The sequence below is a fragment of the Streptomyces sp. NPDC002734 genome (genome assembly GCF_040295685.1).
Classification (GTDB): Bacteria; Actinomycetota; Actinomycetes; order Streptomycetales; family Streptomycetaceae; genus Streptomyces.
Genome location: NZ_JBEOVU010000003.1, coordinates 1 through 56001 on the forward strand (window position 1 = coordinate 1; position 56001 = coordinate 56001).

A 56001-nucleotide genomic window follows, 5' to 3' on the forward strand; every position below is an offset into this window, starting at 1 on the left:
TGCACCATCACCATCCGCGACGGCCCGTCCGACCGCGGGACGTCCGCGGTGGTGACCCACTCGGGCGTACCGGGCGGCACGTTCTTGGAGAAGAACACCTGACCGTGCGGCCCGTCGGGATACCGCAGGAAGGACACCGGCCGGTCCCGCAGGTGCGGCAGCAGCGCCCCCGCGGCCGACGCGTAGTAGTGCAGCAGCTCCCCCTTGGTGAAGCCGTCCTCCGGATGGATCACCTTCTCCAGGTTGGAGAGCGGGATCCTTCGCCCCTCCACCTCTGTGATCGGCGTCATACGATGAGAATCCCACGCATCATGGCCATATCGGTGCAACTCCGGCGAAAGGGTGCTGAACGTGCGATCGATCTGGAACGGCGCCATCTCCTTCGGCCTGGTCAGCATCCCGATCAAGCTGGTGAACGCGACCGAGAACCACAACGTCTCCTTCCGGCAGATCCACACCGAGGACGGCGGCCGGATCCGCTACCGCAAGGTCTGCGAGCTGGAGGACAAGGAGGTCAGCCAGTCCGAGATCGGCAAGGCGTACGAGGAGTCGGACGGCTCGATGATCCCCATCACCGACGAGGACCTCCAGCAGCTCCCCATCCCCACTGCCAAGACCATCGAGATCGTCGCCTTCGTGCCGTCCGAGCGGATCGACCCGATGCAGATGGAGTCCGCCTACTACCTCGCGGCCGGCGGAGCGCAGGCCGCCAAGCCGTACACGCTGCTGCGGGAGGCGCTCAAGCGCAGCAACAAGGTCGCCATCGCCAAGTTTGCCCTGCGCGGGCGGGAGCGGCTGGGGATGCTGCGGGTGGTGGAGGAGGCGATCGTCATGCACGGCCTGCTGTGGCCCGACGAGATCCGCGAGCCGGCGGGGGTGGCCCCGGAGGGCGACGTCAAGATCCGTGACCAGGAGCTGGATCTGGCGGACGCGCTGATGGACACGCTCGGCGAGGTCGACATGGACGACCTGCACGACGAGTACCGCGAGGCGGTGGAGGAGATGGTCGCCGCCAAGGCCTCGGGCCAGGAGGCGCCGGCCATGCCGGAGGCCCCCGCGGGCGGCGGCAAGGTGCTCGACCTGATGGCCGCGCTGGAGAACAGCGTCCGCGCGGCGCAGGAGTCCCGCGGCGAGAGCGGGGAGGTGCGCGAGATGAACCGGTCGCGCACGACGCCGAAGGACACCTCCGGCAAGAAGTCCACCTCCACGGCGGCGAAGAAGTCCACCGCCAAGAAGACGGCCTCCTCCCGCGCCGGTTCCGGGGGCTCGGGTTCCGCCTCCTCCAAGAAGTCCACCAGCTCCGGCGGCGGGGGCAAGAAGGCGGCCGCGAAGAAGACCCCCGCGAAGAAGGCGGCCTCCCGCAAGCGGTCCGCCTGACACCCCGGGCCCGGGGCCCGGGGCCGAAGACCTGACGCCCGGAGCCGGGGGCCGCGAGTTCTGACGCCGGGGGGTCCGGGCCCGTCAGAGCTCCTGCGCGGGCCAGTTGAGGAGGCGGGCGCCGATCGCCGCGGTCTGCAGCGTGTACCGCTGCGCGGGGTCCGCCGCGTCCGCGCCGGTCAGCTTCCGGATCCTCTCCAGGCGGTAGGTCAGCGCCCGCACGCTCAGCGACAGCCGCCGCGCCGCCTCGGCCGCCACGCACCCGGAGTCGAAGTACGCCGTGAGCGTGTCCAGCAGCGGCTGCGCCCCGCCCCGGGCGCTCCGCAGCGGTCCCAGCGCGCTCAGGACCAGGTCCGCCAGCGCCTGCCGGTCCCGCGCCAGCACCGGGTAGACCAGCAGGTCCGCCGCCATCAGCACCGGCCCGTCGAACCCCAGCCGCTCGGCCATCTCCAGGGTGCTCAGCGCCTCCTCGTACGACTGGACGACGCCCCCGGGACCGCCGTGGGACCGCCCGACCGCCACCCGCCCGCCGTCCGTCGCCGCGAACGCCTGCTTGGCGAACCAGTTGAGGACGTCCTCCGCGTCGCCCGGCGCGACGCACAGCAGCCGGCCGTCCTTGGTGGTGACCAGGATGCGCCGGCTGTCGAACCGCGCCGTCACCGCCCGCGCCACCTGCCGCGGCACCGCGTCGCCCTCCTCGTACGCGGCCGGCCCCTCGGCCACCGCCACCGCGTGCGCCCGCGCCAGCCGCAGCCCGAACCGCTCGGCGCGCTCGGCCAGCCGGCCCAGATCGCTGCGGCCGAGCAGCAGGTCGTCGATGAACTCCCGCCGCGCCGCCTCCTCCTGGCGGATGGCCTGCCGCTGCGCCCGCTCGTACCCCTCGGCGAACGAGTCGACCGCCTGCTGCACCGCGGCCAGCGCGCAGTCCGCCGAACTCGAGCCCGAAGCCCACCCGTTGGCGGAGGAGGGCCAGGCGTCCCGGGCCGCCGCCAGGTGCGCGCTGACCATCCTGCGCAGCCCCAGCCCGGCCTCCGCGGCCTGCTCGCCCAACTCGCGCCGGGCCTCCATCTCCTCACGGGTGAGGCGACGCCCGGTGCCCGCGATCTCGGTCAGGATGCGGTCGAACCCGTCCAGGTAGTCCGCCGGTTCCGCGTGTGATGACACCGGGTCCCCGCCCTTGTTGATGCTTCCTTGACGCCGCTCCGGCAGGCAGACCCTAGCCAACACTGCCGGAAACCGGCAATGCGGTTACCGGTCACCGGAGTTCATGATGAGTCCACGGGGAGCCCGGGGGATGACTCCGGTTCCGGACACCGGCAGCGTGCCGCCGTCCGGAGCCGGAGCCCTCGACGACCGACGCCGTGGCCACGTGCCGGCGCCGCCCGGCCTCCTTGCCCCGCTCAGAGGTCTTCCCTGACGCATCGAGGACGTTGCCATGGACGCTGTCTCCACCGGCATCGGCGTGCTTCTCGCCGGCTGCCTGCTCGTCGCCCTTCTGCTGGTGCTGGTCTTCTCCAAGCTGTTCCGAAAGGTGGAACAGGGCAAGGCGCTGATCGTCTCCAAGATGCGCAGGGTGGACGTCACCTTCACCGGCCAGGTCGTCCTGCCGGTGCTGCACAAGGCCGAGGTCATGGACATCTCGGTGAAGACCATCGAGATCAGCCGCACCGGGCGCGACGGCCTGATCTGCCGGGACAACATCCGCGCCGACATCCGGATCACCTTCTTCGTCAAGGTGAACAAGACCGTGAACGACGTCGTCCGGGTCGCCCAGGCCATCGGCACCCGGCGCGCCAGTGACCAGGGCACGCTGCAGGAGCTGTTCAACGCCAAGTTCTCCGAGGCGCTGAAGACCGTCGGCAAGCAGATGGACTTCACGGACCTGTACACCAAGCGCGAGGAGCTGCGGTTCCGGATCATCGAGGTCATCGGCGTCGACCTCAACGGCTACTGCCTCGAGGACGCCGCGATCGACCACCTGGAGCAGACGCCGCTGACGCAGCTCGACCCGGCCAACGTCCTCGACGCCCAGGGCATCCGCAAGATCACCGAGCTGACGGCGATCGAGCACGTCCGCACCAACGAGGCACGCCGCACCGAGGAGAAGGAGATCACCCGTCAGGACGTCGACGCCCGCGAGGCCATCCTCGAGCTGGAGCGCCGGCAGACGGACGCGGAGATCAAGCAGAAGCGGGAGATCGAGACCGTGCGCGCCCGCGAGGAGGCGGAGACCTCCCGGGTGATGGAGGAGGAGCGGCTGCGCGCCCAGACGGCCTTCCTGCGCACCGAGGAACAGCTCGGCATCCAGCGGGAGAACCAGGCCCGGGAGATCGCCGTGGCCGCGAAGAACCGCGAGCGGGTCATCTCCATCGAGAACGAGCGCATCGAGAAGGACCGGCTGCTGGAGGTCATCGCCCGCGAACGGGAGACCCAGCTGACCCGGATCGCCGCGGAGAAGGAGCTCGAGGCGGAGCGGCGGGAGATCGCCGAGGTCGTGCGCGAGCGGGTCGCCGTGGACCGGACGGTGGCCGAGCAGGAGGAGTCGATCAAGCGGCTGCGCGCGGTCGAGGAGGCCGAGCGGGAGCGTCAGGCCGTCGTCATCGCCGCGGAGGCCCAGGCGCAGGAGAAGCTGGTCAAGGACATCAAGGCGGCCGAGGCGGCGGAGGCCGCCGCGACGCACCGGGCGGCGGAGCAGCTCACCCTCGCCGACGCGCGGCTGAGGACGGCCGACCTCGACGCCCGCGCCAAGCTCCGGCTGGTCGAGGCGGCCAGGGCCGAGGCCGCCGCCGAAGGACTCGCCGCCGTCGAGGTCCGTGACGCGGAGGCGCAGGTGGTGGAGAAGACCGGACGCGCCGAGGCCGCGGCGACCGAGGCCCGGATGCGGGCCGAGGCGGAAGGGCTGGAGGTCCGGCTGCGCGCCGAGGCCGCCGGCCTCACCGAGAAGGCCGCGGCCATGGCCGCGCTGGACGACGCGTCCCGCACGCACGAGGAGTACCGGCTGCGGCTGGAGGCGGAGAAGGACATCCGTCTGGCCGGCCTGGACGTCCAGCGACAGGTCGCCGAGGCGCAGGCCACGGTCCTCGCCACGGGGCTCGAGAACGCCGACATCAACATCGTGGGCGGGGAGTCGGTCTTCCTGGACCGGCTGGTCTCCTCCGTCTCGCTCGGCAAGGGGATCGACAGCTTCGTGCAGAGCTCGCAGACGGCCCAGGCGCTCGGCGGGGCCTGGCTGGACGGCACCTCGTCGTTCACCGAGGACCTCACCCGGATGGTGGGCTCCGTCTCGACCGGCGACGTCCGCGACCTGACCGTCTCGGCGCTGCTGACCCGGCTGATGACGTCCGGCGGCGACGGTGACGGCCGGCTGCGGTCGCTCCTCGACCACGCGACGGCACTGGGCCTGGCCGAGACACCGGTGGCCACCCTCGACGGCCACCGGCCGGTCCCCGCCGACCGATAGCCGTCCGCGCCGCCACGGGCGGGCGGGGCGGGGGCCCCGGCACGGGCCCCCGCCCACGCCTCCCGCCACTCCCGATCCGCGCCGCCCACGCCTCCCGCCCGTCGCGATCCGCGCCGCTCGCCACCCGCGCGATCCGCGCGGTACGGGCGGGGACGGTCGCGGCATCGGGCCCGACCCACGACCCGCACCGCCCGACCAGCACCACCCCGCCCTCGACCCGCACCACCCCGCCCACGATCCGCCCCGCCGGGTGGGGCGCTCCTCCCGGCCACCCACCTCGCGGCCGGGGGCCGAGACCACCCGGCGCGCCGGGTCCGCCCCGCCCGGGGACGAGCCCGCCGCCGGCCCAGGGCGCCCGACGCCCCGGCGGCGTCCGGCCCCTCCCCGCACCGCCCAGGCCGGGCCCGCCCGCGGGCCCCGCCCGTCCCGTTCCCGATGGAGGCACGCCATGACCGACACCACCGCCCCCACGGTCCGGGACACCGTTCCCACGGCAGCGGACACGGGGCCGATGGACGCGGGCGCCTACGACGTCCTCCGCACCCGCCTCGCCGCCCACGCCGCCGACCTGGCGCGGCGCGCGGAGGATCTCAACGCGCGCCGCACGGCCGCCTTCGGGGACGCCCGGCTGGAACTGGTCCGCACCGCCCGCCTGCGCACCGCCCGTCCCGCTCTCCCGTGCGACCTCCTCCCCGTGGCCGACGGCATCCTGCTCGCCGCATGCAACACCGTCCCCGCGCAAGGTGAACGGACCGCCGTCGCGGACGTGTTCACCTTGCACAGCCGCGAGGACCTGAGCCCGCTCGCCGAGGACGCCCTCCCCGGCCTGCTCGACGACCCCGCCTTCCACCGGGAGTTCGCCGACCTGCACCGCTACTACCGCGACGCCCGCCTGATCCGGCTGCGCCGGGTCGACGACACGCTGCTCGCCGTGTTCCGCACCGGCCGCCGCGCCGGCGCGGCCCCCGGCGGCTCCACATCAGGCACGGGGCCCGCCGCGGCCGCCCGCCCGGCGCCCACCGACGACATCCGCGTGCTGCGCTGGACCCTCCCGCAGGCCGCCGGGGACGCCGCCTCCGGCGAGCCGGCCCGCGCCACGTTCCTCGACGCCCGCGGCGACCGTGACCACGTCATCCCGCCCACCCACGACTTCGCCTGGACCGCCGCCACCCGCGAGGACCACGTACCGGGCCGGCACCCCCATGTCCGCGTCCAGGACGGCCTCTACGTCAGCACGGTGGGCGGCGCGCTCACCGTCAGGACGGACAACGACACCACCGCGCCCGACGACGGCGTGTTCCGCGAGCCCGTCCAGGAACCCCTTCAGTCCCTCGCCGACGCCGAGATCGCCCACGCCCGCGTCGGCCACCTCGTCCTGCTGCGCGTGCGCCCCTACAACGAGGACACCGTCCGCTGCCTGGTGTACGACACGCTCACCCGGACCGTCGTCCGCCTGGACGCCGTGGACCAGGCGTGCCGCAGGCTCCCCGACGACCAGGGCATCGTCTTCCCGGGCGGCTGCCACCTGGCGGGCGTCGGCCCCCGCGCCTTCCAGCTCGACCTGCCCGCCATGGAGTTCGAGCGCGAGGTGCGCTCACCCAACGGCGAGGACGTCCTCCACGCCTTCCACTCCGCGACGACCGGCCTCAGCCTGCTGCTGCCGTACAACCTGATCCGCCAGGAGATCGTCACCCCGATCCTCTGCCAGGGCTGGGCGCTCTTCGACGACGGCACCCTGCTGGTGCTGCGCGCCGAGGGCGACGAGCCGGCCCGCGTCCACCCGGTCCGCGTCTGGCGCTCCCCGTTCGTCTCCGACACCCACGCCGCCGCCCAGGCGGCCCCGGACGACTTCGCCGACCCCCTGCTGCGCATCGGCAACGCCGACCTGGTGCGCGGCCTCTCCGACTGCCTCGCCGTCGCCCGTACCGTCACCGAGACCGCCGCGTCCCCCACCCCCGAGGCCTACCGCGCCCTGGCCGCCGCCTGCCTGCGCGTCGCCGACGCCCACCACTGGCTCACCGAACCCGCCCTGGGAGCCCTCGCCGAACCGCTCGGACAGGTCGGGGAGACCGCCGGGCAGGTGCTCGCGGAGTACGAGACGGTCCGCGCGCTGACGGCCCACGCCGAGGAGGAGGTCGCCGGGGCGGAGGCACAGGCGGCCTCCCTCGTCCGCCGCCTGCGGGGGGAGACCCCCCGCACCGCCCTGGCCTGGGTGGAGGGACTCACCGCACTGCGCTCCCACCTCGGCCGTCTGCTCGGGCTGAAGGACCTCCGGTACGCCGACGCCGTCCGCATCGACGCCCTCGCCGCCGACCTCACCGGGAACCTGGAGGTCCACGGCCGCCGCGCCGTGGCGTTCTTCGCCCGTGACGACGCCTTCACCGCCCACCACGAGGCCGTCGAGGAGCTGGCCGACGAGGCCGGGCGCATCACCACCACCGCCGCCGCGGCCCCGGTGACCGCCCGGCTGGACGAACTGGCCGCCGGCCTGACCACCGTCACCGAGGTGGTCACCGGCCTGGAGATCGCCGACGTCACCGTGCGCACCACCGTGCTGGAGCGGATCGCCGAGGCGACCGGCCGGGTCAACCGGGCCCGCGCCGTCCTCGACGCCCGCCGCCGGTCCCTGCTCGCCGAGGAGGGCCGTGCCGAGTTCGCCGCCGAGTTCGCCCTGCTGAGCCAGACGGTCGGCGGCGCGCTCTCCGCCGCGGCCACCCCCCAGGACTGCGAGGAGCAACTGGCGCGACTGTCGGTGCGGTTGGAGAACCTGGAGTCCCGGTTCGCCGAGCACGACGAGTTCCTCGACCGGCTCGACGCCAAGCGCGCCGAGATCCACGAGGTGTTCTCCGCCCGCCGCCAGACCCTCGCCGACGCCCGCGCCCGGCGCGCCGACCAGCTGACCGCCTCCGCCGAACGGGTCCTCGCCACCGTGGCGCGCCGGGCCGCCGCCCTGCCCGACGCCGACGCCGTGGCCGCCTACTTCGCCTCCGACCCCCTGGTCGCCAAGGTCGGCCGGGCCGCCGGGGAACTGCGGGCCCTGGACGACACCGTCCGCGCCGAGGAACTCGACGGCCGCCTCGAGGCCGCCCGCCAGGAGGCGGCCCGCGCCCTGCGCGACCGCACCGACCTCTTCACCGACGGGGGCCGCACCCTTCGCCTGGGCGTCCACCGCTTCGCCGTCAACACCCGGCCGGCCGACCTCGCCCTGGTGCCGCACGGTGAGGCGGGCCTGGCCTTCGCGATCACCGGCACCGACTACCGCGAGCCGCTCGCCGTCGACCCGGACGACCACGCCGACGCCCTGCTCCTCGCCGGGCGGCCGTCGGCCTCGGAGTCGCCGCAGGTCACCCGCGCCGAGTACCTGGCGTACCGGGTGCTCGCCGAGCACGGACCCGCCGCACCGGCGGCGTACGAGGAACTGACCGGGCCGGCCCGGGAGATCGCCCGCCGGGACTACGAGGACGGCTACGAGATCGGCGTGCACGACCACGACGCCGCCCTCCTCCTCGCCGCGCTCCTCCCGCTGCACGAGAAGGCGGGCCTGCTGCGCCACGAGCCGGCCGTGCGCGCGGCCGCCCAGCTCTTCTGGGCGTACACCGCCACCGGGGCGGAACGCGAGACCTGGACCCGCCGCGCCCGCTCCCTGGTCCGGGCCGGCGCCGTCTTCGGCGCGCCGGACGCCCCGGACGCCCTGCGCGCGGAGCTCGCCGCCGTGATCGGGGCACGGCCGGTCCCCGCCGCCCCGCTGCCCGGCCCTCAGCCGCAGGACGCCGCGCCCGACGCCGTCGCCGCCTACCTGCTGGACGAACTCACCACGTCGCCCGACGGCTTCGTCGTCGCCGCCGCGGTCCACGCCCTCCTGGACGGTTTCCACCGGGCCACCGCCGGCACCGGCTTCGCGGACGACCTGGCCGCCCTCACCGACCACGCCGCCCGCCACCAGCTCGCGGGCGCCTGGATCGCCGCGTACGCCGCCGCCGAGGGTGTGGACCTCCCTCCCGGCGACCTCGCCGAGGCCGTCGCCGTCGAGCTGACCGCCGGCCCGCTCGCCCACCACCCGTCCGAGGCCGTCCTCACCACCACGGTGGAGGGACTGCTCGCCGCGCACCCCCGCGTCGTGGACGGCGCCCTCACCCTCCGCCTCGACGAATGGCTCGCCCGCACGGCCCGCTTCGCCGCGCACGACGTCCCCGCCTTCCACGCCGCCCGGCGCCGCCGCACCGCACTCGTGACCGCGGAGCGCGCCCGCCTGCGGCTGGACGAGTTCCGGCCCCGCGTCATGGACGCCTTCGTCCGCAACCGCCTCGTCGACGAGGTCTACCTGCCACTGATCGGCGACAACCTGCACAAGCAACTCGGGGGCGCCGGCGGCCTGCTGCTGCTCGTCTCGCCGCCCGGTTACGGCAAGACGACGCTGATGGAGTACGTCGCCGAGCGCCTCGGCCTCCTCCTGGTCAAGGTCAGCGGCCCGGCCCTCGGGCAGGCCGTCACCTCGCTCGACCCCGCCGACGCCCCCGACGCCGCGTCCCGCCGCGAGGTCGAGAAGATCAACTTCGCGCTGGCGGCAGGCAACAACACCCTGCTCCACCTCGACGACATCCAGCACACCTCGCCGGAGTTCCTGCAGAAGTTCATCCCCCTCTGCGACGCCACGCGCCGGATGGAAGGGGTCCGCGACGGACAGGCCCGCACCTTCGACCTGCGCGGCAAACGGTTCGCGGTCTGCATGACCGGCAACCCCTACACCGAGTCCGGCGGACTCTTCCGCGTCCCCGACATGCTCGCCAACCGCGCCGACGTGTGGAACCTCGGCGACGTCCTCACCGGCCGGGAGGACGCCTTCGCCCTCAGCTTCGTGGAGAACGCCCTCACCGCCAACCCCGTGCTGGCGCCGCTGGCCTCCCGCCCACGCGCCGACCTGGAACTGCTGCTGCGCATCGCCCGCGGGGACACCGCCGCCCGCGCCGACCGCCTGGCCCGCTTCCTCGCGCCCGCGGAACTCGACCGTGTGGTCGCGGTGCTGCGTCACCTGCTCGCCGCGCGCGACGTGGTCCTCGCGGTCAACGCCGAGTACATCGCCTCGGCCGCCCGCTCCGGCGACAGCCGCGCCGAACCGCCGTTCCAGCTCCAGGGCTCCTACCGCAACCTCAACCGCATCGCCCAGCGCATCCAGCCCGTCATGTCCGACGCCGAGCTGAGCGCCGTCGTCGACGACCACTACCGGGCCGAGGCCCAGACCCTCACGACCGGCGCCGAGGCCAACCTGCTCCGGCTGTCCGAGCTGCGTGGGACGCTGAGCGAAGAACAGGCCGTCCGCCTCCGGGAGGTCCGCGCCGGGTACGCGCGTGCCCGCTCCCTCGGCGGGCCGGAGACCGACCCCGTCAACCGGGCGGTCGCCGCCCTCGGCCTGCTCGCCGAGCGTGCGGCCGCCATCGAGACCGCCCTCACCCGGACGTACCGCGACCGAGGCCAGGACCGGGACCACGACCGGGACGTCGCTCCCGGGTCCGAAGGTGGCCACGTCCGCGTCGGCGCCCACGACCGTGACCGTGACCGGAAGGAGCCCCCCTGACATGGCTCCCTATCTGATCCCCGTCGCCCCCGCCCTGCTCCTGATCGCCGTTTCCACGGCCTTCCAGGTCAGGCGTGACCGCCGGGTCCTGGAGTCCTTCCTGCCGTGCGACGAGAACGAGCCACAGGGCTGACGGCCTGCTCGTTTCCGCCCCGGCGGCCCGCACGTTTCGCTAGGGTCCCGACGGACGGGCAGCCCCCACCTGGCTGCCCGTCCGCATGCCCGTCGACCGAGAAGGCCTCGCCGTGTCATCCGAACGCCCGCAGTCCGCCGCACCCGACACCACCATGGGCGCCGGCCCCGCCCCGGCGGTCCGCCGTCACCGTCTGCTCCGCGTGCGCGCGGTCCTCACGGTGTGTGCCCTGGCCTCCACGGTGCTGCTCACCGCCGCCTGCGGAGACAGTTGCGCCTCCACCACGCGCAAGGGGCGCTCCGGCGGATCGTCGGGCGGCTCCTCGTCCTGCTCGGGGTCCACCGGCTACAGCGGGAGCTACCACAACGACTACGACGATGACGACGACTACGGATCGGGTTCCGGCTCCGGCTCGGACGACTCCTCCGACTCCTCCGACTCCTCCGGGTCCGACGACTACTCGCCGCCGGCCGAGAGGTTCCCCGCCCAGGCGCGGCCCGGCAACGCCACCCAGATGCTCACCGTGCAGCTGAACGCCCAGTACGGCCCCGAACTCACCGCCTGGCGCAAGGACGCCGGCGGCGAGTGGGCGGTGGCCTTCTCCGCCCTCTCCCCGGGCGACTTCGACCTCGACATCCCCGACGGCACCTACCCCGTCACGACCGCGTTCGGCAACGCCAAGGCCCCCTCCGGCACGACGTTCACCTACCGCCGTGTCACGAAGGGCAGCTACCAGGGCCTCGACCTGCCGGCGCCGGACGGGAGTCCGCTCTACGGCATCGTCGTCGACACGGGCAGGCCGGAGAGCACGCTCGTCCACGGCAACGTCACCCCCGGCGACGCGGACATGCGCATCAACGACACCGACATGGAACGCGTGCTGACCTGGCTGAACCCCACCGCGCACCCGCGCATCGCCTTCATCGGCGGCTACGGCGAGTAGGCCGGTCAGCAGTCCGGTCGGTCAGTAGTCCGGGAACTGGACGAGCCGGTCCTTCCGCCCCGCGATCTCCGGCTGGTACACCTCGGCCTCCCAGTCCTCACGCTCCACCGGCTCGAGCCCGATCGACACGGCCCCCTGCCGCACCCCGAACGCCTCCTGCACCGCCTCCGAGACCCGGGCCGCCAGCCGCGCGCGGGTCTCGTCGTCGAGGTCCTTGGGGAAATGCTTGATGATCACGTGCGGCATCCGCCGGTCCTCCGTCTCGTCGTCGGCGTCAACCTTCGCAGGCGCCCTCGGCGCTCGTGACGGTGACCCACCGATAGCGGAACGCGAGGGGCCCGCTGCCCGTTCCGGTCAGCGTCACGCAGAACTCCGCGTCGGTGCCGTCGGCGGACACGGTGAAGGAGCCCTCGTACCAGCCGGGTTCCCTCTGCTGCCCGCCGCTCAGGTCGACCGTCCCCTCGTACTTGTCGCCCGCCCTTTCGACGATCGCCCGCAGCGACTCCTTCGGGTCGTCGATGCCGGGCCCCGCCGTCGCCGATGTCTCTAGCGCGGGACCCGCGGCGGTCACCGCCTCCTGGAGCTCGCCGGCGTCCCATCGGTCCCGGCCGGTGAAGAGCCCGGGCCGCATCACCGCCGTCATCGCCACCACCCCGATCACCGCGCCGCCGACGGCCAGTGCCCGCCCGACCGGGTTGCGCAGGTTGTACGCGTATCGCCCGTGCCGTCCGACGCGTGCGAAGACGGGCTCCCCGCCCTCACCAGGGGGCCGCTGCTCACCCATCCCGTTCCTCCTTGCCGGTCACCGTGGCCCGCTACCGCTTGGCGGCCCGGTACCGGCGCTGAAGCTCGGTCAGTCGCTCCGGTCGTTTCGCCCCGTTGAGCTCCGCCAGCAGGTCGTCCGGGCACAACTCGTAGTGGTCGCCCCAGTGATGCCGGCCCCGGTTGTCCCAGATCCGGTACCCGCCCGGCACCCCACGGGCCACGTAACGCCGCTTGGCCACTCGTCCTCCTGTCCTCCCGTACCGGGGCACAGTAGGGCGGGGCGACGTCGAGGCGCAGCCCGATATCCGGGGGCGTCGTCCCACCGGTCCCTGACACCATGCCGCCATGGCCACCCCGTCACCCGACCCCGAGTACGCGCTCACCAGGATGTACTCCGTGCCCGACGACGCCTGGTACCTGGAGCTGGACCTCGTCGGCACACAGCGCGCCGTCGTCACCGCGATCGTCCCGGACGAGGACCCGGCGAGGGAGCCGACGGTCTGCTTCGAGACGCGGTCGCCGGAGAAGCACCTCGACGTCCCGTACGCGGTGATGGCCTGGTTCATGTCCGTCGTCGAGGAGGAGATCCACCGCTCCCGGGCCTGGATGCGGCTGCGCCCCGACCTGGTGGAGGTGGTCCACGGCCTCCGCCAGGAGCACCTGGGCATCGTCTCCGACGACGACTTCGACGGCGTCCTCGCCGAACTGCGCGGCACCGTCGCGGAACCGGACCTCCCCGCCGTCCTCGCGGCCGCCTTCGGGCGGAAGCCGGACGGAAGCCTCGTGAGCGACGACCTCACCGCGCCCTGAGTCCCTGAGGGGTGGGGCGAGGGCCCGTCAGTCCAGGGTGTCGACGTACGCGCTGCCCGCCTCGGAGAGGTCCCGGACCTGCTGCCGCACGTCCTTCAGGGACACGTCGCGGTCCTCGGCGAGGTAGACCCAGTCGACCTCCATGTCCCAGGTGCGTTCGGAGCTCTTGAAGGGCAGGTCGATGAACCACGCGCTGAAGTGCACGCCCATCGCCTCGCGCGGGAAGTACGCGTCGTCCGTGCGGAACAGGACGCGGCCGTCCACCGAGTAGGCGGTGCCCCCGTCGACGGCCGTGATCATCAGGGTGTGCCAGCCGTCGCCCAGCTTCTCGACGGTCGCACGGGTCACGCGGTCGCCGGCGTCGACGTCGCGCCAGCTGGTGGTGTCCAGCCGGGGGCCGTACGCGCCCCAGCCGCCGTTGGGCATGTACTCGAAGTCGAGTTCGCTGTACCGCTTCGACCGTTGGTCCGGCGAGATGGCGAAGAAGGACTGGCTGACGTGGTCGCCGTCGCGCCCTTGGGCCGGGTGGTCGCTGAACCGGACGCGCGCGGCGAGGGTGCCGGTGCGGAACCTCGGCGCGGTGTTGATCTCCACCTGGCGGGTGCCGGCCTCGGTGCCGTCCGTCCCCGCCCGCAGCCGCAGCACCTGGTCGGACGTGGAGCCGGAGCCCTCACGCGGAGCCGTGTCCCCGCCCGCACCCGTGTCCCCGCCCGCACCCGTGTCCGGCGCATCGGCGGGGAAGGTGATCCCCGCCCTGTCCCAGGTGTTCGCGATCCCCGGGCCGCCCGCGCCGGTGCGCACGCGCCAGCCCCCGGCCTTGAGGGCCGGGTCGGCGGGACCTGTGTAGTGGAAGTCGTCGAAGAGGACGCCGTCGGCGGCTTCGCCCGCCGTGTCCGCCGTCTCCCGAGGCGCGGGGGACGCGGCCCGGCTGCCGGGCTCGTCGCCCCAGACCAGCCCGCCCCGCAGGTAGGCGGTCACCTTGGGCGCGGGCCCGTACCGGGTGAGGGCCGGGTCGTAGGACGGGTCGTCGGTCTGATCCAGCCGTCCGTGGTCCAGGCGGTACAGCTGGAGACCGATGCCCTTGCTCGACCCGCCGGCAGGCAGGGTCCCGGCGGCCGGGGAGAACCCGACCTCCAGGTACCGCAGGTCCTTCTTCGCCGTGCCGACGCGCAGGGTCACCCGCGAGCAGTCCAGCGCGGTCCGGACGCAGTTGGCGCCGTACCCGGTGCCGGGCCGCCCGCCCTGCGTCGTCCCGCCCTCCACCCCGTCGTCGACCCGGAAGTGGTAGCGCAGCACCACGTCCGAGAGCCGCACGGCGCGGTCCGAGGTGTTGGCCACCTCCAGCCACGGGGCCGCCACCTCCGGCCGGGCGGAGGTGGTGACGCGGTACCGCACGGTCAGTGCGGGGGCGTCCTCCCCGTCCGCGCGCAGCTGCGGGACCAGGAGGACGCCGACGCCGGCCAGCACCACGGCCACGGCCGTCACCACGAGCGCCGGCGACAGCCGTCCCCCCGTCCGTCGACGGCGGCGGGGGTGGGGGCGACGGCGGCTCATGGTGGCTCCTCGGCGGACTACGGGGGAGAGGGGCAGGAGCGAGGGGACGCGATGTCCGCTTGGTCCGCACATCTGCACGACCGCGCCATCGTAGTGGTGGCCGAAAAGCGCGCCTACCGCCTATGACATCAGTCACCCGGTGTGCCGCCCGGGCGTCCGGATTGCCCGTATCAACCCCCCTGGTCGCACCGCAGGGTGGTGACGAGTCGCCGTCGGCGGCCTGAGGGCTCGTCCACGAGGTCGTGCGGTGCCCCCGGCCGAGGGTCGAGATCCGGAAAGCTGAGGTAATTTTGTTGAGCTTTCACGTAATCATCACATCGTGCGGGCCGATGACGTTTGACATGGGGTGGGAGAAGGCTTTGTCGGCCACTACGGCGCGTCGTGCGCGCAAGCAACCGGGGACCAACGCGGCGCACAGCCGGCACCGCAGGGGCCGTGGCGCCGTCCATTCGGTCGGCGGCCTGCTGACCGAGCTGCTGTACGAGACGGTCGTGATCGTCCCCGCGCGCAACGAGGAGGTCGGCGTCCTCATGTCGCTGGACTCCCTCGCGGCGCAGACGCGTCGTCCTGACCTGATCATCGTGGTCGTCAACAACTCCACGGACCGCACGATGGAGTTCGCCCAGCAGTTCGCCGACGAGGTGACCTCGCCGCTCACCGTGGTGCTGAACTTCGAGGACAACCCGCACAAGAAGGCCGGCGCCCTCAATCTGGGCCTGCGCTGGCTGCGGGAGGCGGTCGGCGGCCGGCTCACCGGGGCGGTGGGACACGTCCTGGTGATGGACGCCGACACCGAGCTCCACCCCCGGTTCATCGAGCGGGCCCGCAACGTCCTCGCCTCCGACCCGGAGCTCGGCGGCGTCAGTGCCGCCTGCCTGGGCCGCACCGGTCTGTGGCGCAGTCCCTGGCAGCGCTACCTGCTCGGCATGCAGATCATCGAGTACGCCCGCGCCGCCAACGGCCGCTTCCGCAGGGATGTCCACACCATGGCGGGAGCCGGCTCCTTCTACCGGGCGGAGGCCCTGCAGAGTCTGCTGGACTGGAGGGGCGCGGTGTTCTGGGAGGACCACCGCAACCTCGTCGAGGACTACGAGACCACTCTGGCGCTCAAGGAGTCCGGCTGGAAGGTCACCGCCAACCAGCTCTGCATCGCCTACACCGACCTCATGCCGACCTTGCGTGAACTGATACAGCAGCGCGAGCGGTGGAGTCGCGGGACCGTGGACACCCTGCGCTACCGCGGGTGGACCAAGTTCACCTGGCACACCATTGCCACGCTGGTGCTGGGCCTCCTCGGCCTCTCGTACATCCTGGGCTACGGCACCACCCAGATGATCGTCGTCGCCCGCCAGGGCTTCTCGGACAACCCGTTGCTGGTCGTCCTCCTGGCCTTCTGGCTCCTTCATCCCGCCCTGCGGGTCAGGAACCTGGGCTGGAAGGCGATGCTCGTCGAGGCGCTGCTGCTGCCCGAACTGGTCTACATGCTGGTCCGCGCCTACTGGCTGCTGTCCTCCGTCGTCAAGTCGTACGTGACCCGCGTCACGGCGTGGAAGTAAGCGCGAAGGCAGGCAGAAAACCGTGAACTCACTCAAGGGCTTCGGCATCCTCGCCGCGTTCGGCGGCCTGATCTACGTCATGAGCAAGGCCGACCGTCTCGACCGGCTCGTGCTGGTCGTCACCGTCGCGGTGGTGGCCGGCTCGCTCCTCCTGTGGGCGGCCGCCGTCCGCCGGGCTCGTCAGGACCGCCGCGCGGCCCGCGGGCCGGGCCGTGGCGTCTCCCGCCGGGCGGCCCGGGGCTGAACCCCGGCCCGGGTCGGCTCCCGGCCCAGGGTCAGTTCTGCGGAGCCGCCCATGCCTCGGGGGCGAAGTGCTGCGCGTCGTCGAGCCACGGCGTCTCGTCCTCCCCGAAGTCGGGGGCCTGGAACGGCTGGGTCACCGGCGGGGGTGACGACACGGCGGCGGTGCGGTGCTGCTGGGACGCCCCGTCCGGGGCGGAGAACAGCGAGGAGAGTTCGATGAGGGGGACTTCCGTTCGGTGACGGGCCCGCGAGAATCGCGGAGCCCGGGTGTCGTGGCTTCCGGCCGGCCGGCCGGCCCTGGCCGGTGGCCAGGCGCGACGACGGCGCGGAGGCGCGGGTCTAGAGCTTGCTCATCTTGGCGTACGGGCTCAGGATCCGCTCCTGCGTGGGACCGAAGTCCACCAGCGCGGCGATCCCGTCCTCGATGCCGATCACCCGGCCGAGACCGAACAGGTCGTGCGTGACCCGGTCGCCCACGGCGAAGTGCTTGAGGGGAGGCGCGACCGGAGCCTTGAACGGGCTGGTCGGCAGATGACGTTTAGGTGCTGCTGACTTTGTCATTACTGCCAGTATGCGCCCGACGGGGCGGCTGGGGAGGACCTTGTTCCTGTGAATTGTGCCCGGAGCGGGCGGGGGAGGGGTCCTGCGGCCGCCCGGGCACGCGAAAAGCCCCCCGGCGGGTGCCGGGGGGCCTCTGGTTCACGTGCTGCGGCGATGCTTCCGCGAGCCGGGGCGTTCGCGGTCGGTGGGACGACCGGTCAGATCTTCACGCCGTGGTTGGCGAGGAACTTGGCCGGGTCGACGGCCGAGCCGTAGTTGGCGGTCGTGCGGATCTCGAAGTGCAGGTGAGGACCGCTGGAGTTGCCGGTGTTGCCGGACAGGGCGATCTGCTCGCCGGTGTTCACCTTCTCGCCGACGTTCACCTGGATCTTGGAGAGGTGGGCGTACTGCGAGTAGGTGCCGTTGTCGTGCTTGACGACGATGGCGTTGCCGTAGGCGGGGCCGTCACCGGCGCCCCAGCCGCCGGCCTTGACGACGGTGCCCTCGTGGGCGGCGAAGACCTTGGTGCCGGTCGGGACGGCGAAGTCCTGGCCGGAGTGCTTGTGCGCCCACATGCCGCCGTTCTGGGCGAAGCTGGCGGACAGCTTGTACTTCTGGACCGGGTCGACCCAGCTCGGCTTGGCGGCCTTCTTGGCCTCGGCGACGGTGTGGACGCCGGTGGCCGCGGTGCCGGCCGCCTCGGGGGCGCCGGCAGCAGTCGCGACTCCGGCACCCAGCACGACCGAGGCTCCCAGGCCGGCTGCCAGGACGGCGGCGCGGGTGCGGAGGGCGGAGGTACCGGTGGTGCGGAGCGTGACGCGCTGGAACATGCGGAACCCTTTGGCTCGGAGATCAGGACTGCCGCCGGTGAACCAGGACGGTGCCCGGCGACGGGTTCATTGGTAACCGGACCCCGGGCCGCCTGACAAAGGTGTGATCTACGAAGCTTCTTCGTAAGTGCATGCTTGTCGTGCCCTAACGCCACAGAACCCTGCAAAGTGGTGCAAAACGGAAACGCGCAGGTGAGGCCGGTGCAAACCGGTCTCACCTGCGCGTACGGCTGCCGCGGCGCCCCCTGTCCGTGCCGCTAAGCGCCTTAGGAGGTGACCTGGGCCCTATGGGGCACCTCACCGCCAGGCCCCCATTTCGGGGCTGTCGGGGGCTGTCCGGGGTGGTTGGGAGGCGTGCCGCCTTCGCGCCGTCGGGGGCGGATCAGGCGGTCGCGCCGCCCTTCCAGTCGACGAGCTGGACGATGACCCCGTTCGGGTCGCGGACCTGGAAGGCGCGCTCGCCCCACTCCTCCACGGTCAGCGGCATGGTGATCGGCACCCCCGCGTCGGTCAGGCGCGCCAGCTCCCCCTCCAGGTCGTCGACCTCGAAGGCCAGGATCAGGCCCTGGGCGTGATCGTCGCGCTGGTCGGCGGGCAGGGTCTCCAGGCCCCGACGCAGGAAGATCACGTTCATGGCGACGTCCTCGCGGGCGAGGGAGGCGAACCCGTCGGCTGCCATCTTCTCGACGAAGCCGAAGTGGTCCTGGAGGAAGGCGCTGGAGGCGATGACGTCCTCGACGTTGAGGGATATGGCGCACGCGGTGATCTTCATGAGGCCTCCTGAGGGGTCCCGGCGGGTTCGGTGAACCGGCCCGCTTTCTCTGTACGGCGTATATTGTACAGTGTTCAGAGAAGGTCTGCGGGGAAAATCAGATCCATGCCGACCGAACGAACCAGCGCGGGCGATCCCGCCAGCACTCTGCGCCTGCTGTGGCGCGACGCCCTGGGGGAGCTGCGGGCCGACGAGCCCGCCGGAACCCGCCGCGGTCCCCGCCGGGCACTGAGCGTCGACGCCGTGGTGGACACCGCGACGCGGCTCGCCGACGCCGAGGGCCTGGAGGCGCTCACCATGCGCCGGGTGGCCGGTGACCTGGGCGTCGTCCCGATGACCCTCTACACCTACGTCCCCGCCAAGGCCGAGCTGCTCGACCTGATGCTGGACGCCGCCTACGCCCGGATGCCGCGAACGGACACCACCGGGCGCCCCTGGCGGGAGAAGGTGACCGCCGTCGCCGACGAGAACCGCGCGCTGTTCACCCGCCACCCCTGGGCCGCCGCCGTCTCCACCGTCCGGCCGCCGCTGGGCCCGGGACAGATGGCGAAGTACGAGCACGAGCTCGCCGCCTTCGACGGCCTCGGCCTGGACGACGTCACCATGGACGACTGCCTCACCCACCTGCTCGCCTTCGTCCAGGCGAACGCCCGCACCGCTGCCGCCGCGCGGGCCGCCGGAGCCGACGGAGGCATGGACGAGCAGGAGTGGTGGGAGGCCAACGCCCCCCTGCTCGCCCAGGTCCTCGACCCGGCCGTCTACCCCCTCGCCTCACGCGTCGGCACGGCCGCCGGCGAGGCCCACGGCAGCGCGCACGACCCGGACCACGCGTACGTCTTCGGGCTGCGCCGGGTGCTGGACTCGTTCGCGGCGCTGATCGAGGCGGGGGGATAGGGGCGGGGCGGCACCATCACGGCGCCGCCGGATCGGGAGGGGCAGCCCCGTGCCGCCCTCACGTCGCGCCGGGTCGGGGGAGGGGACGGTCCGGTGCCGCCCCCAAGCCGTGCGGGGTCGGGGGACGGCGCGGGGCGGTCCGGCGTCGCCCTCAGGCCGCTCGGGGCCGGAGACAGCGCCGTCCGGTGCCGCCCTCAGGCGACGCGGTCCGCCGCCTCCTCCAGCCACGCCACCACGCGCTCGCGGGCCACGGCGTCGAGGGCCTGCTCGTGAGGATCGGTGCGGTCGAAGCGGTGGAAGTACGCGCCGCGCACGCCCGCCAGCTCGGAGTCGAGCGCGACGCGCAGGACCGGCAGCGTGCCGTCGTCGAGCGTGGACCTGACCGTCAGGGCGCTCTCCCTGACCATGGGGGTGGGCATCTCCCGCGCCGGGTGCACGACGTTCACCGGGACGCCCTCGCGGGCCAGCTCGATCGCGGACATCACCAGCGCGACCTTGCTGCGGCAGTACGCCACCACGCCGTCGTAACCGTGCTCGAAGTCCATGTCGTCCAGGTCGATGGGCAGTTGGCCCATGCTGCCGACCTGCACGACGCGACCGTCCGGCGTCAGCGCAACGGCCAGCTCGCGGGCGACCAGGTGCGGCGTGACGGCGTTGACCGCCATCCGCAGTTCGACGCCGGCGGCGTTGGTGCCCCGCACGGTGGGGTCGGCGCCGCCGCCGACGGCCGCGTTGTTCACCACCAGGTCCAGCGGGCCCTCGGAGGCGACCACCGCGCACATCCGTCGGACCGCCGTGTGGTCGGACAGATCGCACTCGACGACCAGCGGCGAGGGCGCGCCCATCGCCTCCGCGGCCGCCACCAGCTCCTTCCCCCGCCCCTCGGCGCGCACCGGCAGCACCAGCCGCCACCCCCGTCGCGCCAGGTCCAGGGCGATCTCCCGCCCCAGACCGGAGGAGGCCCCCGTCACCAGGGCGGTTCTCGGCGCCGTGCTCATCGTGCGACCCCCGTCAGTTCCGGCACCCGCGCGGTGCCTCCGTACCGTCCGCTCGTCAGGTCGACGAACGCGGGGCCGTGACACCACCCCGTCGGCAACAGGCAAGCACAACGGGCGCCGGCGCCGCGGCACAACATCGTTTTCAGCGGCGGGCGTCGAGGGCCGGAACCGGTGAAGTCGGTGCGGTCCGGCCGCGTTCGCCCCTACAGTGCCCGGTGGGCCGTGACTGGCGCTGAGGTGGAGCACCACCGGGGAGCGGTCCGACGAGACGTCGCTGCCGTGCGCCTGGGCGAGTGGCTGCTCGACGCCTGGAGGCGACGATGTCCCCGATCCGCACGGCCCAGCTGATGGACGGCGCCGCCCTCGCCCGGCGCGTCGTGGACGAGGCCGCAGTCAGGGCGGCGGAGTTCGCACGCCGCACAGGGAGCGGCCCGTGCCTGGCGACGGTGCTGGTTGGGGAGGACCCCGCGTCGGCGACGTACGTCCGCATGAAGCGGGCGCGGTGCGCGAAGGCCGGCATCCGGTCCCGGCACGTCGGCCTGCCCGCCACCACCACGACCGCGGAACTGGTCGACACGCTCGCCGCCCTGTCCGCCGACCCGGACGTGCACGGCATCCTGCTCCAGCACCCCTGCGGCCCGCACATCGACGAGCGCGCCGCGTTCGAGGCCGTCGACCCCGCCAAGGACGTCGACGGCGTCACCCTGCACTCGTTCGCCGCCATGAGCTTCGCGCGCCCCGGCTTCGTGTCCTGCACGCCGGGCGGGATCATGCGGCTGCTCAAGGAGTACGACGTCGAACTGAGCGGCCGACACGCCGTGGTGGTGGGCCGCAGCGCGATCCTCGGCAAGCCGGCGGGCATGCTGCTGCTCGCCGAGGACGCGACGGTGACCTACTGCCACTCCCGCACGGTCGACCTCCCGGCGATCGTCCGGGAGGCCGACGTGCTGATCGCGGCCGTCGGGCGGCCCCGGCTGATCCGGGGCGAGGACGTCAAACCCGGCGCCGTGGTGATCGACGCCGGCTACAACCCGGGCAACGTCGGCGACGTCGACTTCGACGCGGCCCTCACCCGGGCCCGCCTGATCACTCCGGTCCCCGGCGGCGTCGGGCCGATGACCATCGCGGTGCTGCTCGCGCAGACCGTGGACGCCGCCGAGCAGCAGCTCGGCGGCGCCTGAGCCGGTCGCGGCGCGCGCCGCACGTGGCTCAGTTGCGGTACCGGAAGAGGATCCGGCCCCGGCTCAGGTCGTACGGGCTCAGCTCCACGAGCACCCGGTCGAAGGGGAGGATACGGATGCGGTTCTTGCGGATCTTCCCGCTGATGTGCGCGAGCACGTGGTGCCCGTTCGGCAGCTCCACCGTGAAGGTGGCGTTGCGCATGCACTCGACGACGGTGCCTTCCATCTCCAGGCCGTTCGCTTTCCTTGCCAAGACGTCTCGCTTCCGAGGTGAGTAGGTTCGACAGTTCGAGAGCTCGACTGTCCGATGTGAGTGTGTGCCGGTGACCCGGCGGGGCGGTCTGTCCTGCGTCTGCCCGGTGGCAGCGGTTCGGTCACCGGGTCACGTGGGGCGGTGGCCGGCCCCCGCCCCCGGTCCCCGGTCCCCGTCTTCGGCCATCGTCCCCGGTCTCCGGTCAGCAGGACCGTGAACGCGCCCCGGCCCGGCGCGACCGCTGGGCGGCCGGGAGGCCAGTCCCCGCCTCGTGACGGCGGGGCGCATGCCGTGCGGGCCCTGGTCCTGGTCCTGGTCCTGGTGACGGGTGGTGCGCGCCTGCGCTGTGAACGCTCGGAGGTCAGGGCCGCACCAGCTCCAGGGAGGCGCCGGCCCGCCGCGCCCCCGCGCCCTCGAGCAGCGCGGTCGCCGCAGCGTGGGACGCGTCGGCCTCGGCCCAGGCGAAGCCGACGCCGTCGCGGGCCAGCGTGTCCAGCGCGTGGGCCAGCAGCGCCCGCCCGATCCCGCGCCGGCGCTCGTCGGCCCGGACCGCGATCAGCCCGACCCGGGCCCGGCGTCGCACCCGCACCACCCGGACCAGCCCGACGTACGCGCCCCCGTCCTCATCGTTGCGTCCGGCGCCGGAGCGTGCCCCGTCCCGGACGGCCACCGCGTACTTCGACGGGTCCACCACCGTGTCGCCGGGCGGGCCCGACACCAGCTCGGCCGGCAGGGGGTGCAGGCCGGCCGCGGCGCCGACCTCCTCCCGGATCGCGCGGTCCAGGGCGCGCAGCCGATCCTCGTCCGCCTCCCCGGCGGGCAGGATCGACACCCCCGCCGGGAGCGGCACCGCGCCGAGTCCCGTCACGCGGGGGTCGGTGGGCAGGTCGTACGCCCACTCCCGGCGTCCGACGGTGAATCCGAGCCGCTCCCAGCCGACGCGGCGGTCGTGGTCCTCGTCGCCGATCAGGGTGTGCAGCGGTTCGGGGAGATCCGCCAGCATCGCGGCGGCGAGCCGGTCGAAGGCGGCGTCCTGCCACACGTCGACGCTGAGGAAGAGCCGCCCGTCGGGCCGGCGTGAGACGTCGCCCTGGCCGACGACGGTCCCGTCGTCGGCCGCGGCCTCCCACCGGTCCTCCGCGACGCGCGTGACGCTGACTGTGCTGCTCATGGGTGTTCGCCTTTCAGGAGTACCTCGGCAGAGGAAGGCGCTCCCGACGACACCACCTGGGTCAGTCGCACACCGTGACGAAAGGAGGGAGCACCCACCTCGAAACAACGTCGTTCACGGGTCTCACCTCCTTCGAAAGGTCACGGTCGACGGCAAGGTATCCCCGCGCCCCGCGTCCCGTCCAACTCTTTTTCCCCGCACGGCAGTCGGGGGCCCGGGCGCCCACCGGCGGACCCGGTGGACAACGACCTGGCGAGACCGGAAGGCGGCCTGCCGGGACCGGCTGCGCCGACTTCGTCCGGATATCACACCGGACCACGGGGTACCCGCATCGCCACGGCCCAGAGCCGAGCCCGGTCACGCGGCGACAGCAACGGAGATCCAGATGAAGGCCAGCCCCTCTGCAGCCATGCCTACCGCACAGGCATCGGCGGATCCCTGGACGACCCATCTCCTCTGTGACCGATATCAGCTGGAGGAGAAGATCGGGATGGGCGGCATGGCCGACGTCTACAAGGGCGTCGACACCCGCCTGCAGAGGCCCGTGGCCGTCAAGGTCTTCCGCCCGGGGGCACACCACCAGGCCGAGGACTGCCTCGCCGCCGAGGCGGTCCTGCTCGCCGGCCTGCAGGGCCCGGGCCTGGTCACCGTCTACGACATGGGACGCCACGACGGGCGCGCCTTCCTGGTCATGGAACTGGTCGATGGTCCCACGCTGCGCGACCTCCTCGAAGGCGGGGCCCTGCCCCAGCGGCGGGTCGCCGAACTCGGCGCCGCGCTCGCCCAGGCACTCGCCCACGTCCACCGTTCCGGCATAGTGCACCGCGACGTCAAGCCCTCCAACGTCCTGCTCGACACCGCCGCCGGCGCGCCCCACCTGGCCGACTTCGGCATCGCCCGCTTCGTCGACGCCACCCGCCACACCGCCCCCGACGCCCTGACCGGCACCGCGGCCTACCTCGCCCCGGAGCAGGTCGAGGGCAAGAGCATCGGGCCCGCCACGGACGTCTACGCCCTCGGACTGGTGCTGCTGGAGTGCGTCAAAGGGCGGACGGAGTACCAGGGCACCCCGCTCGAGGCGGCGATCGCCCGTCTCCACCGCCCGCCGCTGATCCCCACCTGGCTCTCCCCGGACCTCGTCGCCCTCATCCGGGCCATGACCCACCTGGACCCCGCCGCCCGTCCCGACGCCGCGCACTGCGCGAAGACCCTCGCCGCCCTGGCTGCCGGGGGCAGCCCTGACGCGGCCCCGCTGCCGGTCCCGCCGTCGACGGACCTGGTGTTCCCGGTGCGGTCCGCGGAGCCGGACGCCGCGGTCACCCGGTCCGCCCCCCTCCCGGCCGGCCCGCGCCACGGCCGCCGGGTGGCCGTGGGCACCGTCCTCGCCGCTCTCTCCGTGGCCCTGGGCGCGACCGTCGCCCTCGCCCCCGACACCAGCGGCAACAACGACGACACCCGCGCCTCCGCCACGGCACCGCAGGCCCAGCGCCCCTCCGGCAAGGCGAGCGCCGAGGACACCGCCGCCGACAGCACCGGCGACTCCGACCGGGTTCCCCCGACCGTCTCCTACGCCGTCCCGGCCGCCAACCCGATGGGCTCGACCGGCCGCAAGGCGAGGACCGGCAAGGCGGCGGCCGCGGACCGGGAGGCGGACGGCCGTCACGGCAAGAAGGCCGACCCCGCCGAGGCCGGCAAGACGGAGAAGGGCGGCAAGGGAGGCAAGAGCGGCAACGGCGCCCCCGGCGACGAGGGCGGCGGAGCCGCCGAGCCCCCCACCGCCCCGAGCACCGCCCCCACCCCCGCCGACGAGCCCGCCGAGACCCAGCCGACCACCCCGGGCGGCCCGGACCGGACCGAACAGTCCGACCCCGCCACGCCCCAGGAGGGCACCGGCTGAATCCGGCCGACCGCCGCCCCGTCCAACGCCGCGGTGGCGGAGGACAGCCCTCTCCCGGACCTCACCTGACGGCCGCCGAACCGCCAGGACCCGAACCACCAGGACCCGAACCGCTGGGACCTGATCCGCCGGGACCCGAAGCGGCCGTGACAGGCGCCGGCCGCGCGGGACGACGAGTCCTGACGCTGCCCCGCGACCGGATCCGACCGGGACTCCGACCAGACTCCCCCCACAGGCCGACCTCGCGCACCCGGGCGGCTGGCCTTCCCGCCGCACCGACGGGTGCTCCGACTGCCTCCGTCGGCCCCGCCCGTAGCGCCCACGCCGGCTTCCGCCCGCCGTACCGATGTGTCCGCGGCGTCGACGCGTCACCGGATCACCGCGTCACCGCGCCACCGCTGTCGGAGCCGACGGCTACGGTGCGACCGATATCGACGGTCCACCTCGGAAGGAGCCGGCTGTGGGAGCCAAGACCGGAGTGCTGGTGTACGCCGACGGCGACGTGCCCCCTCTGCTGCGGCAGGTGGGCGCGGCCGACCCGGCTCGCACCACCGCGATGATGCGGCGGCTCTACCCGGGCTGGGAGATCGAGGAGTGCCAGGCGGACGAGGGCGCGTGCCTCTCGACGGGGGTGTACCCGCCTGAAGGCACCGCTTACGCCGCGGCCTGGCCGGGGCTGGAAGTCGTGGGCGACCAACGGGTGATGATCGACCGCCCTTCCGAACTTCCCGAGTACCTCGTAGCGGCGAGCGCCGGACGACGACTCGTGCTGCACGCCATGCACAGCGTCGTCGACTGGCTCGCCTTCGCGGTGTGGGAGGACGGACGCCTGGTCCGATCCCTGAGCCTCTCCCCGGACAGCGGCATCATCGAGAACATCGGCGAACCACTGCCCTTCGAGGTGCCCTACTGGGCGGGTGACCGACCGGCGGACGTCGTCCCGTGGCCCGACGAGGACGAGGAGCCGTACCCGCTGCCCTTCCACCCCCTGGACCTGGGCGAGGACGCCCTGCGCGCGCTCTGCGGCTTCGTGCAGGAGGGAATGCCGGAACCCGACGACATCGACGCGTCCGCGATCAGCCTGCACGGCTTCCGGGTCCGGTGCCCCCACGGCCCCACCGTGGCCGAGCGGGAGGCCGCGTTGCGGCAGGCCGGGGCGGCGATGGGGCCCCCGCGTGTCTACACGACGGGTCGGACGGCACGCTGGTCGAACTCGGCGGCCTGGACGAGATGATCGCCGACGTGAAGCGTCTGAGCGGGCAGGCCGCCCCGGGGACGACCGCGCCCGGGCAAGGCCTCCGTCCTGGCGGACAGAGCGAGTGACCACCCGCCCTCGGTCAAGCGGCGGAAACCCGACCCGCCCTCCTCGCCGTGTACGAGGATGACCAGGACCACGAGCCCCTGAGACGCCCGAACGGGAGCGCCCGATGCCGCACATCACCGTCGACTACTCCGAGTCGCTGACCGAGGCCTTCGACCGCCACGGCTTCGCACGCGAACTGCACCCGCTCACCGCCGACATCGCCAAGACCGCCGTCGGCAACTGCAAGACCCGCTTCCGCCGTGTGGAGGAGACCTACGTCGCCGAAGGGGAGCCCGGCAACGCGGTGGTCCACGTAGAGATCACGCTCCTTCAGGGCCGCACCGACGAGGTCAAGACGGAGCTGAGCCAGGCCGTCCTCGCCCTCCTGCGGACACGGGTGGCCGCCGTGCCCGACCTGACGGTGCACGCCAGCGTGGACATACGCGAACTGGGCCCGGCGTACCGCAAGCACGTCTCGGCCTAGGCAGCACCACGCCCCGTCCACGGCGGGCACCGTGCCTCGGGCACCGCGTGCCCATCGCTCGTGCCGATGCCCGCCGTGACTGTCAGTGCCGTCACCTACGGTGAGCTCATGGCCCAGTTCCAGGACTTCAACTTCAAGCTCCTCGTCATCGAGCAGTTGATGTACACCGACGAGACCCTGACCCCGCGGTTCCACCTCGTGGACCTGCTGCGGCAGCAGGGCCTGGGCAACGACGCGTACACCTACGCCCACGAGCAGGGGCTGGCCTTCAAAGTCGTCCCGCAGGCCCGCGACCACTTCACCTCGCTGTCCATACCTGACGACCTGCTGGCCGGCGTCGAGGAACTCTGCCTGGACGGCGGGCTCGAGGTGTACCAGGAGTGCGCCCCGATCTGGGACGGCGAGGACGACCTCTTCGACGTCGCCTCCCTCGACGACCTCGCGCTGCTCCCCAACCTCCGGCGCGTCATCGGCTCGGAGTTCCTGACCCCCGAACAGCGGGACGTCCTCGTGGCGCGCGGCATCACCACGGACTGAGGCGCACGCCGGAAGCCCCGCATCGTCATCGCCGACAGGAGACCACCCGTATGACTGCGTCGAAACCCTCAACGGATCGCAGCTCGACGTCCGAGATCTGGCCTCTGATCCACGCCGAACGCGCGGCACTGGCGGCCGACCTTGCGGAGTTGTCCGACGGACAGTGGGAGACCCCCTCGCTGTGCGCCGGACTCACGGTGCGCGAGGTGCTGGCGCACCTCACCGCGGGCGCGAGCCTCAACACCGTGCGCTGGCTGGCAGGTGTGATCCGCTGCCGTTTCGACTTCGACAAGCAGGTGGCCCTGCGGCTGGCCGAGCAACTCGGCGCGAGCCCGGCGGAGACACATGAGCGGTTCCGGAACGTCGTCCCGAGCACGACGAAGCCTCCCCTCCCCGTCGTCGCGATGCTGGGCGAGACGATCGTGCACGCGGAAGACGTCCGGCGTCCGCTGGGCATCGACCACGACTACCCGATCGACGTGGTCACGCGGGTGGCCGAGTACTACCAGGGATCGGACCTCGTGGTCCTCGCCAAGGGACGCATCGGCGGCCTGCGACTCGTCGCGACCGACGGGCCCTTCCGGACCGGCTCCGGTTCCCCCGTGTCCGGTACGACCCTGGCCCTGACGATGGTCATGACCGGGCGGGCAACGTACCTCGACGATCTGGAAGGCGACGGCGTCGAGCTCCTCCGCGAGCGCTGCGGAGCCGCATGACGGTGAAATCGAGCCGCGCAACGGTGAGTTCGCCCACCCGGAGGCGCCCACACCGCATGCCATCCGCGGCTCGCCCCGAAAACCGATTCGCTATTCCCCTGGTCATGCCGTACGGTCAAGGAACAACGACGCGGGGTGGAGCAGCTCGGTAGCTCGCTGGGCTCATAACCCAGAGGTCGCAGGTTCAAATCCTGTCCCCGCTACTGAAGGCTCAGGGCCGGAATCCTTCAAGGATTCCGGCCCTGAGTGTTTCCACCGTCTCCACCGCCGGCCCGCCTCCGCAGGCCCGCCGCCGTGGCACGTCCAAGTCCCGGTCCCTCCACAGGCCGGTAACGTTCCGCCCCACGCGAGGGCCCCGGTGATCGCCCTCCCGCACAATTCCCTCACCGACCGTCGTACGACGACCGGTGACGGAAGGACGACGGGGGAGACGCGGTATGCCCATGTACACGAGAGGGTCCAGGAAGCGGTGGCTGCTGCCGCTGGTGCTGGGTCTGATCTTCGCCGTGGCCGGCCTGGTCGTCCCGGTGATCAGCCTGGTGTCCGCCATCGCCGACCACCGCGCCTATCTCGCGGCACCGCCGTGCGCCGACGGCACGTCGTTCGAGGACACGACCGACTGCCGCGCGAGCCAGAGGTCCACGGACACGAGCGTCAAGGTCGGCGGCGGCGACGACGACAGCGAAACGGTCCGCTACCTCTTCGTGTCCCTGCCCGACGGGTCCAGCGCGTTCACGGCGCTGCGGGACGAGTCCGACACGATCAGCGTCCGGGAAGGCCAACCGGTCACCGTCATCGCCTGGCGCGGGGAAGTACGGGAGTTCGTCGTCCCCGACGGCCGGATCCCCGCCGAGGCCCACCCCGGCGGCTGGACGGAGACCGAACTGCGTCCGACGTGCTTCCTGCTCCCCTTCGGCGCCGGCCTCCTCCGGACGTCGCACCGGATGCGCAGGCCGCGCCGGCAGGGCCGGAGCCTGGAGTCCGTCGGCCGGTGGAGCGTGTCCGTCCCGTTCGTCACCACCATGCTGTTCGGCGTCCTCACCCTCGCACCCGTGGCCATGGCGCCGAGCCTCCTTGCCGCGGCGACTTCCTCGGTCTGCGCGGCGGCACTCGCCGTGGTCGGCGGCGCGGCGTACGGCGCGCGGCAACGCCGCCGGGCCGCACGCGAGGCCGTGGCCTTGTCGGAGCGGTATCTGCCGGAGCCGCCGGACGAGGAAACCGTGGTGCCGGCGGCCGTGCTCGGCGACGTGCCGTACAGCGGGGAGGAGGCGCAGTACCTGTTCATCGGCCCGGAAGGACTGTCGCTCGAGCCTTTCGAGCCCTTCGAGTCCTTCCCGCCCTTCCAGTCCCGTGAAGCCGCCGCCCCGGCCGGCACCGGCGACGCACCCCAGGACGAGGGCGAGCCCATCCCCGTCCCGCCCCTCTCCTTCGTCCGCCTCCACGCCACCGCGCCCGAGGACCCCCGCTGCGCCGCACTCGAACGGCCGGTCGCGGTCGAGTGCCGGGACGGTGAGCGGGAGGTGTTGCTGGTCGTCCCCGAGCTCCACGTGCCCGCGCTCCTGGGCGCATTGCAGACCCCGGTGACTCCCGCGGCCCGGGAACAGGCATAGCCGTTACCTCAGCCCGATGCGCACGCTCGGTGGACACCTCGGCGGCTCCGGCACCGCTACCTCACCCGCCCGCCCGCCCCACCCGCGGCGACTACCGCCCGACGAGCGTCGCCCACACCCCCGCCGGATGCTCGTCCGGCGTCATCCACAACCGCGGCTGCGAGTCCTCGAACCGCGGGTCGGCCGTCGGCTCCCAGACGAACCGGTTCTCGGCATCCGGCCAGACCACCTGCAACACGGGGAGCGGCGGCTTGCGGTAGAACGCGATCGCCCGCCCGAAGAACTCCCGGTACCAGCCCCGCTTTGCCGCCCGCAGCGCAACCGACCGCCCTTCGATGACGCCCTCGTACGTCCCACCGTCCTCCAGTGCGGTCCCGTCCGCCGCCTGACGCCCCAGCTCGTTGAGCAGCGCGTGCATGAGCTGGACGTCCAGTCCGAACATGGCCAGCTCCGGCACACCGTGCGAGTGCAGGAGCCCGACGGTGTACGCGAACCCCGGCCCCTGCTCGTCGGCCGGCACCATCACGACGCTCCAGCCGTGGTCCTGGACGTGCCGCACCGTGTGCTCGTCCAGGGCAGTGGCCTCACCCCTGTCCCCGTAGTCATGGCAGATCACGCAGTGGCAGGCGGCACGCTCGTTCGACATGCCCGCGACCGTACCGCCGCTGTCCGACACCGCCCTCGCGCGAGCGACGCGCCGCTCATCCGGCGGGCTCTCGCCGCACGCCTGTCGGACACCAACGGGAATCACCGCCCTGACCGTCCCCCTCGACCTCGACCTGCCGACGAGCCCCCTCCCTTCGCGCACACCGCCCAGACCGTCTTCCCGGAAGGCGGCCGCGGCCGCCACCCCCACGCGACCGCCAGCGCCTGAACCAGCAACAACCCTCGCCCCGCCTCCTCACCCTCCGCCACTCTCGGCTCCGGCAGCCGCTCACCTCTCGCGTCGTCCACGGACACGACCAGCAGCCCCGACACCGACGCCTCGGCCTCCAGCCGCAACCGGAACCCACGCCCCGGTACGTGACCGTGGGTGACGGCGTTGTTCGCCAGCTCCGCCACCACCAGTGCCGCCGCCTCACCCGCCTCCGACGACGGCGGCCAGTCCCACAACTCCAGCTGACGCGCAGCAAGCAGCCGGGCGAGCCGTGCCCCACGGGGCGTTCCGCTGAACAACTGTGCCCACCGCTTCCGGGTGGGAGTTTCGAGAACCATGTGACTCAGCGTGGCCGCCGCGACCTACGCTGGCGAGGACGACGGCCGGTACAGGCGACGCCGTGCGGACGTGGCACGTGACGTGTACGACCTGTCGGGTGGAAGGCGGTGGCGCCGATGACTCACGAGACGGACGAACCCGAGCCGTACGAGGAACTGTTCCGCGCGGTCGGCAGACAGCTCAAGCTCCTGCGGGAACGAGCGGGTCTCACCCAGCGCGACCTGGGCGACCGCCTCGGGTACAGCGAGGACCTGATCTCCTCCCTGGAACGCGGCCGCCGCACTCCGCAGCGGGAGTTCCTGACCGCGGCCGACGATCTCCTCGGCGCGGGCGGCCTGTTGAGCGCGACCGCGGACGAGGTGGAGAGCGCGCGGGCGAGGTCCCGGGTCCGTCACCCGGCCTGGTTCCGCGACTACGCCCGGCTGGAGGGGGCTGCGGTCGCCATCGACTTCTACAACAACCATGACGTTCCCGGTCTGCTCCAGACGGAACGACGAGCGCGCGCCCTCTACGAGATGCGCACGCCTCTGCTCGACGACGAGACCATCGAGCGCCGCGTGACCTCACGCCTGGCTCGGCAGGAGATCCTCGGTCACTGGCCTCCGCCCATGGTCACCGCCGTCATCGAGGAGGGCGCCCTCCGTCGCCCCCTCGGAGGCCGCACAGTCCACAAGGAGCAACTGCAGAAGCTCCTGGACCTGGGCCACCGCCGCAACATCTCGTTGCAGGTGATGCCGACCGAACGCCACGAGCACGCCGGCATGGGCGGCGCTTTCGTCCTTCTCACCCCGAAGGCAAAGCCACAGGTCGCCTACGTGGAGACCCAGGCTCATGGCACCGTCCTGGTCGCCTCCGAGGAAGTCCGTATCCTGGCGGCACGCTACGGAACGATCAGGGCGCAGGCGCTCACCCCGCACGAGTCCCTCGCGCTGATCGCGGACATCCTGGGGGACCAGTGACCGACGAGACGGCAGCCCAACTCACCTGGTGCAAGAGCAGTTACAGCGGCAACGAGGGCGGCGAATGCCTGGAGGTGGCAATCTCCTCGGCTGCCGTCCACGTCCGCGACTCGAAGGACACCGCCCGCGCAGGGCTGTCCCTCACCCCCGCCGCCTGGAAGGCGTTCCTCGCTCTCACGACCCCCTAGCGCAGGCTGCCCGCCGGACCGGCCGTGCAGCACCGAGCGGCCGGAAGATGCAGCTGCTCACCGCTGAGGCGCCCTGCCGGGACGTACGTCCGTGCGCCCACCAGGCCACCTTTCCGCCACCGTGAACCCGCAGCACGGTCGAAGGCATGGCAGACACCTGGACGCAGGAGTGCGCGGGGCGTGGGGACGACACCCGTTGCCCGCACGGGGAGACGCTCACCATCGACGTCGGACTGGACGAGTACCGCTGCGACGACTGCCGGTACCACTGGGAACTGGACGAGCTCGAACCGAGCCGCCGCGTGGGAGAGGCCGGACACGGCACAGCGGCATGACCGGGACCTGCCGACCGGTGATCAGGGGAGGCGCGTGCCCTCGATGAGACGGGCCCGGGCGGTGGCGAACCGCAGCTCGGGACGCTCCCAGGTGACCTTGGGCGGCGACGGCGCGATCGTCCCCACCCGCGTGGCCCCCAGCCGTCGGTAGAACGCCTCGGCCGGGGGATGCGCCACCACGCGCACCTCCGTCAGGCCGGCCTCCCGGGCCTCGCCGAGCATGTGCTCGACGAGCAGCCGGCCGACACCCGTCCCCTGCGCGTCGTCCTCGACGAACGCCAGGTCCAGCTCCGGCGGTTCCAGCACCAGGGCGTAGAAGCCCACCAGCCGCCCGGTCGTCCCGACGGCCACATGGACCCGGTGCCGCGCGACGTAGTCGGCGGTCACCCGATAACCCTCGATGATCGATGCGTACTTCCCTCGATAGGCGCCGGACTCCCGGACCAGCGAGGTGAGACGCTCCGCGTCCTGAGCGACGGCACGCCTGATCGTCATGGGCTCCATGCGCCGAAGTATAGGGGTGCTGGCCGCATCCGCCTATTACATAACCGTCGGCTGAGGTCATGCCGGAGAGGCCCAACTAAGCGCACCCACAACGGCGTTGGACAGGCGCGCCGTAAAAGGGTGCGACGGGCGCGGGGGTTCGGGCAAAGATGCGGCTCATGATGAAGAGGGACCCCATGATCCGGGCCGCGGCCCGCAACAACGCCGAGTGGTGCGCGGTGATGAGCCGAGCGCACGGTCTGGTGGGCGAGTTCGGGACACAGGCGTGGGCCGTCCCGTCCCGGCCGCCGCTGTACTACCCGGACGCGGTGACCCTGGTTCCGGGGACGGATGCCACAGCACTGCTGGAGCGGATCGACACCGCCACCCCCGGTGCGTGCGTCAAGGACAGCTTCGCCGACCTCGACCTCTCGGGGGCCGGCTTCACGGTGTTGTTCGACGCCCAGTGGATCCACCGCCCGGCGAGTGCGCGGGCGACCGCGCCGGCCACCCGGCCGGAGTTCACCTGGAGCGAGATGAGCGACCCCGAGGCGCTGCGTGCCTGGGCCCTCGCCTGGGTCGATGGTGACGCCAACGGGGGGCACCCCTTCCGGCCCGAACTGCTCGACGACCCGACGACCTCCCTGCTCGCGGGTCACGCCGCCGACGGCACCGTGACCGCCGGGGCCGTGGCGAGTCGCAGCGACCACGTGGTCGGCATCTCCAACGTCTTCGCGGTCGAGGGAGGCACCGACCGAGCCTGGCCCGGGCTCCTCGGCGCCGTGCACCGACTGTTCCCGACCCTCCCCGTGGTCGGCTACGCACACGGCGCGGACCTCGACGCCGCCGTCCGCCACGGCTTCCGAGCCATCGGTCCGCTGCGGGTCTGGCGGCACCAGGACCGGCACCACGCGCTCCCCGCCGGCTGACGCCCGGGCCCGCGGCGAACGGCCCCTCAACCCGCGGTCAGCACCTCCACCCCCAACTCCCCGACCTGCTCGACCACCGAGTCACGCGGATCGGCATCGGTGATCAACCCGCTCACCTTCTCCCACCCCAACACGCGGTACTGCGAAGCCGTGCCGATCTTCTCCGACGAGGCGAGGACGTAGGTGTCCGCGGCCCTCGCCGCCAGGGCGCGCTTCATCGCCGCCTCCTCCGCGTCCCCCGTGGTCAGCCCCGCCTCCGGATGCACCCCCGTGACGCCGAGCAGGAAGAGGTCGGCCGAGACGTTCTGCGCCGCCTCGACCGCCGCGGCCCCGCAGGTCACCGCCGAGTGCTTGAAGACCCGTCCCCCGAGCAGGAAGAGCTCCGCCCGCGGATGCTCGAGCAGTGCGGCCGCGATCGTCGGACTGTGCGTGATGACCGCGCAGTCGAGGTCCCTCGGCAGCGCACGAGCGACGGCGAGGGCGGTGGTGCCTCCGTCGAGGATCACCGAACCCCCCGGCCGCACCAGCCCCGCGGCGACCGAGGCAACCTTCCGCTTCCCGTCCGGCGCCACCGCCTGCCGCGCGCCGTAGTCCACCACCGCGGGTGACGCGGGCAGCGCACCGCCGTAGACCCGTTGACACAGTCCCTCGGCGGCAAGCTCCCGCAGGTCGCGCCGCACGCTGTCCTCGGAAATGTGCAGCTCAGCGGCTACCTCCTTGGCCACGATCTTCCCTGTGCGGGCGAGCAGCCCCAGCAGGTGCTCACGCCGTTCAGCAGCCAGCATGCACGTTCCTTCCTGTTCATTCGCGTTTCTGCATGTATCTTAGCCGTCATGACCGACAAGCCCTTGCTCATCCTCATCGCGGGCCCTTACCGTTCCGGCACCGACGGCGACCCGCAGGCCATGGCCGCCAACCTCGCCCGTCTCGAAGCCGCCGCCTGGCCCGTCTTCGCGGCCGGTCACCTCCCCGTGATCGGCGAGTGGATCGCCCTCCCCGTCCTCAGCTCCGCCGGCGCCGGCCCCACCCACCCCCTCGCCGACCAGGTCCTCTACCCGACCGCCGACCGCCTGCTCGCCCACTGCGACGCCGTGCTGCGCCTGCCCGGCGCTTCCGCCGGCGCCGACCAGGACGTCGCCACCGCCCGCCGCCGCGGCCTCCCCGTCTTCCACGACATCTCCGAGATCCCCCGCCGCACAGAGGCCCCGCTCCCCACAGCGACCTCCCACGACGCCTCCCAGGAGGCCGTGTGACGAACCGCCCAGGCGTCGACCGCCCCGACCACCGCGGCCGCACCCACCTCGACCAGGCCGGCCGCGACCTCGAGCGCAACCCCGACGTCGTCGTCCGCGACGTCGAACTCACCTCCCAGGGCTGGCACGTCCTGCGCCGCACGACCTTCGACTACCGCCGCCGCGACGGACGGTGGGAGACCCAGCAGCGCGAGACCTACGACCGCGGCAACGGCGCCGTGGTCCTGCCCTACGACCCGGCCCGCGGCTGCGTCCTCCTCACCCAGCAGTTCCGTTACCCGGCCTACGTGAACGACCACCCGGACGGCATGCTCGTCGAGGCCGCCGCCGGCCTGCTCGACGCCGACGACCCGCCCAGCGCGATTCGGCGCGAGGCTGCTGAAGAACTCGGCGTCACCCTCGGTCCGCTCACCCACGTCCTCGACGCCTACATGAGCCCCGGCTCCGTCACCGAACGCCTCCACTTCTTCGCCGCCCCCTACACCCCGGCCGACCGCACCGGCGCCGGAGGCGGTCTCGAGGAGGACGGCGAGGACATCGAGGTCCTCGAACTCCCTTTCACCGAGGCGCTCGCGATGGCCCGCGACGGCCGCATCGCCGACGGCAAGACCGTCCTGCTCCTCCAGTGGGCCGCCCTGCACGGCCCCTTCGCCCGCCCCTAGAGCCGGCGAGCGCCTGCCCTGCTTCCCCGCTTCCCCCTTCCCTGTTGCCCCGCTTCCCCGTGCCCCGTGCCCCGCGCCGCCGTCCCGCCGCCGGACGTACCAGGACGTGTCGTCCTCTCCGCTCCGACACCACCCTCAGCCGTCATGCACACGTCACGATGGCGCTCTGGTGCCGGCCCCGGTCGTACGCCACGCTGATGGCCACTGAAGACTGCCCCCGGTCCTCAGCCCTCAGGGAACGGTCGGACCGTCGCACCCCGACGTGCCGCCCGGACGTCACGCCCGGCTCGTCGGATGCTTCGGAGGACTCATGCGGCTCGTGCGGCTCACGCGGTTACTCACCAGACTCTCCCGCAGCGCCCAGCTCACCCTGGTCGCCGTCACGGCGGCAGGCGTGGCGGCCACCACGGTCACAGGCCTGGAGTCCGGCGGCCCGATCTCCACGGCGGACACCCAACTCGTCGCGGGTGCCCACGCCGTGCAAGCCGAGGCGGCCGGCGCCGTGGCCACCCTCACTCCCGACGAGATGATCAGACGGGCGAAGACCTGGCTCACCGCCAACAACGGCGGCCCCGTCCCCTACAGCATGGAAACCGTCTGGAAGGACGGCTACCGCCAGGACTGCTCGGGCTACGTCTCCATGACACTAGGCCTGAGCACGCCCGGCCTGAACACCGTCGGGCTGGCCACCACCAGCAGCGTCACCCAACGCCTCAGCAGCGTCAGCCAACTCCGGATGGGGGACCTGCTGATCGACTACAGCACCACCGACGGCGACTTCCGCCACGTCGTGATCTTCGAGAAGTGGGCCGACTCCGCGCACACCGCCTACTGGGCGTACGAGCAGCGCGGCACCTACGGCACCACCTACCGCCAGCTCAAGTACGGCATCGGCACCGACAACTACGACCCCTTCCGCCCCGTGAAGCTCGGCGACTCCGGCGGCTCGACCCCGACTCCCACCCCGTCGCCCACCGTGGCCTGGCCGGTCCTGAAGTCCGGCTCCCAGGGCGACGACGTCCGCACCGCGCAGTACCTCCTCAGCGCCGCCGGCTACCCGCTCACCCCCGACGGCAGCTTCGGGTCGGCCACCCAGTCCGCGGTGATCAGCTTCCAGCAGTCCACGTCCCTCACCGCGGACGGCATCATCGGCGCCAACACCTGGTCCGCCCTGGTCCCCACCGTGAAGTACGGCTCCGAGGGCGACGCGGTGAAGGCGGCGCAGACCCAGCTGAACCTCTATGGCGCCGGCCTCACCGTCGACGGCGCCTTCGGCTCCGGCACCCAGTCCGCGACCATCGTCTTCCAGCAGACCCACGCCCTCACGGCCGACGGCGTCATCGGCGCCCAGACCTGGCGGACGCTGCTCGGGACCCGCTGAGTAGCGGCTCCCGACGCAGTGGAAGCCGCCCAACCCTGCCGCCCGCATCGTGCCGGCGGCAGGGTTCTGCAGAAGGAAGCACCGAGCGTCAGCTGATGGGCTGCCCCAAGGGCTGAGAGTCGGTGGCAGCGCGGGGCGGTACCGGACGGTCGGCTGTGTGGGCGTCGAGTTCCTGCCGGGTGCGGCGGATGATCTGGTCACGAGTGCCCCGGTGCTCGGCGAGGGCGACGTCGATGGCGAGGCGGACGTAACGAGCTTCCGACAGCGGGTAGGCGATCCCGGAGGACTTCAGGCGGTTGAGCACCCTGATGAGGGTGATGCCCTGGGGCCGGTGCTCGTGGGTGAGCCACCGCCCGTAGTCCCATTCCCTGTTCTTGGCGAGACCGACGAACAGCACCCGGCGGTCGGTGACGGCCACCTCACCACGGTGCGTCTCCTCCAGGCTGGCGAGACCCTGCTTGGTCCGGTACTCGACCAGCTGCGCCGTCGCCACCATGAGGACGCGTTCGTCCTTCTTCCTTCGGCCCCAGCGGAACTGGTCCGCCGGGTAGACCTCACCCGTCAGGTTGCGTGCCAGGGCGTCCAGTTCGGCCAATCTCTCGTGCTCGGTCTCCCAGACGGCCAGGTCCCGCTCGTATCGCTCCTGCTCGCGGAGCAGCTGCTCCTGGCGGCGAGCGACCGCCCGCAGCTCGGCGGCGATGCGCGCCGCTTCCCGGCGACGTGCCCACCATCTGATCAGCCGGCGCCGCCTGCGCCACAGCAGCACAGCCCCCACGCCGACGACCAGGAGGACGCTTACCGCCCACAGCACGGCCCGCACGGTCTCGGCCGTCGTCATGTCGTCCTCAACGGTGACGGTGAGCTCGTGCGTGCGTACATTGCCTGCCCGGTCCTGCGCCGAGACGACGAGCTGGTGACGGCCCGGCCTCAAGTCGGGGGTGAACCGCAGGCTCCGCCGGTTCTGGTCGAGACGGCCGGACGCCACCGGCTCGCCACCCTCCCGGAGGGTGATCTCCGCTCCCGGTTCGCCGCTGATCGTGATGGCGACATCACCGTAACGAGCGGCCTCCTCGTCATAACCCGCCTTCAGCGCGGGGGCCTGCGTGTCCACGGTGACGGGGTCGCCGGTGACCGTGCCGCGGCGCCCGAACCGGTCGACGAGTTCCACTTCCGGCCGGTAGGTGCCGTCCGACAGGTCGAAGGAGAGCTCGGCGGAGCCCTGCCTGTCCAGGGTGACCTTCTCCGTCTGCGTGCCCATGCGCGCCGTGACGTCGGCCTTCGGTGGACCCGTGACGGTCAGCGGCACCGTTGACGAACGGGACACGTCCTCCTGCGTCAACCCCGGTTCCAGAGCGTCCAACTGCACGGTGAACGTCTCGGTGCGCCGGGTCACGTTGCCCACGGCGTCCTCGACGGTGAGCGTGAGTTCGTACTTCCCGTCCGGCAGCCACAGAGCTTCGTCCGCCGGTGAACCGACACCGGCCTCACCGGTGGCCTTCTCCTCGCTGCCGGCAACGGCCAACACGTAGTCGACCTTCTCATCGACCTCGAACGAGACCTCGACAGCCGCGGTAGTCGGGTCGGCGGTCGTGACGTCGAACGCGGCGATCACCGGCTTCTCGCCGTCGGCCTCGACGGTGAACGACTCGCTCCGGGAACTCTCGTTGCCGGCGGCGTCGGTCGCGGTGACCACGTAGGTCCCGCTGCCGTTCCCCGCCGTGAAGGTAAGCGGCTGCGGCGACCCGGTGGCCGTCGCCTTCGCCACCTCCTCCTCATCCCCTTCATCGCTCTCCACAGTCACGACGAGCGTGGCGCCCCGCTCCGCCGTGACCGTCACGGACACCTTCCCGCCGGGCAGCGCCCTGGGGCGCTTGACCTGGGGCTTGGACGGCGCATCGATGTCGACGGGCTCGGCAGGCTCGGCGGAGGAGCCGGTGCCGCCGGAACCGCCGGTGCCCCCGACGCTTCCCGTCCCGCACATCGAGAAGTCACCCAGGTCCCCACAGATGTAGGAACCGGTGTCCGAAGGGCAGGAGTGCCGGGCATGACACCCATGACGATGGGCGGAGGCGGGGCCCACCGAGGCGAGCATGGTGGTCCCGGTGAGACAGGCGACGGTCAACGCCGTCAGGGCACGCCGAAGTGGCACTGAGATGTACACGGTAAGAATCCCCCCACAGGATCCCGGCGTCGCGCACGCCGGAAAGGCGAAGTCTGACCCTGTGTCACGACCCTGTCAAACAAGTCGAGGCGGTCATGCCACTCCCCGGTCGACGCTCTTGCCTTGGCCCAGGCGTGGTCGAATGGTGCGGACGGCGTGACCGGCTGGGGCCAGGTCGACGCCATCGCTGATGGCGCTGCGCCGTGAGAACGAGGGGGCCGAGCGGCAGGCCGTGTCGAAGATGTCCGACCGGCAGGCTGAACGTCGGTGAAGGGCTGAGGACCGACAGTGGAGTTCCCCCGCGGACGTGCTGTCGACCCGTCGGATCTTCGCGCTCCGACGGATGTTGGAGTCGGCTTTGATCTCCTCAAAGACCGACGGCATGGCACGATCACGGCCATGTCAAGTCAGGTCTGGGTGTCACTCATATCGCTGGGCGGCGTTGTCCTTGGCGGCTCGTTGTCCTACCTCGTCCAGCACAGGACCCAACTCTCGGCGGAACGCGCTGAACAACAACGGCAGCAGACCGCCTTGTCGGAGGCCCGGCGCGGCGAACGGCTGGCGCTGCTGGAGCGGTTCATCGAGGTGGGGGCCGAGGCGGAACGCGCCGCCTTCAGTCGGCCTTCCGACTGGGAGGACACCGACGCCTGGTTCCTCACGACCCGGGACGTCATGAACAGGCTCTGGGTCGCGGAGCGGCTCATCCGCATCCAGTTCCCCCTGCCTGTGCACGACGCCGCACGCGCGTACTTCCTCGACCTCAACCGGACGGTGTGGGAAGGCTTGTCCGACGGCGAGAGCGTGCGGGATTACCTGGAGGACAACCGGCTGGCCTTTCTGGACGCGGCCCGCGCGGTCATGGGGTAGCGCACCGCCGCGCGTTCTTCAGCGAGAACGGGGGAGTGGTGTCCTCTTCCACCTACTACCGGGCCTGGCAGGGAGCTCGCGCTTCCACCGGCCGTCGTAGCCTCGCCGCCAGCTCGCCGCCCGTACGACCTTCGGCACTCCGCGCTCTCCACGTGGCTCAACGCGGGAGTGGACGCCACCGAGGTCGCCGAGCGTGCCGGTAACAGCGTGGAGTACTGCTGACTCGGTACGCGAAGTGCCTCGACGGCCGCCAGGAGGTAGTCAACCGACGCATCGAGGAACTGCTGCGCGAGTACGAGTGAGCGCTGCCTGACAACCTGCGCGCCATGGCCCCTGGACCTGTCCGGGGGCCTTCTGCGTTCTCCTCCCCGCCTAGAACGGGGCAGTCCACCCTGCTGGCCAGTTTGTCGCGTATCCGGGCGGGGGGTACATGTCCGAGCCGTTGTAGACGCCCCACTGACGGCCCAGCCACTCACACTCGGGAATGGGTCCCTCCCAGTCGTCGGTGCAGTGGGCCGCCCACTCGCGGCCCACGAGAACGGGCCGGGTCAGGATGCCGTCCTCAGTGTCCTGGACTCGCAGGACCATGCCGATGCCGTTGATCCCGGGATTGCCCCGCGGACCGTACGACACGTGGTGAGTATCCGAGGAATGATGATCCAGGATTCTCTCCTGGAGTACGGCAGGCACACGACCGGTCAGCTCCAGCCCGTCCAGAGTCACGCGCGGTCCGTGGGCAGCGTCGGCAGCCACGCAGAAGAGCCGGCCGGTGCTCTCGAAGTACGCGTAGACAGCCGGCACCGCTGGAAGGAAGCCGAGCTGAAGGCCGTAGATCTCCGGGTGGAAGGGCTCGGCGGAGAACCGGCTCAACTCGACGGCTTCCGGAAGAGCGGCCCGGACCTCGTCGGCGGACATGCCGAAGCGCAGCGGACCAACGCTCTCCAGCGGGGTCAGCACCCACACCGGTCGAACCGGCTCCGTCGCGGTCTCCCCAGCTCCCGAACCCAACCGCTGCCTCCCCTCGTTCCCCCCGAGCCCCGACCCTGACCTGCGCCGACACCGCACGGCCCAGGCCGCGAATAGGCCGCGACCCCTGTCATACGGTCGCCCAGCCCGGCACACGGCTGCACATACAACAAGACCCCGCACTCAGCGTTTCCGCTGATCACGGGGTCTGTCTGGCACTTCTGTGAAGTGCCCCCGGCAGGATTCGAACCTGCGCACACGGCTCCGGAGGCCGTTGCTCTATCCCCTGAGCTACGGGGGCGCGTTCGCCGCGGCGCGTTGGTCGCGGTGACGGGTAGAACACTACCAGCTCACCCGGGGTGGTCGTGAACAGGATTCCCGTGCGGTGGGGGTGGTGCGCCGGAGCGCGGGGGTGCCGTGTCCTGTCCGTTACGGGTGGAAGTGCGGAAAAGCCGGACGGGGGGTGCGCGCCGTGCCTACTCTCTAGTTGTGGCGGGCGCTTCCGGCCGGATCCTTGTCGTCGACGACAGTGAAGTGATCCGGCAGCTGATCAGGGTCAATCTCGAGCTGGAAGGGTTCGAGGTGGTGACCGCGGCCGATGGTGCCGAATGTCTGGAAGTGATCCATCGGGTGCGGCCCGACGTGGTGACGCTGGACGTGGTCATGCCCCGGCTCGACGGGCTCGGGACGGCGGCGCGGTTGCGGTCGGACCCGGGGACGCGTGATCTGCCTCTCGCCATCATCAGCGCCTGTAGCCGGCCGGAGGTCGAGGCCGGACTGGACGTCGGGGTGGACGCGTTTGTGGCCAAGCCGTTCGAGCCGGCTGAACTCGTCGGTGTGGTGCGGCGGTTGCTGGAGCTCAGGCGTGGGCCGGAGGAAGCGGCGCCGGTGAGCGTCTGAAACCATGGCGCAGCGGTCAAAAGGGACGCACGCTGTCCGGATGGCGGGACCCAGCCGAAACGGGTCGACCTACCCCGCCCCGGCTCCCCTAATCTGGGTCCCGTGACCCCCGTCGAGCTCTCGCACACCGTGCTGCGCGCGGTGCGTTCCGCCGTGGACGAGGGCGAGCTGGCGGTGGCCGTGCCGGAGACCGTGAAGGTCGCCCCGCCCGGCCCCGGGGGCTGTGGGGACTACGCCACCAACGTCGCGATGCGCCTCGCCAAGCCGGCCGGACGGCCCGCCGCGGAGGTCGCCGAGGTGCTGCGCACCCGGTTGATGCGGGTGAGTGGGGTGCGGGACGTCGCCGTCACCGGGCCGGGGTTTCTCAACATCAGTCTTGAGGGTGACGTCGATGCCGCCCTGGTGCGGAGAGTGCGTTCGGGGAGTGGGGAGGGCGGCCTCGAGTACGGACGGGGAGACGCGTTCGCCGGGCGGACGGTCACTCTCCGGGTCGTGGACGAGGTGCGGGCCCGGGTGATCGCCGAGGTCGTCGGCCGGCTGGTGGAGGGCCAGGGCGGTGAGGCCGAGGTGGTGGTCGTGGACGATGCGGGGGACGCCGACATCCGGCCCGTGCCCGCGCCCGCCGACCCCGCACCGCTCGGCCCCGCCGCCGCCCGCTGGGCGCTGCTGTACCCCGCGCCGCACGACCGGCCCACCCTCGGGAACGAGCACCTGGCGCAGCGGGAGGGCAATCCGCTGTTCCGGGTGCGGTACGCCTATGCACGGACGCGGGCCGCGAGCTGGAACGCCGCGCGGCTCGGCTTCGCCGCGGAACCGGGCCCGGTGGGCAACAGTCCGATGGGCAACAACCCGGTGGACTCCGGCCCGGTGCATCGCGCCCCGGTGCACCGCGCCACGGTGGACGGCCCCGTGAAGAGCGGCCTCGTGGACCCTGGCCCCGCAAAGAGCGGCCCCGCAACAAGCGCCCCCCGCGCCCCCGCTGCCGCCCCCGCCACCCCCGCCGCCCGCTCCCTGCTCCACGCGCTCGCCGACCACCCCCGCGTCCTCGCGCAGGCCGCGCAGGCGTACGCCCCGGACCGGGTCGCGCGGCACCTGGTGGGGGTCGCGGACGCCACGCTGGAGTTCCTGACGTACGGGGCGGTGCTGCCGACGGGGGAGGAGAAACCCTCGGCCGCCCACCGCGCCCGGCTCGCGCTCGCCGAAGCCGCCGGGACGGTGCTGGCCGGTGGCCTCACCCTGCTCGGCATCGACGCACCCGATCATCTCTGAGCCCCGGCCGACGAAGACGCCGGAGCACGAGCCAGAGACAGAACAGAGACGCAGAGACAGACGATGAGCCGTTCCGCACACCCCGCCGGACCCCGTCACGCCGACGTCCTCCCCGAGGGGCACTACACCGCTCCGCCCGCCGATCTGAACGTTCTCGACCCCAAGGTGTGGGCGGGGTCCGTCACCCGTGACGAGGACGGCGCCGTGCGCGTCGGCGGGGTCGACGTCCGGGAGCTCGCCCGGGAGTACGGCACTCCGGCGTACGTGATGGACGAGGACGACTTCCGGCAGCGCGCCCGGGCGTGGCGGGAGGCGTTCGGCGAGGGTGCCGACGTGTTCTACGCCGGCAAGGCGTTCCTCTCCAAGGCCGTGGTCCGGTGGCTGCACGAGGAGGGGCTGAACCTCGACGTGTGCTCCGCCGGTGAGCTGGCGACCGCGCTGGCGGCGGGGATGCCGGCCGAGCGGATCGCGTTCCACGGCAACAACAAGTCCCTCGGCGAGATCGAGCGGGCGGTCACCGCGGGGGTCGGGCGGATCGTGCTCGACTCGTTCCAGGAGATCGTGCGGGTCGCCCACGTCGCGCAGGCGCACGGGGTGCGGCAGAAGGTGCTGGTCCGGGTGACGGTGGGCGTCGAGGCGCACACGCACGAGTTCATCGCGACCGCCCACGAGGACCAGAAGTTCGGACTCCCGCTGGCCGGCGGCCAGGCCGCCGAGGGCGTGCGCCGGGCGCTCAAGCTGGACGGGCTCGAGCTGGTCGGCATCCACAGCCACATCGGGTCGCAGATCTTCGACATGGCCGGCTTCGAGGTCGCCGCGCGGCGCGTGGTCGGGCTGCTCGCCGAGATCCGTGACGAGCACGGCGTCGAGCTGCCGGAGATCGACCTCGGCGGCGGCCTCGGCATCGCCTACACGAGCGAGGACGACCCGCAGGGGCCGCACGAGATCGCCAAGGCGCTCGGGGAGATCGTCGCGCGCGAGTGCGAGGGCGCCGGGCTGGCCGCGCCGCGGATCTCGGTCGAGCCGGGGCGGGCCATCGTCGGTCCGACGGCGTTCACGCTGTACGAGGTCGGCACGCTGAAGCCGCTGGACGGGCTGCGGACGTACGTGTCGGTGGACGGCGGGATGTCGGACAACATCCGCACCGCGCTCTACGACGCCGAGTACTCCGTCGCGCTCGTCTCGCGGGCGAGCGATGCCGAGCCGATGCTCGCCCGGGTGGTCGGGAAGCACTGCGAGAGTGGTGACATCCTGGTCAGGGACGCGTTCCTGCCCGCCGACCTGGCGCCCGGCGACCTGATCGCGGTGCCCGCCACCGGCGCCTACTGCCGTTCCATGGCGAGCAACTACAACCACGTGCTGCGCCCGCCGGTGCTCGCCGTCAAGGACGGTGACACCCGGGTGATCGTCCGCCGTGAGACGGAGGAGGACCTGCTCCGTCTCGACGTTGGATGAGCTGGGTGTGCCGGACGAGCCGGGTGAGCACCGGCGGGCGCCGGACGAGCCGGGCGCCTCGGCCGCAGCGGCGCCAGGCGCGTCGGCATCGGGCGCACCGGCATCAGGTGCGGTGAGAGGCGTCCGGCGGAAAAGCCGCCGGAATCCGGGGAAGATCCCGGAAAATTGAATCTCAGGATCCGGACGAATCGAAGGGATTTCGTCCGGTGCCTGAGACTGGACAACCGTTGACCGGTATGAGACCGGTTGGAGAAACGAGGCGAGGTCGGATGATGCGTACGCGTCCGCTGAGGGTGGCGCTGCTGGGCTGTGGAGTCGTCGGCTCCGAGGTGGCGCGCATCATGACGACGCACGCGGCCGACCTCGCCGCGCGGATCGGCGCGCCGGTGGAGTTGGCCGGTGTCGCCGTCCGTCGTCCGGACCGGGTGCGGGCCGGGATCGACCCCTCGCTGATCACCACCGACGCGACCGCCCTGGTGAAACGGGGCGACATCGACGTGGTCGTCGAGGTGATCGGGGGGATCGAGCCGGCTCGGAACCTGATCATGACCGCCTTCCAGCACGGGGCGTCGGTCGTCTCCGCGAACAAGGCGCTGATCGCCCAGGACGGCGCCGCGCTGCACGCGGCGGCCGAGGAGCAGGGGCGGGACCTGTACTACGAGGCGGCGGTGGCGGGAGCCATCCCGCTGATCCGGCCGCTGCGCGAGTCGATGGCCGGCGACAAGGTCAACCGGGTGCTCGGCATCGTCAACGGCACCACGAACTTCATCCTCGACAAGATGGACACGACCGGCGCCGGGTACCAGGAGGCGCTGGACGAGGCCACCGCGCTCGGGTACGCCGAGGCCGACCCGACGGCCGACGTCGAGGGCTTCGACGCCGCCGCCAAGGCGGCCATCCTGGCGGGGATCGCCTTCCACTCGCGGGTGCGTCTCGACGACGTGTACCGCGAGGGCATGAGCGAGGTGACCGCCGGGGACTTCGCCTCCGCCAAGGAGATGGGCTGCACCATCAAGCTGCTCGCCATCTGCGAGCGTGCGGCGGACGGCGGCTCGGTCACCGCCCGGGTGCACCCCGCGATGATCCCGCTGACCCACCCGCTCGCCTCGGTGCGCGGCGCGTACAACGCGGTGTTCGTCGAGTCCGAGGCCGCGGGTCAGCTCATGTTCTACGGGCCGGGCGCGGGTGGTTCGCCCACCGCCTCGGCCGTCCTGGGCGACCTGGTGGCGGTGTGCCGCAACCGGCTGGCCGGGGCCACCGGTCCCGGCGACTCGGCGTACGCGGCGCTGCCGGTGTCGCCGATGGGCGACGTGGTCACGCGGTACCACATCAGCCTGGACGTCGCCGACAAGCCGGGCGTGCTCGCCCAGGTGGCCACGGTTTTCGCCGAGCACGGGGTGTCGATCGACACCGTGCGTCAGCAGGGCAAGGACGGCGAGGCATCGCTCGTCGTCGTCACCCATCGTGCGTCCGACGCCTCGCTCAGCGCGGTCGTCGAGGCGCTTCGCGGCCTGGACACGGTCCGGGGCGTCGCCAGCATCATGCGGGTCGAAGGAGAGTAGGCGGAGTCATGACTCAGACTCACCAGTGGCGCGGAATCATCGAGGAGTACCGGGACCGGCTTCCGGTCTCGGACACGACGGAGGTCGTGACGCTCCGCGAGGGCGGTACGCCGCTCGTGCCCGCGCAGGTGCTCTCCGAGCGCACCGGGTGCGAGGTGCATCTCAAGGTCGAGGGGGCGAACCCGACGGGGTCGTTCAAGGACCGCGGGATGACGATGGCGATCACGCGGGCGAAGGAGGAGGGCGCCAAGGCGGTCATCTGCGCCTCCACCGGCAACACCTCCGCGTCCGCCGCCGCCTACGCGGTGCGGGCCGGGATGGTGTGCGCGGTGCTCGTCCCGCAGGGCAAGATCGCGCTGGGCAAGATGGGACAGGCGCTCGTCCACGGGGCGAAGATCCTCCAGGTCGACGGCAACTTCGACGACTGCCTGGAGCTGGCGCGCGCGCTGGCCGACAACTACCCGGTGGCGCTGGTCAATTCGGTGAACCCGGTGCGGATCGAGGGGCAGAAGACCGCCGCCTTCGAGATCGTGGACATGCTGGGTGACGCGCCGGACGTGCACGTGCTGCCGGTCGGCAACGCGGGCAACATCACCGCGTACTGGAAGGGGTACCGGGAGTACGCCGCGGACGGGCTCGCCACGCGCAAGCCGCGGATGTGGGGCTTCCAGGCCGCGGGCAGCGCGCCGCTGGTGCGGGGCGAGGTCGTGAAGGACCCGCAGACCATCGCCACGGCGATCCGGATCGGCAACCCGGCGTCCTGGGAGTACGCGGAGGCGGCCCGGGACGACTCCGGCGGCCTCATCGACGAGGTGACGGACCGCGACATCCTGCGCGCGTACCGGCTGTTGGCGTCGCAGGAGGGCGTGTTCGTCGAGCCCGCCTCGGCGGCGTCGGTGGCGGGGCTGCTGAAGGCGACCGAGGCGGGGCTGGTGGACCCCGGGCAGCGCATCGTCTGCACGGTCACCGGCAACGGGCTCAAGGACCCGGAGTGGGCGACGATGGGGGCGCCGGCGCGACCCGAGGTCGTTCCGGTGGACGCCGCGGCAGCCGCCGCGCGCCTCGGGCTCACCGCGCAGGACTGATCCCCGGATCGGCACCGGTTTCCGGGGCGGGGGAGCGCCCGGCGTGCTCCCCCGCCCCGGCCACGTGGCCGCCCCCGTGTTTCCCGGACGTCGGAAGTTGGCGTGAATCGACACGCTGCGTGTGCCTCCTGTGCGCCCTATGTCGCCGGGGAAGCATCCTTCGATAGTCTGTACTGAACCAGCCCGCCGCATATGCCGTGCCGTGCTCGGTTCCGACGCGTTCGCGTCGTCTCATGTCCCGCAGTCAAGGAGAGTCATCCAGCGATGGCCGGTCCCGCCTTCCGAGCCGCCGCCGTGCGCGTGCGTGTGCCCGCCACCAGCGCGAATCTCGGTCCCGGCTTCGACGCCCTGGGTCTTTCGCTCGGGCTGTACGACGACGTTGTCGTCCGGGTGGCCGAATCGGGGCTGCACATCGACATCGCCGGCGAGGGCAGTGACAATCTGCCGCGCGACGAGAAGCATCTGCTCGTGCGCGCGATGCGCGCCGCTTTCGACGTGCTCGGCGGACAGCCCAGGGGGCTGGAAATCGTCTGCGCCAACCGCATTCCGCACGGTCGCGGACTCGGTTCCTCCTCGGCCGCGATCTGCGCCGGAATCGTCGCCGCGCGCGCGGTGACGATAGGCGGCGAGAACCGGCTCGACGACGAGGGACTGCTGGAGCTGGCCACCGAGATCGAGGGCCACCCCGACAACGTCGCCGCCTGTCTGCTCGGCGGATTCACCCTCGCGTGGATGGAGGGCGGCGTCGGCCGCGCCGTGCGCAGCGAGCCCTCCGATTCCATCGTTCCGGTGGTTTTCGTCCCCGGGAAGCCGGTGCTGACCGAGACAGCCCGCGGCCTGCTGCCGCGCAACGTCCCCCACGTCGACGCGGCCGCCAACGCCGGTCGTGCCGCGCTGCTCGTCGAGGCCCTCACCAGGCGCCCCGAGCTGCTGATGCCCGCCACCGAGGACCGTCTGCACCAGGAGTACCGCGCCCCGGCGATGCCGGAGAGCGCCGCCCTGGTGGAGCGGCTGCGGGCCGACGGAATTCCCGCGGTGATCTCCGGAGCGGGCCCCACCGTGCTGGCCCTGGCCAGTGAGGAGACGGCCCAGAAGGTGGAGATGTCCGCAGGTGACGGCTGGGCCGCGAACCGGCTGGCCCTGGATCTGTCGGGCGCGAGCGTGCTTCCGCTCGCGGCCGGTGCGTGAGCCGCCGCATGAACGGCCGCGTTCCCGGATAAGCACTGACCGGGAGCGGGTATTCAGGCGATTGCCGGATGTGGAGAGGGGGAATGTTTGTGGGATCCGGTAGTGTTAATGTCAAGTCCGCACCCGACCACCCGAGCGTGGCGAGGTGCTTCACGTCCCCGTCCGGGACAGACATTCTTCCGGGAGCCTCCCAAGCCGCACTGTGTTTCGTACGGTACGTAGTACGCGGGCAGCAACCCGTACGCGAATACTGAGCAGCTCTCCGGGCACGCTTCGGAACCGGTGCGACCGAGCCACGTGACACGCAGAAACACGGTGTCGCCGTCGCGGGGAGCGCCACCAATCACCGTTGTTTCCTCCGTCCGATGTGGCGGACCACCGCCCCGGACCGTCCGATCGATCAGAGAGATCCGATCGGGGCCGATCCGGACAGCACAACCGGTCGCCGAGCCAGACAGGCCGACGCCCGCTCCAGGGAAGGACCCTTCGTGAGCGACACCACCGATCTGATGGGCGCACGTGTCGACGAGACCGCTGCCGCGCCCGCCACGGACGCTTCCACGCCTGCCAGCGGTGCCGGCTCGCGACGGCGTCGCGGTACCGGCCTCGAGGGCATGGTGCTGGCCGAACTGCAGCAGGTCGCCTCGGGCCTCGGCATCAGGGGCACGGCGCGGATGCGCAAGAGCCAGCTGATCGAGGTCATCAAGGAGGCGCAGGCCTCCGGCGGCGCCCCCGCCAAGGCGGCCGCGTCCGGCACCGACAGCGAGGCCAAGCCGAAGCGGCGCACCACGTCGCGCACCCGTACGGGTGAGGAGACGGCAGCCGAGAAGGCCCAGATCCCCGGCCAGCCCTCGCCCAAGGCCGAGCCGGCCGCGAAGGGCGAGGCCGAGCAGGCCGCCCCCGCCGCCGCCAAGAGCGACGAGCCGCCGGCCGAGCGCCGCCGCCGTCGTGCCACCGCCGAGGCGGGCAGCCCCGAGACCGTCACCGCCGAGGCCAAGGGCGAGACCCAGGGCCAGGACAGAAGTGACAGCGGTAAGGGCGACGCGCGCGGTGACAAGAACGACGTGAAGACCGACAACAAGCAGCAGGACGCCGCCGGCCAGGCGCAGGGCGAGCGCAGCGACTCCGGTGACGCGGAGGGCCGTTCGGGCCGCACCCGTGACCGCGAGCGCAACCGCAACCGTGACCGCGGGGACCGCGGCGGCGAGCGCGGCGGGGACCGTGGCGAGCGCGGCGGTGACCGCGGCGAGCGCCGCAAGGGCGACGACCAGCAGGGCGGCGGCCAGGGCGGTCGTCAGAACCAGCAGGGCGGCGGCCAGAACCGTGACCGCGACCGCCAGCAGCAGGACGACGACGACTTCGAGGGCGGCCGCCGGGGCCGTCGCGGCCGCTACCGCGACCGCCGTGGCCGTCGGGGCCGTGACGACGTGGCCGAGCCGCAGGTCGCCGACGACGACGTGCTGATCCCCGTCGCGGGCATCCTCGACATCCTCGACAACTACGCGTTCATCCGCACCTCCGGCTACCTGCCGGGCCCGAACGACGTGTACGTCTCGCTCGCCCAGGTCCGCAAGAACGGCCTGCGCAAGGGCGACCACGTCACCGGCGCGGTCCGTCAGCCCAAGGACGGCGAGCGGCGCGAGAAGTTCAACGCGCTGGTCCGCCTCGACTCCGTGAACGGCATGGCGCCCGAACACGGCCGCGGCCGCCCGGAGTTCAACAAGCTGACGCCGCTGTACCCGCAGGACCGCCTCCGCCTGGAGACGGACCCGGGCGTGCTGACCACGCGGATCATCGACCTCGTGTCGCCGATCGGCAAGGGCCAGCGCGGTCTGATCGTGGCCCCGCCGAAGACCGGTAAGACCATGATCATGCAGGCGGTCGCCAACGCGATCACCCGCAACAACCCCGAGTGCCACCTGATGGTCGTCCTGGTCGACGAGCGTCCGGAAGAGGTCACCGACATGCAGCGGTCGGTGAAGGGCGAGGTCATCTCCTCGACCTTCGACCGCCCGGCCGAGGACCACACGACCGTCGCCGAGCTCGCCATCGAGCGCGCCAAGCGTCTGGTCGAGCTCGGTCACGACGTCGTCGTGCTGCTGGACTCCATCACGCGACTGGGCCGCGCCTACAACCTGGCGGCGCCGGCCTCCGGCCGCATCCTGTCCGGTGGTGTCGACTCGACCGCCCTGTACCCCCCGAAGCGCTTCTTCGGCGCGGCCCGCAACATCGAGGACGGCGGTTCGCTGACCATTCTCGCCACCGCCCTGGTGGACACCGGGTCCCGCATGGACGAGGTGATCTTCGAGGAGTTCAAGGGCACCGGCAACATGGAGCTCAAGCTCGACCGGAAGCTCGCCGACAAGCGCATCTTCCCGGCCGTCGACGTCGACGCCTCCGGCACCCGTAAGGAAGAGATCCTGCTGGGCGCCGACGAGCTGGCGATCACCTGGAAGCTGCGGCGCGTGCTGCACGCCCTGGACCAGCAGCAGGCCATCGAACTGCTCCTCGACAAGATGAAGCAGTCGAAGTCCAACGCCGAGTTCCTGATGATGATCCAGAAGAACACGCCGAACCCCAGCGGGGACTGACGGCGAAGGCGCCTCGAAGGGCCGCTCCGCGCATCGCGCGGGGCGGCCCTTCGCCATTCCCGGAACGTGTGCGGAGTGCGTGTGCCGGGGCGGGGCGGGAGAGCTTTGCCACAGGGTGAGGACGGACGGCCGTCGGACGGCGGCGCGGATCACCGCAGGTCACGCGGCATGCGGTCGCGAAGCGGGGGAGCGGGGCGGTGGCCGCTCGGGCACGGAGCGCGAACACCCCGTGTGCAAACCTTTCGGCTTCGGCCCGCACGGGTACACCGTCCAACCGAGAGGCCTGAGGAAAGAGATGTCACCGGAGAGCACCCCCCCGCCCGGCATACCGGAGGACGACGACCCCGGCACGCCCGGTACCCAGCGCGCGACAACGCGCGGCGGCAAGGGACGCCGCCGCAGGCCCCGCACGCCCAGGCAGCGGGCGCTGCGCGCCGCGGTCTGGAGCGCGGCCGGCGTCGTCGTGCTCGGCGGCGCGGGACTCGGCTACGTGTACACGCAGCTCAACGGGAACATCCAGAGCATCGACATCGACCACATGCTCGGCTCCGCCCGCCCCGCGAACACCGCGAACGGCTCCCAGGACATCCTGGTCCTCGGCTCCGACAGCCGTTCCGGCGGCAACAAGAAGCTCGGCGGCGGCTCCGACGACGGCGTCGCCCGCGCCGACACCGCGATGCTCATCCACGTCCACAAGGGCCGCACCTCGGCCGGCGTGGTCTCCATACCGCGCGACACCCTCGTCGACCGCCCCGCCTGCGCCGACCGGTCCGGGCACCGGCAGAGCGCCGCCAAGGACGTCATGTTCAACTCGGCGTACGCCACCGGCGGCGCCGCCTGCACGGTCAAGACCGTCGAGTCGATGAGCGGCATCCGGGTCGATCACTTCGTCGAGGTCGACTTCACCGGCTTCCGGCGGATGGTCGACGCCCTCGGCGGCGTCGAGGTCACCACCCACAAGAAGATCTCCGACCCGGACAGCCACCTCAGACTCGCGGCCGGGACCCACCGCCTGAACGGCGAGCAGGCCCTCGGCCTGGTCCGCACCCGGCACGGCGTCGGCGACGGCTCCGACCTGGGCCGCATCCAACTGCAGCAGGCGTTCGTCAAGGCGCTCGTCGAGCAGGTCAAGGAGGTCGGCGTGCTCTCCCACCCGAAGCGGCTGTACGACCTCGCGAACACCGCCACCAAGTCCGTCACCACCGACTCCGGCATCGGCTCGGTCACCTCGCTCGCCTCCTTCGCGAGCGGGCTCAAGAACATCTCGCCCGCGCACCTGTCGATGACCACGCTGCCCGTCGGCTACGACCCGGCCGACCCCAACCGCGTCGTCGTCGACAAGGACGAGGCCGCCCTGCTGTGGTCCGCGCTGCGGCACGACAAGGCCATCCCGGCCAAGGTCAAGGGGTCCGCCGCAGGCCACGCCGATGCCGTCGTCGGCCCGCCCGGCCACGGCGCGACCCGCCACCTCGCCTCCTGAGGCGTACCGAGGCGCTGTCCCGGGGCCGGTCTGAGGCGTCCCCCGAGGCGGTCCGAGGACTCCTGAGGCGTCCTGGGGCGGCCGGGAGGCGTGGGGCGCAGGCGGGGGAATAGAACAGCCCTCACCCCGGTTTTGGGGGATGCGGCCAGTACTGGCAAACTGGTACGTCGGCCCCGGTTCACGCTCCCGCATCCCGCGGCGGCGACCCGGCGCCCTCCCGAAATCTAGGAGACACCTTGAAGCGCGACATCCACCCCGAGTACGTCGAGACGCAGGTCAGCTGCACCTGCGGCGCGTCGTTCACGACTCGCAGCACCATCACCTCCGGCAACATCCGTGCCGAGGTCTGCTCCGAGTGCCACCCGTTCTACACGGGCAAGCAGAAGATCCTCGACACCGGTGGCCGCGTGGCCCGCTTCGAGGCCCGCTTCGGCAAGGCCGCGGCCGGCTCGAAGAAGTAGCGAGCCACAGCGCCGGTCCTCGGCCGCCCCACGCAGGGCGGCCGGGACCGGCGTTTTTGGTCGCCACCCCTTCGCCGCCATGCCCGCCTTCCCAGGAGCCAGGAGCCCCACATGTTCGAGGCCGTCGAGGAACTCGTCGGTGAGCACGCCGATCTCGAGAAGAAGCTCGCCGATCCGTCGGTCCACGCCGACCAGGCCAACGCGCGCAAGCTGAACAAGCGCTACGCCGAGCTGACTCCGATCGTCGCCACCTACCGCTCCTGGAAGCGCACCGGGGACGACATCGAGGCGGCCAAGGAACTGGCCGCCGACGACCCGGACTTCGCGGCCGAGGTCAAGGTGCTGGACAAGCTCCGCGACGAGCTCACCGAGAAGCTGCGTCTGCTGCTGGTCCCGCGCGACCCCAGCGACGACAAGGACGTCATCCTCGAGATCAAGGCCGGCGCCGGCGGCGACGAGTCCGCGCTGTTCGCGGGCGACCTGCTGCGCATGTACCTGCGGTACGCCGAGCGCGTGGGCTGGAAGACCGAGATCATCGACGCCACCGAGTCCGAGCTGGGCGGCTACAAGGACGTCCAGGTCGCCGTGAAGACCAAGGGCGGCAACGGCGCCACCGAGCCCGGCCAGGGCGTCTGGGCGCGCCTGAAGTACGAGGGCGGCGTGCACCGCGTGCAGCGCGTGCCGGCCACCGAGTCGGCGGGCCGCATCCACACCTCGGCCGCGGGCGTACTGGTCACGCCGGAGGCCGAGGAGGTCGACGTCGAGATCAACCCGAACGACCTGCGCATCGACGTCTACCGGTCCTCCGGCCCGGGCGGGCAGTCCGTGAACACCACCGACTCCGCGGTGCGCATCACGCACATCCCCACCGGCGTCGTCGCCTCCTGCCAGAACGAGAAGAGCCAGCTGCAGAACAAGGAGCAGGCACTGCGTATCCTGCGCTCCAGGCTGCTCGCCGCGGCCCAGGAGGAGGCGGAGCGGGAGGCCGCCGACGCGCGCCGCAGCCAGGTCCGCACGGTCGACCGGTCCGAGAAGATCCGCACGTACAACTTCCCGGAGAACCGGATCTCCGACCACCGGGTCGGCTTCAAGGCCTACAACCTCGACCAGGTCCTCGACGGGGAACTGGACGCGGTGATCCAGGCCTGCGTCGACGCGGACTCGGCCGCCAAGCTCGCGGCAGCCTGACGCCCGGCGCCCACCGAGCGAAGACGTCCCGCACGACACCGGACACCGGAGGACCAGCGTGCCGCAGAACCAGAGCCCGCGCAGCGTGCTGCTCGCCGAGGTGGCCCAGGCCACCCAGCGGCTGGCGGACGCCGGCGTGCCTTCGCCGCGCAACGACGCGGAGGAGCTCGCCGCGTTCGTGCACGGCGTGAAGCGGGGCCAGCTGCACACCGTCAAGGACTCCGACTTCGACGCCCGGTACTGGGAGGTCATCGCCCGGCGGGAGGCCCGCGAACCGCTCCAGCACATCACCGGCCGCGCCTTCTTCCGGTACCTGGAGCTCCAGGTCGGGCCCGGCGTCTTCGTGCCCCGCCCGGAGACCGAGTCCGTGGTGGGCTGGGCCATAGACGCCGTGCGGGCGATGGACGTCGCCGAGCCGAGGATCGTGGACCTGTGCACCGGGTCGGGCGCCATCGCGCTGGCCATGGCGCAGGAGGTGCCCCGGTCCTCGGTGCACGCGGTGGAGCTCTCCGAGGAGGCCCTGGAATGGGCCCGCAGGAACACCGAGGGCTCCCGCGTCGACCTGCGGCACGGTGACGCGCTGACCGCCTTCCCGGACCTGGACGGCCAGGTCGACCTGGTCATCACCAACCCGCCGTACATCCCGCTCACCGAGTGGGAGTACGTCGCCCCCGAGGCCAGGGACCACGACCCGGACATGGCGCTGTTCTCCGGCCAGGACGGGCTCGAGCTGATCCGCGGCCTGGAGCGCACCGCGCACCGGCTGCTGCGGCCCGGCGGGGTCGTCGTGGTCGAGCACGCCGACACCCAGGGCGGCCTGGTCCCCTGGATCTTCGCCGAGGAGCGGGGCTGGGCCGACGCGGCCGACCATCCCGACCTCAACAACCGGCCGCGGTTCGCCACGGCGCGCAAGGCCACGCCGTGAGCGCGCGGCCGGGCGGTCCCTCCGGTTCCTCCCGCTCCACGGGTTCCGGTTCCGGTGCGACCGCTTCCCTTCCTTCCGCTTCTTCCGAACACTTCCCCCTGCACGACCCGCACGAGGAGGCCAGCTGACATGGCACGGCGATACGACACCAACGACGCGACCGACCGCACGACGGGTCTGCGCGAGGCCGCGTCCGCCGTCCGCCGTGGCGAACTGGTCGTCCTGCCGACGGACACCGTGTACGGCATCGGCGCGGACGCCTTCTCCGCGGAGGCGGTCGGCGACCTGCTGGAGGCCAAGGGCCGCGGGCGCAACATGCCCTCCCCGGTGCTCATCGGCTCGCCCAACACGCTGCACGGTCTGGTCACCGACTTCTCCGAGACGGCCTGGGAGTTGGTCGACGCCTTCTGGCCCGGCGCGCTCACCCTGGTCGCCCGCCAGCAGCCCTCGCTGGCCTGGGACCTCGGCGACACCCGCGGCACGGTCGCGGTGCGGATGCCGCTGCACCCGGTCGCCATCGAGCTGCTGACCGAGGTCGGCCCGATGGCGGTCTCCTCCGCCAACCTCACCGGCCACCCCTCCCCGGAGGACTGCGACGCAGCCCAGCAGATGCTCGGCGACTCCGTGTCCGTGTACCTCGACGGCGGTCCGACGCCGGGCAACGTGCCCTCGTCGATCGTCGACGTCACCGGCGCGGTGCCGGTGCTGCTGCGCCAGGGCGCCATCTCCGCCGAGGAGCTGCGCAAGGTGGTACCCGACCTCGAGGTGGCGAATTGACCCCCGCCCCTGACGCGGGGCTTGGCATACGAGAGGAAGACGGCGGGGAGGCCGGCTTCCGGATCCTCCACGTCAGCACCGGAAACGTGTGCCGCTCGCCGATCACCGAGCGGCTGACCCG

At 72.2% G+C, this 56001-nt stretch carries 55 protein-coding genes, 2 tRNA genes, 1 pseudogene and 1 riboswitch (1 of these 59 only partly in view); of the genes and pseudogenes, 39 read left to right on the top strand and 19 right to left on the bottom strand.

What is annotated here, in order from left to right; genetic code table 11:
* Positions 1–290: non-homologous end-joining DNA ligase LigD (gene ligD, locus ABT026_RS03315; RefSeq protein WP_502967890.1), on the bottom strand; the 290-nt coding region annotated here is incomplete at its 3' end.
* Between the two features lie 61 nt (positions 291–351).
* Here ligD and ku point away from each other — a divergent pair.
* Positions 352–1377, top strand: coding sequence for a non-homologous end joining protein Ku (ku, locus tag ABT026_RS03320; RefSeq protein WP_351111664.1), 1026 nt, complete (start codon positions 352–354; stop codon positions 1375–1377).
* Positions 1378–1461: 84 nt separating this feature from the next.
* Here the strand turns inward: ku and ABT026_RS03325 are convergent, their stop codons facing one another.
* On the bottom strand, positions 1462–2541 hold the full coding sequence (locus ABT026_RS03325; protein ID WP_351111666.1) for a PucR family transcriptional regulator: 1080 nt from the start codon (positions 2539–2541) through the stop codon (positions 1462–1464).
* Between the two features lie 271 nt (positions 2542–2812).
* Here ABT026_RS03325 and ABT026_RS03330 point away from each other — a divergent pair, with 271 nt between their 5' ends.
* From ABT026_RS03330 to ABT026_RS03345, 4 genes are all read left to right on the top strand, one after another.
* A complete protein-coding gene (locus ABT026_RS03330) occupies positions 2813–4837 on the top strand; it encodes an SPFH domain-containing protein (RefSeq protein ID WP_351111668.1) in 2025 nt (674 codons plus the stop codon).
* 448 nt (positions 4838–5285) lie between these two features.
* Positions 5286–10409: a DNA repair ATPase gene (locus tag ABT026_RS03335; protein WP_502967891.1), complete on the top strand. Its 5124-nt coding sequence runs from the start codon at positions 5286–5288 to the stop codon at positions 10407–10409.
* A 1-nt stretch (position 10410) separates the two neighbouring features.
* A complete protein-coding gene (locus ABT026_RS03340; protein ID WP_351111670.1) occupies positions 10411–10542 on the top strand; it encodes a hypothetical protein in 132 nt (43 codons plus the stop codon).
* A gap of 112 nt (positions 10543–10654) precedes the next feature.
* Positions 10655–11485 (top strand): hypothetical protein, encoded by an 831-nt coding sequence (locus tag ABT026_RS03345; RefSeq protein ID WP_351111672.1) that lies wholly within the window; start codon positions 10655–10657, stop codon positions 11483–11485.
* A gap of 21 nt (positions 11486–11506) precedes the next feature.
* On the opposite strand, the gene ABT026_RS03350 is transcribed toward ABT026_RS03345, so the two are convergent.
* From ABT026_RS03350 to ABT026_RS03360, 3 genes are read right to left on the bottom strand one after another with little or no spacing between them, the layout of a single operon-like run.
* A complete protein-coding gene (locus tag ABT026_RS03350; protein ID WP_351111674.1) occupies positions 11507–11731 on the bottom strand; it encodes a tautomerase family protein in 225 nt (74 codons plus the stop codon).
* 28 nt (positions 11732–11759) lie between these two features.
* Positions 11760–12269 (bottom strand): hypothetical protein, encoded by a 510-nt coding sequence (locus ABT026_RS03355; RefSeq protein ID WP_351111676.1) that lies wholly within the window; start codon positions 12267–12269, stop codon positions 11760–11762.
* 31 nt (positions 12270–12300) lie between these two features.
* The gene (locus ABT026_RS03360) at positions 12301–12489 is read right to left on the bottom strand and encodes a hypothetical protein (protein WP_351111678.1); all 189 of its coding nucleotides are present in this window, start codon (positions 12487–12489) and stop codon (positions 12301–12303) included.
* A 106-nt stretch (positions 12490–12595) separates the two neighbouring features.
* Between ABT026_RS03360 and ABT026_RS03365 the strand changes: the two genes are divergently transcribed.
* Entirely contained in the window at positions 12596–13060 is a 465-nt protein-coding gene (locus ABT026_RS03365) for a hypothetical protein (RefSeq protein ID WP_351111680.1), read from the top strand.
* 27 nt (positions 13061–13087) lie between these two features.
* On the opposite strand, the gene ABT026_RS03370 is transcribed toward ABT026_RS03365, so the two are convergent.
* A complete protein-coding gene (locus ABT026_RS03370; RefSeq protein ID WP_351111682.1) occupies positions 13088–14614 on the bottom strand; it encodes a glycoside hydrolase family 16 protein in 1527 nt (508 codons plus the stop codon).
* A 329-nt stretch (positions 14615–14943) separates the two neighbouring features.
* Between ABT026_RS03370 and ABT026_RS03375 the strand changes: the two genes are divergently transcribed.
* The gene (locus ABT026_RS03375) at positions 14944–16170 is read left to right on the top strand and encodes a glycosyltransferase family 2 protein (protein ID WP_351111684.1); all 1227 of its coding nucleotides are present in this window, start codon (positions 14944–14946) and stop codon (positions 16168–16170) included.
* 22 nt (positions 16171–16192) lie between these two features.
* A complete protein-coding gene (locus tag ABT026_RS03380) occupies positions 16193–16414 on the top strand; it encodes a hypothetical protein (protein WP_351111686.1) in 222 nt (73 codons plus the stop codon).
* Positions 16415–16752: 338 nt separating this feature from the next.
* On the opposite strand, the gene ABT026_RS03385 is transcribed toward ABT026_RS03380, so the two are convergent.
* The 3 genes from ABT026_RS03385 to ABT026_RS03395 all read right to left on the bottom strand — a co-directional run bounded on the left by ABT026_RS03385 (position 16753) and on the right by ABT026_RS03395 (position 18555).
* Entirely contained in the window at positions 16753–16974 is a 222-nt protein-coding gene (locus ABT026_RS03385) for a hypothetical protein (RefSeq protein WP_108954394.1), read from the bottom strand.
* A 197-nt stretch (positions 16975–17171) separates the two neighbouring features.
* Positions 17172–17783: a M23 family metallopeptidase gene (locus ABT026_RS03390; RefSeq protein ID WP_351111688.1), complete on the bottom strand. Its 612-nt coding sequence runs from the start codon at positions 17781–17783 to the stop codon at positions 17172–17174.
* Between the two features lie 382 nt (positions 17784–18165).
* The gene (locus ABT026_RS03395; RefSeq protein ID WP_351111690.1) at positions 18166–18555 is read right to left on the bottom strand and encodes a VOC family protein; all 390 of its coding nucleotides are present in this window, start codon (positions 18553–18555) and stop codon (positions 18166–18168) included.
* A gap of 105 nt (positions 18556–18660) precedes the next feature.
* Here ABT026_RS03395 and ABT026_RS03400 point away from each other — a divergent pair, with 105 nt between their 5' ends.
* Positions 18661–19449 (top strand): TetR/AcrR family transcriptional regulator, encoded by a 789-nt coding sequence (locus tag ABT026_RS03400; protein ID WP_351111692.1) that lies wholly within the window; start codon positions 18661–18663, stop codon positions 19447–19449.
* Positions 19450–19643: 194 nt separating this feature from the next.
* Here the strand turns inward: ABT026_RS03400 and ABT026_RS03405 are convergent, their stop codons facing one another.
* Entirely contained in the window at positions 19644–20447 is an 804-nt protein-coding gene (locus ABT026_RS03405; RefSeq protein WP_351111694.1) for an SDR family NAD(P)-dependent oxidoreductase, read from the bottom strand.
* 212 nt (positions 20448–20659) lie between these two features.
* A riboswitch (ZMP/ZTP riboswitch) is annotated at positions 20660–20745 on the top strand.
* A 22-nt stretch (positions 20746–20767) separates the two neighbouring features.
* Here ABT026_RS03405 and ABT026_RS03410 point away from each other — a divergent pair.
* Positions 20768–21628 (top strand): bifunctional 5,10-methylenetetrahydrofolate dehydrogenase/5,10-methenyltetrahydrofolate cyclohydrolase, encoded by an 861-nt coding sequence (locus ABT026_RS03410; RefSeq protein ID WP_351112169.1) that lies wholly within the window; start codon positions 20768–20770, stop codon positions 21626–21628.
* Between the two features lie 28 nt (positions 21629–21656).
* Here the strand turns inward: ABT026_RS03410 and infA are convergent, their stop codons facing one another.
* Both infA and ABT026_RS03420 read right to left on the bottom strand, forming a co-directional pair.
* The gene (gene infA / locus ABT026_RS03415; RefSeq protein ID WP_351111696.1) at positions 21657–21881 is read right to left on the bottom strand and encodes a translation initiation factor IF-1; all 225 of its coding nucleotides are present in this window, start codon (positions 21879–21881) and stop codon (positions 21657–21659) included.
* Between the two features lie 361 nt (positions 21882–22242).
* Complete coding sequence (locus ABT026_RS03420) at positions 22243–23052, bottom strand: GNAT family N-acetyltransferase (protein ID WP_351111698.1); 810 nt, start codon at positions 23050–23052, stop codon at positions 22243–22245.
* A 409-nt stretch (positions 23053–23461) separates the two neighbouring features.
* Here ABT026_RS03420 and ABT026_RS03425 point away from each other — a divergent pair, with 409 nt between their 5' ends.
* From ABT026_RS03425 to ABT026_RS03455, 7 genes are all read left to right on the top strand, one after another.
* The gene (locus tag ABT026_RS03425) at positions 23462–24949 is read left to right on the top strand and encodes a serine/threonine-protein kinase (RefSeq protein WP_351111700.1); all 1488 of its coding nucleotides are present in this window, start codon (positions 23462–23464) and stop codon (positions 24947–24949) included.
* Between the two features lie 460 nt (positions 24950–25409).
* The gene (locus ABT026_RS03430) at positions 25410–26183 is read left to right on the top strand and encodes a DUF6928 family protein (RefSeq protein WP_351111702.1); all 774 of its coding nucleotides are present in this window, start codon (positions 25410–25412) and stop codon (positions 26181–26183) included.
* A gap of 193 nt (positions 26184–26376) precedes the next feature.
* Positions 26377–26736 (top strand): 5-carboxymethyl-2-hydroxymuconate Delta-isomerase, encoded by a 360-nt coding sequence (locus tag ABT026_RS03435; protein ID WP_351111704.1) that lies wholly within the window; start codon positions 26377–26379, stop codon positions 26734–26736.
* A 108-nt stretch (positions 26737–26844) separates the two neighbouring features.
* Complete coding sequence (locus ABT026_RS03440) at positions 26845–27273, top strand: DUF6892 domain-containing protein (RefSeq protein ID WP_351111706.1); 429 nt, start codon at positions 26845–26847, stop codon at positions 27271–27273.
* A gap of 50 nt (positions 27274–27323) precedes the next feature.
* Positions 27324–27989: a maleylpyruvate isomerase family mycothiol-dependent enzyme gene (locus ABT026_RS03445; protein WP_351111708.1), complete on the top strand. Its 666-nt coding sequence runs from the start codon at positions 27324–27326 to the stop codon at positions 27987–27989.
* A 129-nt stretch (positions 27990–28118) separates the two neighbouring features.
* Positions 28119–28192 (top strand) — tRNA-Met (locus ABT026_RS03450).
* Between the two features lie 240 nt (positions 28193–28432).
* The gene (locus tag ABT026_RS03455) at positions 28433–29599 is read left to right on the top strand and encodes a hypothetical protein (RefSeq protein ID WP_351111710.1); all 1167 of its coding nucleotides are present in this window, start codon (positions 28433–28435) and stop codon (positions 29597–29599) included.
* A 91-nt stretch (positions 29600–29690) separates the two neighbouring features.
* Here the strand turns inward: ABT026_RS03455 and ABT026_RS03460 are convergent, their stop codons facing one another.
* Together ABT026_RS03460 and ABT026_RS03465 are read right to left on the bottom strand one after the other, a co-directional pair.
* The gene (locus ABT026_RS03460; protein WP_351111712.1) at positions 29691–30245 is read right to left on the bottom strand and encodes a DUF4262 domain-containing protein; all 555 of its coding nucleotides are present in this window, start codon (positions 30243–30245) and stop codon (positions 29691–29693) included.
* Between the two features lie 101 nt (positions 30246–30346).
* Positions 30347–30814, bottom strand: a complete 468-nt coding sequence (locus ABT026_RS03465; protein ID WP_351111713.1) for an ATP-binding protein — start codon at positions 30812–30814, stop codon at positions 30347–30349.
* Between the two features lie 117 nt (positions 30815–30931).
* On the opposite strand from ABT026_RS03465, the gene ABT026_RS03470 reads away from it, so the two are divergent.
* The 3 genes from ABT026_RS03470 (at position 30932) to ABT026_RS03480 (ending at position 32297) form a co-directional block, all read left to right on the top strand.
* On the top strand, positions 30932–31774 hold the full coding sequence (locus ABT026_RS03470; protein WP_351111715.1) for a helix-turn-helix domain-containing protein: 843 nt from the start codon (positions 30932–30934) through the stop codon (positions 31772–31774).
* Positions 31771–31962 (top strand): DUF397 domain-containing protein, encoded by a 192-nt coding sequence (locus ABT026_RS03475; RefSeq protein WP_351111717.1) that lies wholly within the window; start codon positions 31771–31773, stop codon positions 31960–31962. The genes ABT026_RS03470 and ABT026_RS03475 overlap by 4 nt, the downstream gene beginning before the upstream one ends.
* 146 nt (positions 31963–32108) lie before the next feature.
* Entirely contained in the window at positions 32109–32297 is a 189-nt protein-coding gene (locus ABT026_RS03480; RefSeq protein WP_351111719.1) for a hypothetical protein, read from the top strand.
* A 21-nt stretch (positions 32298–32318) separates the two neighbouring features.
* Here ABT026_RS03480 and ABT026_RS03485 read toward each other — a convergent pair whose 3' ends face one another.
* The gene (locus ABT026_RS03485) at positions 32319–32801 is read right to left on the bottom strand and encodes a GNAT family N-acetyltransferase (protein WP_351111721.1); all 483 of its coding nucleotides are present in this window, start codon (positions 32799–32801) and stop codon (positions 32319–32321) included.
* Positions 32802–32962: 161 nt separating this feature from the next.
* On the opposite strand from ABT026_RS03485, the gene ABT026_RS03490 reads away from it, so the two are divergent.
* A complete protein-coding gene (locus tag ABT026_RS03490) occupies positions 32963–33709 on the top strand; it encodes a hypothetical protein (RefSeq protein ID WP_351112171.1) in 747 nt (248 codons plus the stop codon).
* Between the two features lie 26 nt (positions 33710–33735).
* On the opposite strand, the gene ABT026_RS03495 is transcribed toward ABT026_RS03490, so the two are convergent.
* On the bottom strand, positions 33736–34494 hold the full coding sequence (locus ABT026_RS03495) for a DeoR/GlpR family DNA-binding transcription regulator (RefSeq protein ID WP_351111723.1): 759 nt from the start codon (positions 34492–34494) through the stop codon (positions 33736–33738).
* Between the two features lie 48 nt (positions 34495–34542).
* Here ABT026_RS03495 and ABT026_RS03500 point away from each other — a divergent pair, with 48 nt between their 5' ends.
* The 3 genes from ABT026_RS03500 (at position 34543) to ABT026_RS03510 (ending at position 37005) form a co-directional block, all read left to right on the top strand.
* Positions 34543–34962, top strand: coding sequence for a DUF4406 domain-containing protein (locus ABT026_RS03500; protein ID WP_351111725.1), 420 nt, complete (start codon positions 34543–34545; stop codon positions 34960–34962).
* Positions 34959–35624: an NUDIX domain-containing protein gene (locus ABT026_RS03505; protein ID WP_351111727.1), complete on the top strand. Its 666-nt coding sequence runs from the start codon at positions 34959–34961 to the stop codon at positions 35622–35624. Before ABT026_RS03500 ends, ABT026_RS03505 begins: the two co-directional genes overlap by 4 nt.
* Positions 35625–35934: 310 nt before the next feature.
* Entirely contained in the window at positions 35935–37005 is a 1071-nt protein-coding gene (locus ABT026_RS03510; protein ID WP_351111729.1) for a peptidoglycan-binding domain-containing protein, read from the top strand.
* An 88-nt stretch (positions 37006–37093) separates the two neighbouring features.
* On the opposite strand, the gene ABT026_RS03515 is transcribed toward ABT026_RS03510, so the two are convergent.
* Complete coding sequence (locus tag ABT026_RS03515) at positions 37094–39127, bottom strand: Ig-like domain-containing protein (RefSeq protein WP_351111731.1); 2034 nt, start codon at positions 39125–39127, stop codon at positions 37094–37096.
* Between the two features lie 438 nt (positions 39128–39565).
* Between ABT026_RS03515 and ABT026_RS03520 the strand changes: the two genes are divergently transcribed.
* Together ABT026_RS03520 and ABT026_RS03525 are read left to right on the top strand one after the other, a co-directional pair.
* Positions 39566–40033 carry a hypothetical protein gene (locus tag ABT026_RS03520; RefSeq protein WP_351111733.1) on the top strand — a complete coding sequence of 156 codons (468 nt, stop codon included), beginning with the start codon at positions 39566–39568 and terminating at the stop codon, positions 40031–40033.
* A gap of 8 nt (positions 40034–40041) precedes the next feature.
* Positions 40042–40335 (top strand): annotated as a pseudogene (locus ABT026_RS03525) (tyrosine-type recombinase/integrase); the annotation flags it as partial.
* Positions 40336–40405: 70 nt separating this feature from the next.
* Here the strand turns inward: ABT026_RS03525 and ABT026_RS03530 are convergent.
* A complete protein-coding gene (locus tag ABT026_RS03530) occupies positions 40406–40990 on the bottom strand; it encodes a hypothetical protein (protein ID WP_351111735.1) in 585 nt (194 codons plus the stop codon).
* A gap of 238 nt (positions 40991–41228) precedes the next feature.
* Positions 41229–41300 (bottom strand) — tRNA-Arg (locus ABT026_RS03535).
* Between the two features lie 134 nt (positions 41301–41434).
* Between ABT026_RS03535 and ABT026_RS03540 the strand changes: the two genes are divergently transcribed.
* The 13 genes from ABT026_RS03540 to ABT026_RS03600 form a co-directional block, all read left to right on the top strand.
* Positions 41435–41899: a response regulator gene (locus tag ABT026_RS03540; protein WP_502967900.1), complete on the top strand. Its 465-nt coding sequence runs from the start codon at positions 41435–41437 to the stop codon at positions 41897–41899.
* A gap of 102 nt (positions 41900–42001) precedes the next feature.
* On the top strand, positions 42002–43168 hold the full coding sequence (nrtL, locus tag ABT026_RS03545; protein WP_351111737.1) for an ArgS-related anticodon-binding protein NrtL: 1167 nt from the start codon (positions 42002–42004) through the stop codon (positions 43166–43168).
* Positions 43169–43231: 63 nt separating this feature from the next.
* On the top strand, positions 43232–44623 hold the full coding sequence (gene lysA / locus ABT026_RS03550) for a diaminopimelate decarboxylase (RefSeq protein WP_351111739.1): 1392 nt from the start codon (positions 43232–43234) through the stop codon (positions 44621–44623).
* A gap of 269 nt (positions 44624–44892) precedes the next feature.
* Complete coding sequence (locus tag ABT026_RS03555; protein ID WP_351111740.1) at positions 44893–46185, top strand: homoserine dehydrogenase; 1293 nt, start codon at positions 44893–44895, stop codon at positions 46183–46185.
* An 8-nt stretch (positions 46186–46193) separates the two neighbouring features.
* Complete coding sequence (gene thrC / locus ABT026_RS03560) at positions 46194–47270, top strand: threonine synthase (RefSeq protein WP_351111742.1); 1077 nt, start codon at positions 46194–46196, stop codon at positions 47268–47270.
* A gap of 264 nt (positions 47271–47534) precedes the next feature.
* Positions 47535–48458, top strand: coding sequence for a homoserine kinase (gene thrB, locus ABT026_RS03565; protein ID WP_351111744.1), 924 nt, complete (start codon positions 47535–47537; stop codon positions 48456–48458).
* A gap of 488 nt (positions 48459–48946) precedes the next feature.
* Positions 48947–51049: a transcription termination factor Rho gene (rho, locus tag ABT026_RS03570; protein ID WP_351111746.1), complete on the top strand. Its 2103-nt coding sequence runs from the start codon at positions 48947–48949 to the stop codon at positions 51047–51049.
* Positions 51050–51344: 295 nt separating this feature from the next.
* Positions 51345–52529 (top strand): LCP family protein, encoded by a 1185-nt coding sequence (locus ABT026_RS03575; protein ID WP_351111748.1) that lies wholly within the window; start codon positions 51345–51347, stop codon positions 52527–52529.
* A gap of 236 nt (positions 52530–52765) precedes the next feature.
* A complete protein-coding gene (rpmE, locus tag ABT026_RS03580; RefSeq protein WP_108954369.1) occupies positions 52766–52990 on the top strand; it encodes a 50S ribosomal protein L31 in 225 nt (74 codons plus the stop codon).
* A gap of 111 nt (positions 52991–53101) precedes the next feature.
* On the top strand, positions 53102–54178 hold the full coding sequence (gene prfA / locus ABT026_RS03585; RefSeq protein WP_351111750.1) for a peptide chain release factor 1: 1077 nt from the start codon (positions 53102–53104) through the stop codon (positions 54176–54178).
* A gap of 85 nt (positions 54179–54263) precedes the next feature.
* Positions 54264–55103: a peptide chain release factor N(5)-glutamine methyltransferase gene (prmC, locus tag ABT026_RS03590; RefSeq protein ID WP_351112175.1), complete on the top strand. Its 840-nt coding sequence runs from the start codon at positions 54264–54266 to the stop codon at positions 55101–55103.
* 129 nt (positions 55104–55232) lie between these two features.
* Positions 55233–55880 carry an L-threonylcarbamoyladenylate synthase gene (locus tag ABT026_RS03595; protein WP_351111752.1) on the top strand — a complete coding sequence of 216 codons (648 nt, stop codon included), beginning with the start codon at positions 55233–55235 and terminating at the stop codon, positions 55878–55880.
* Positions 55877–56001, top strand: partial view of an arsenate reductase/protein-tyrosine-phosphatase family protein gene (locus ABT026_RS03600; protein ID WP_351111754.1) — the start only. The gene runs 523 nt beyond the window's last position; only the first 125 of its 648 coding nucleotides appear in the window; its start codon is at positions 55877–55879; its stop codon lies off the right edge, out of view. The genes ABT026_RS03595 and ABT026_RS03600 overlap by 4 nt, the downstream gene beginning before the upstream one ends.

Coding starts and splice junctions, on each gene's coding strand:
- ABT026_RS03330 (WP_351111668.1), top strand. CDS start 2,813: ATGGACGCTGTCTCCACCGGCATCGGCGTGCTTCTCGCCGGCTGCCTG.
- ABT026_RS03520 (WP_351111733.1), top strand. CDS start 39,566: ATGTCAAGTCAGGTCTGGGTGTCACTCATATCGCTGGGCGGCGTTGTC.
- ABT026_RS03365 (WP_351111680.1), top strand. CDS start 12,596: ATGGCCACCCCGTCACCCGACCCCGAGTACGCGCTCACCAGGATGTAC.
- ABT026_RS03425 (WP_351111700.1), top strand. CDS start 23,462: ATGCCTACCGCACAGGCATCGGCGGATCCCTGGACGACCCATCTCCTC.
- ABT026_RS03510 (WP_351111729.1), top strand. CDS start 35,935: ATGCGGCTCGTGCGGCTCACGCGGTTACTCACCAGACTCTCCCGCAGC.
- ABT026_RS03340 (WP_351111670.1), top strand. CDS start 10,411: ATGGCTCCCTATCTGATCCCCGTCGCCCCCGCCCTGCTCCTGATCGCC.
- thrC (WP_351111742.1), top strand. CDS start 46,194: ATGACTCAGACTCACCAGTGGCGCGGAATCATCGAGGAGTACCGGGAC.
- ABT026_RS03390 (WP_351111688.1), bottom strand. CDS start 17,783: ATGTTCCAGCGCGTCACGCTCCGCACCACCGGTACCTCCGCCCTCCGC.
- ABT026_RS03405 (WP_351111694.1), bottom strand. CDS start 20,447: ATGAGCACGGCGCCGAGAACCGCCCTGGTGACGGGGGCCTCCTCCGGT.
- thrB (WP_351111744.1), top strand. CDS start 47,535: ATGGCCGGTCCCGCCTTCCGAGCCGCCGCCGTGCGCGTGCGTGTGCCC.
- ABT026_RS03485 (WP_351111721.1), bottom strand. CDS start 32,801: ATGGAGCCCATGACGATCAGGCGTGCCGTCGCTCAGGACGCGGAGCGT.
- ABT026_RS03445 (WP_351111708.1), top strand. CDS start 27,324: ATGACTGCGTCGAAACCCTCAACGGATCGCAGCTCGACGTCCGAGATC.
- ABT026_RS03480 (WP_351111719.1), top strand. CDS start 32,109: ATGGCAGACACCTGGACGCAGGAGTGCGCGGGGCGTGGGGACGACACC.
- ABT026_RS03420 (WP_351111698.1), bottom strand. CDS start 23,052: ATGAGCAGCACAGTCAGCGTCACGCGCGTCGCGGAGGACCGGTGGGAG.
- ABT026_RS03575 (WP_351111748.1), top strand. CDS start 51,345: ATGTCACCGGAGAGCACCCCCCCGCCCGGCATACCGGAGGACGACGAC.
- ABT026_RS03385 (WP_108954394.1), bottom strand. CDS start 16,974: ATGACAAAGTCAGCAGCACCTAAACGTCATCTGCCGACCAGCCCGTTC.
- ABT026_RS03470 (WP_351111715.1), top strand. CDS start 30,932: ATGACTCACGAGACGGACGAACCCGAGCCGTACGAGGAACTGTTCCGC.
- ABT026_RS03375 (WP_351111684.1), top strand. CDS start 14,944: ATGACGTTTGACATGGGGTGGGAGAAGGCTTTGTCGGCCACTACGGCG.
- ABT026_RS03440 (WP_351111706.1), top strand. CDS start 26,845: ATGGCCCAGTTCCAGGACTTCAACTTCAAGCTCCTCGTCATCGAGCAG.
- ABT026_RS03595 (WP_351111752.1), top strand. CDS start 55,233: ATGGCACGGCGATACGACACCAACGACGCGACCGACCGCACGACGGGT.
- ABT026_RS03490 (WP_351112171.1), top strand. CDS start 32,963: ATGAAGAGGGACCCCATGATCCGGGCCGCGGCCCGCAACAACGCCGAG.
- ABT026_RS03355 (WP_351111676.1), bottom strand. CDS start 12,269: ATGGGTGAGCAGCGGCCCCCTGGTGAGGGCGGGGAGCCCGTCTTCGCA.
- ABT026_RS03435 (WP_351111704.1), top strand. CDS start 26,377: ATGCCGCACATCACCGTCGACTACTCCGAGTCGCTGACCGAGGCCTTC.
- ABT026_RS03350 (WP_351111674.1), bottom strand. CDS start 11,731: ATGCCGCACGTGATCATCAAGCATTTCCCCAAGGACCTCGACGACGAG.
- ABT026_RS03455 (WP_351111710.1), top strand. CDS start 28,433: ATGTACACGAGAGGGTCCAGGAAGCGGTGGCTGCTGCCGCTGGTGCTG.
- ABT026_RS03370 (WP_351111682.1), bottom strand. CDS start 14,614: ATGAGCCGCCGTCGCCCCCACCCCCGCCGCCGTCGACGGACGGGGGGA.
- ABT026_RS03400 (WP_351111692.1), top strand. CDS start 18,661: ATGCCGACCGAACGAACCAGCGCGGGCGATCCCGCCAGCACTCTGCGC.
- ABT026_RS03495 (WP_351111723.1), bottom strand. CDS start 34,494: ATGCTGGCTGCTGAACGGCGTGAGCACCTGCTGGGGCTGCTCGCCCGC.
- ABT026_RS03555 (WP_351111740.1), top strand. CDS start 44,893: ATGATGCGTACGCGTCCGCTGAGGGTGGCGCTGCTGGGCTGTGGAGTC.
- ABT026_RS03410 (WP_351112169.1), top strand. CDS start 20,768: ATGTCCCCGATCCGCACGGCCCAGCTGATGGACGGCGCCGCCCTCGCC.
- ABT026_RS03335 (WP_502967891.1), top strand. CDS start 5,286: ATGACCGACACCACCGCCCCCACGGTCCGGGACACCGTTCCCACGGCA.
- lysA (WP_351111739.1), top strand. CDS start 43,232: ATGAGCCGTTCCGCACACCCCGCCGGACCCCGTCACGCCGACGTCCTC.
- ABT026_RS03500 (WP_351111725.1), top strand. CDS start 34,543: ATGACCGACAAGCCCTTGCTCATCCTCATCGCGGGCCCTTACCGTTCC.
- ABT026_RS03460 (WP_351111712.1), bottom strand. CDS start 30,245: ATGTCGAACGAGCGTGCCGCCTGCCACTGCGTGATCTGCCATGACTAC.
- ABT026_RS03395 (WP_351111690.1), bottom strand. CDS start 18,555: ATGAAGATCACCGCGTGCGCCATATCCCTCAACGTCGAGGACGTCATC.
- ABT026_RS03465 (WP_351111713.1), bottom strand. CDS start 30,814: ATGGTTCTCGAAACTCCCACCCGGAAGCGGTGGGCACAGTTGTTCAGC.
- prfA (WP_351111750.1), top strand. CDS start 53,102: ATGTTCGAGGCCGTCGAGGAACTCGTCGGTGAGCACGCCGATCTCGAG.